Annotated in this window: 53 protein-coding genes, 1 tRNA gene and 3 pseudogenes (1 of these 57 only partly in view); 41 read left to right on the top strand and 16 right to left on the bottom strand. The window is 44.9% G+C overall.

Translation table 11 applies throughout. From position 1 onward, the window contains the following. The first annotated feature begins 86 nt into the window (after window positions 1-86). The 4 genes from STRDD12_RS02495 to STRDD12_RS02480 are packed head-to-tail and all read left to right on the top strand — an operon-like array spanning window position 87 to window position 3,722. Complete coding sequence (locus STRDD12_RS02495; protein WP_066914852.1) at window positions 87-641, top strand: GNAT family N-acetyltransferase; 555 nt, start codon at window positions 87-89, stop codon at window positions 639-641. Beyond that, window positions 634-1,920, top strand: coding sequence for a CBS-HotDog domain-containing transcription factor SpxR (spxR, locus tag STRDD12_RS02490; protein WP_066914850.1), 1,287 nt, complete (start codon window positions 634-636; stop codon window positions 1,918-1,920). Before STRDD12_RS02495 ends, spxR begins: the two co-directional genes overlap by 8 nt. Window positions 1,921-1,938: 18 nt before the next feature. Continuing rightward, window positions 1,939-2,799: a methionyl aminopeptidase gene (locus tag STRDD12_RS02485; protein ID WP_066914848.1), complete on the top strand. Its 861-nt coding sequence runs from the start codon at window positions 1,939-1,941 to the stop codon at window positions 2,797-2,799. Further along, window positions 2,799-3,722: a YihY/virulence factor BrkB family protein gene (locus tag STRDD12_RS02480; protein WP_066914846.1), complete on the top strand. Its 924-nt coding sequence runs from the start codon at window positions 2,799-2,801 to the stop codon at window positions 3,720-3,722. Before STRDD12_RS02485 ends, STRDD12_RS02480 begins: the two co-directional genes overlap by 1 nt. A 23-nt stretch (window positions 3,723-3,745) precedes the next feature. Here the strand turns inward: STRDD12_RS02480 and plsY are convergent, their stop codons facing one another. Next, window positions 3,746-4,390, bottom strand: a complete 645-nt coding sequence (gene plsY / locus STRDD12_RS02475) for a glycerol-3-phosphate 1-O-acyltransferase PlsY (protein WP_066914844.1) — start codon at window positions 4,388-4,390, stop codon at window positions 3,746-3,748. 149 nt (window positions 4,391-4,539) lie between these two features. On the opposite strand from plsY, the gene parE reads away from it, so the two are divergent. The 6 genes from parE to STRDD12_RS02445 all read left to right on the top strand — a co-directional run bounded on the left by parE (window position 4,540) and on the right by STRDD12_RS02445 (window position 11,475). Continuing rightward, window positions 4,540-6,483: a DNA topoisomerase IV subunit B gene (gene parE, locus STRDD12_RS02470; protein ID WP_066914842.1), complete on the top strand. Its 1,944-nt coding sequence runs from the start codon at window positions 4,540-4,542 to the stop codon at window positions 6,481-6,483. A 119-nt stretch (window positions 6,484-6,602) separates the two neighbouring features. Beyond that, complete coding sequence (locus STRDD12_RS02465) at window positions 6,603-7,592, top strand: lipoate--protein ligase (RefSeq protein WP_066914840.1); 990 nt, start codon at window positions 6,603-6,605, stop codon at window positions 7,590-7,592. A gap of 171 nt (window positions 7,593-7,763) precedes the next feature. After that, window positions 7,764-9,008 (top strand): cell division peptidoglycan polymerase FtsW, encoded by a 1,245-nt coding sequence (gene ftsW, locus STRDD12_RS02460; protein ID WP_066914838.1) that lies wholly within the window; start codon window positions 7,764-7,766, stop codon window positions 9,006-9,008. 46 nt (window positions 9,009-9,054) lie between these two features. After that, the gene (locus STRDD12_RS02455; RefSeq protein WP_066914837.1) at window positions 9,055-10,224 is read left to right on the top strand and encodes an MFS transporter; all 1,170 of its coding nucleotides are present in this window, start codon (window positions 9,055-9,057) and stop codon (window positions 10,222-10,224) included. Beyond that, complete coding sequence (locus tag STRDD12_RS02450; protein WP_066914835.1) at window positions 10,214-10,942, top strand: pseudouridine synthase; 729 nt, start codon at window positions 10,214-10,216, stop codon at window positions 10,940-10,942. Before STRDD12_RS02455 ends, STRDD12_RS02450 begins: the two co-directional genes overlap by 11 nt. An 80-nt stretch (window positions 10,943-11,022) precedes the next feature. Beyond that, on the top strand, window positions 11,023-11,475 hold the full coding sequence (locus tag STRDD12_RS02445) for an Rrf2 family transcriptional regulator (RefSeq protein WP_066914833.1): 453 nt from the start codon (window positions 11,023-11,025) through the stop codon (window positions 11,473-11,475). 598 nt (window positions 11,476-12,073) lie between these two features. On the opposite strand, the gene STRDD12_RS02440 is transcribed toward STRDD12_RS02445, so the two are convergent. Both STRDD12_RS02440 and STRDD12_RS02435 read right to left on the bottom strand, forming a co-directional pair. Next, window positions 12,074-12,580 (bottom strand): DUF308 domain-containing protein, encoded by a 507-nt coding sequence (locus tag STRDD12_RS02440; RefSeq protein ID WP_066914831.1) that lies wholly within the window; start codon window positions 12,578-12,580, stop codon window positions 12,074-12,076. 49 nt (window positions 12,581-12,629) lie between these two features. After that, a complete protein-coding gene (locus STRDD12_RS02435; protein ID WP_066914829.1) occupies window positions 12,630-13,829 on the bottom strand; it encodes a cation diffusion facilitator family transporter in 1,200 nt (399 codons plus the stop codon). Between the two features lie 250 nt (window positions 13,830-14,079). On the opposite strand from STRDD12_RS02435, the gene STRDD12_RS02430 reads away from it, so the two are divergent. From STRDD12_RS02430 to STRDD12_RS08550, 8 genes and pseudogenes are all read left to right on the top strand, one after another. Then, a complete protein-coding gene (locus tag STRDD12_RS02430; RefSeq protein WP_066914827.1) occupies window positions 14,080-15,546 on the top strand; it encodes a glycoside hydrolase family 1 protein in 1,467 nt (488 codons plus the stop codon). Window positions 15,547-15,560: 14 nt separating this feature from the next. Beyond that, on the top strand, window positions 15,561-16,181 hold the full coding sequence (locus tag STRDD12_RS02425) for a histidine phosphatase family protein (RefSeq protein ID WP_066914825.1): 621 nt from the start codon (window positions 15,561-15,563) through the stop codon (window positions 16,179-16,181). Then, entirely contained in the window at window positions 16,174-16,785 is a 612-nt protein-coding gene (locus STRDD12_RS02420; RefSeq protein ID WP_066914823.1) for a histidine phosphatase family protein, read from the top strand. The genes STRDD12_RS02425 and STRDD12_RS02420 overlap by 8 nt, the downstream gene beginning before the upstream one ends. A 59-nt stretch (window positions 16,786-16,844) precedes the next feature. Continuing rightward, window positions 16,845-17,099, top strand: coding sequence for a DUF1912 family protein (locus tag STRDD12_RS02415; RefSeq protein WP_066914821.1), 255 nt, complete (start codon window positions 16,845-16,847; stop codon window positions 17,097-17,099). 104 nt (window positions 17,100-17,203) lie between these two features. Next, window positions 17,204-17,605, top strand: coding sequence for a helix-hairpin-helix domain-containing protein (locus STRDD12_RS02410; RefSeq protein WP_082753075.1), 402 nt, complete (start codon window positions 17,204-17,206; stop codon window positions 17,603-17,605). Between the two features lie 144 nt (window positions 17,606-17,749). After that, window positions 17,750-17,986 carry a DUF1858 domain-containing protein gene (locus STRDD12_RS02405; protein WP_066914817.1) on the top strand — a complete coding sequence of 79 codons (237 nt, stop codon included), beginning with the start codon at window positions 17,750-17,752 and terminating at the stop codon, window positions 17,984-17,986. Next, window positions 17,983-18,760 (top strand): annotated as a pseudogene (locus STRDD12_RS08555) (DUF438 domain-containing protein); the annotation flags it as partial. The gene STRDD12_RS02405 and the pseudogene STRDD12_RS08555, both read left to right, overlap by 4 nt. Window positions 18,761-18,855: 95 nt before the next feature. Further along, a pseudogene (locus STRDD12_RS08550) lies at window positions 18,856-19,365 on the top strand (PAS domain-containing protein); the annotation flags it as partial. Window positions 19,366-19,425: 60 nt separating this feature from the next. Here the strand turns inward: STRDD12_RS08550 and STRDD12_RS02395 are convergent. Continuing rightward, a complete protein-coding gene (locus tag STRDD12_RS02395) occupies window positions 19,426-19,731 on the bottom strand; it encodes a DUF898 family protein (RefSeq protein ID WP_066914813.1) in 306 nt (101 codons plus the stop codon). Between the two features lie 506 nt (window positions 19,732-20,237). Between STRDD12_RS02395 and STRDD12_RS02390 the strand changes: the two genes are divergently transcribed. The 5 genes from STRDD12_RS02390 to STRDD12_RS02370 all read left to right on the top strand — a co-directional run bounded on the left by STRDD12_RS02390 (window position 20,238) and on the right by STRDD12_RS02370 (window position 28,398). After that, window positions 20,238-20,846, top strand: coding sequence for a GNAT family N-acetyltransferase (locus STRDD12_RS02390; protein ID WP_066914811.1), 609 nt, complete (start codon window positions 20,238-20,240; stop codon window positions 20,844-20,846). Next, window positions 20,843-21,412: a flavin reductase family protein gene (locus STRDD12_RS02385; RefSeq protein WP_066914809.1), complete on the top strand. Its 570-nt coding sequence runs from the start codon at window positions 20,843-20,845 to the stop codon at window positions 21,410-21,412. The genes STRDD12_RS02390 and STRDD12_RS02385 overlap by 4 nt, the downstream gene beginning before the upstream one ends. Window positions 21,413-21,603: 191 nt before the next feature. Beyond that, on the top strand, window positions 21,604-22,626 hold the full coding sequence (locus tag STRDD12_RS02380; RefSeq protein ID WP_066914807.1) for a hypothetical protein: 1,023 nt from the start codon (window positions 21,604-21,606) through the stop codon (window positions 22,624-22,626). Continuing rightward, on the top strand, window positions 22,619-25,267 hold the full coding sequence (locus tag STRDD12_RS02375) for a valine--tRNA ligase (protein ID WP_066914805.1): 2,649 nt from the start codon (window positions 22,619-22,621) through the stop codon (window positions 25,265-25,267). Before STRDD12_RS02380 ends, STRDD12_RS02375 begins: the two co-directional genes overlap by 8 nt. Before the next feature lie 245 nt (window positions 25,268-25,512). Beyond that, window positions 25,513-28,398 (top strand): DEAD/DEAH box helicase, encoded by a 2,886-nt coding sequence (locus tag STRDD12_RS02370; RefSeq protein WP_066914803.1) that lies wholly within the window; start codon window positions 25,513-25,515, stop codon window positions 28,396-28,398. A 21-nt stretch (window positions 28,399-28,419) separates the two neighbouring features. Here STRDD12_RS02370 and STRDD12_RS02365 read toward each other — a convergent pair whose 3' ends face one another. Further along, a complete protein-coding gene (locus tag STRDD12_RS02365) occupies window positions 28,420-28,812 on the bottom strand; it encodes a (deoxy)nucleoside triphosphate pyrophosphohydrolase (RefSeq protein WP_066914801.1) in 393 nt (130 codons plus the stop codon). A gap of 129 nt (window positions 28,813-28,941) precedes the next feature. On the opposite strand from STRDD12_RS02365, the gene STRDD12_RS08310 reads away from it, so the two are divergent. Continuing rightward, the gene (locus tag STRDD12_RS08310) at window positions 28,942-29,082 is read left to right on the top strand and encodes a hypothetical protein (protein WP_197456644.1); all 141 of its coding nucleotides are present in this window, start codon (window positions 28,942-28,944) and stop codon (window positions 29,080-29,082) included. Window positions 29,083-29,208: 126 nt separating this feature from the next. On the opposite strand, the gene STRDD12_RS02360 is transcribed toward STRDD12_RS08310, so the two are convergent. Genes STRDD12_RS02360 through STRDD12_RS02350 form a run of 3 tightly spaced genes read right to left on the bottom strand, consistent with a single transcriptional unit; the run spans window position 29,209 to window position 31,754 of the window. Next, the gene (locus STRDD12_RS02360; protein ID WP_066914799.1) at window positions 29,209-30,435 is read right to left on the bottom strand and encodes a sensor histidine kinase; all 1,227 of its coding nucleotides are present in this window, start codon (window positions 30,433-30,435) and stop codon (window positions 29,209-29,211) included. Between the two features lie 12 nt (window positions 30,436-30,447). Next, window positions 30,448-31,122, bottom strand: a complete 675-nt coding sequence (locus STRDD12_RS02355; RefSeq protein WP_066914797.1) for a response regulator transcription factor — start codon at window positions 31,120-31,122, stop codon at window positions 30,448-30,450. 14 nt (window positions 31,123-31,136) lie between these two features. After that, complete coding sequence (locus STRDD12_RS02350; RefSeq protein WP_066914795.1) at window positions 31,137-31,754, bottom strand: GTP pyrophosphokinase; 618 nt, start codon at window positions 31,752-31,754, stop codon at window positions 31,137-31,139. Window positions 31,755-31,913: 159 nt separating this feature from the next. On the opposite strand from STRDD12_RS02350, the gene STRDD12_RS02345 reads away from it, so the two are divergent. Next, window positions 31,914-33,173 carry a UDP-N-acetylglucosamine 1-carboxyvinyltransferase gene (locus STRDD12_RS02345; protein WP_066914793.1) on the top strand — a complete coding sequence of 420 codons (1,260 nt, stop codon included), beginning with the start codon at window positions 31,914-31,916 and terminating at the stop codon, window positions 33,171-33,173. A gap of 282 nt (window positions 33,174-33,455) precedes the next feature. Then, entirely contained in the window at window positions 33,456-35,264 is a 1,809-nt protein-coding gene (gene glmS / locus STRDD12_RS02340; protein ID WP_066914791.1) for a glutamine--fructose-6-phosphate transaminase (isomerizing), read from the top strand. A 65-nt stretch (window positions 35,265-35,329) separates the two neighbouring features. On the opposite strand, the gene STRDD12_RS02335 is transcribed toward glmS, so the two are convergent. Beyond that, on the bottom strand, window positions 35,330-35,866 hold the full coding sequence (locus STRDD12_RS02335) for a TetR/AcrR family transcriptional regulator (protein ID WP_066914788.1): 537 nt from the start codon (window positions 35,864-35,866) through the stop codon (window positions 35,330-35,332). 167 nt (window positions 35,867-36,033) lie between these two features. Here STRDD12_RS02335 and STRDD12_RS02330 point away from each other — a divergent pair, with 167 nt between their 5' ends. Then, a complete protein-coding gene (locus STRDD12_RS02330) occupies window positions 36,034-36,735 on the top strand; it encodes an ABC transporter ATP-binding protein (protein ID WP_066914786.1) in 702 nt (233 codons plus the stop codon). Between the two features lie 10 nt (window positions 36,736-36,745). Then, window positions 36,746-40,234, top strand: a complete 3,489-nt coding sequence (locus STRDD12_RS02325; RefSeq protein WP_066914784.1) for an ABC transporter permease — start codon at window positions 36,746-36,748, stop codon at window positions 40,232-40,234. Between the two features lie 100 nt (window positions 40,235-40,334). Here STRDD12_RS02325 and yghU read toward each other — a convergent pair whose 3' ends face one another. After that, on the bottom strand, window positions 40,335-41,126 hold the full coding sequence (gene yghU / locus STRDD12_RS02320) for a glutathione-dependent disulfide-bond oxidoreductase (RefSeq protein WP_066914782.1): 792 nt from the start codon (window positions 41,124-41,126) through the stop codon (window positions 40,335-40,337). Between the two features lie 152 nt (window positions 41,127-41,278). Between yghU and add the strand changes: the two genes are divergently transcribed. The 9 genes from add to radC all read left to right on the top strand — a co-directional run bounded on the left by add (window position 41,279) and on the right by radC (window position 47,288). Beyond that, complete coding sequence (gene add, locus STRDD12_RS02315) at window positions 41,279-42,313, top strand: adenosine deaminase (protein ID WP_066914780.1); 1,035 nt, start codon at window positions 41,279-41,281, stop codon at window positions 42,311-42,313. Between the two features lie 53 nt (window positions 42,314-42,366). Then, window positions 42,367-42,810, top strand: coding sequence for a flavodoxin (locus tag STRDD12_RS02310; protein ID WP_066914778.1), 444 nt, complete (start codon window positions 42,367-42,369; stop codon window positions 42,808-42,810). Window positions 42,811-42,824: 14 nt separating this feature from the next. Further along, entirely contained in the window at window positions 42,825-43,541 is a 717-nt protein-coding gene (locus tag STRDD12_RS02305) for a TVP38/TMEM64 family protein (RefSeq protein WP_156471430.1), read from the top strand. Then, window positions 43,531-43,812, top strand: coding sequence for a chorismate mutase (locus tag STRDD12_RS02300; protein WP_066914774.1), 282 nt, complete (start codon window positions 43,531-43,533; stop codon window positions 43,810-43,812). Before STRDD12_RS02305 ends, STRDD12_RS02300 begins: the two co-directional genes overlap by 11 nt. A 61-nt stretch (window positions 43,813-43,873) precedes the next feature. After that, window positions 43,874-45,013, top strand: coding sequence for a chloride channel protein (locus STRDD12_RS02295; RefSeq protein WP_066916186.1), 1,140 nt, complete (start codon window positions 43,874-43,876; stop codon window positions 45,011-45,013). A 119-nt stretch (window positions 45,014-45,132) separates the two neighbouring features. After that, the gene (gene rplS / locus STRDD12_RS02290) at window positions 45,133-45,480 is read left to right on the top strand and encodes a 50S ribosomal protein L19 (RefSeq protein WP_066914772.1); all 348 of its coding nucleotides are present in this window, start codon (window positions 45,133-45,135) and stop codon (window positions 45,478-45,480) included. Window positions 45,481-45,529: 49 nt separating this feature from the next. Further along, window positions 45,530-45,601, top strand: a tRNA-Arg gene (locus tag STRDD12_RS02285). Between the two features lie 597 nt (window positions 45,602-46,198). Next, window positions 46,199-46,387, top strand: a complete 189-nt coding sequence (locus tag STRDD12_RS02275) for a hypothetical protein (protein ID WP_066914768.1) — start codon at window positions 46,199-46,201, stop codon at window positions 46,385-46,387. A gap of 217 nt (window positions 46,388-46,604) precedes the next feature. Then, a complete protein-coding gene (gene radC, locus STRDD12_RS02270; RefSeq protein ID WP_066914766.1) occupies window positions 46,605-47,288 on the top strand; it encodes a RadC family protein in 684 nt (227 codons plus the stop codon). Here radC and STRDD12_RS02265 read toward each other — a convergent pair. The 5 genes and pseudogenes from STRDD12_RS02265 to STRDD12_RS02245 form a co-directional block, all read right to left on the bottom strand. Next, window positions 47,285-47,965 (bottom strand): gamma-glutamyl-gamma-aminobutyrate hydrolase family protein, encoded by a 681-nt coding sequence (locus STRDD12_RS02265; RefSeq protein WP_066914764.1) that lies wholly within the window; start codon window positions 47,963-47,965, stop codon window positions 47,285-47,287. The two genes, radC and STRDD12_RS02265, sit on opposite strands and share 4 nt — an antisense overlap. After that, the gene (locus STRDD12_RS02260; protein ID WP_066914762.1) at window positions 47,965-48,612 is read right to left on the bottom strand and encodes a redox-sensing transcriptional repressor Rex; all 648 of its coding nucleotides are present in this window, start codon (window positions 48,610-48,612) and stop codon (window positions 47,965-47,967) included. Before STRDD12_RS02260 ends, STRDD12_RS02265 begins: the two co-directional genes overlap by 1 nt. Before the next feature lie 109 nt (window positions 48,613-48,721). After that, a complete protein-coding gene (locus STRDD12_RS02255) occupies window positions 48,722-49,072 on the bottom strand; it encodes a DUF1831 domain-containing protein (RefSeq protein ID WP_066914760.1) in 351 nt (116 codons plus the stop codon). 1 nt (window position 49,073) lies between these two features. Next, window positions 49,074-50,185: pseudogene (locus STRDD12_RS02250) on the bottom strand (cysteine desulfurase family protein). Continuing rightward, complete coding sequence (locus tag STRDD12_RS02245) at window positions 50,185-51,159, bottom strand: ribose-phosphate diphosphokinase (protein ID WP_066914757.1); 975 nt, start codon at window positions 51,157-51,159, stop codon at window positions 50,185-50,187. Before STRDD12_RS02245 ends, STRDD12_RS02250 begins: the two are co-directional and overlap by 1 nt. A gap of 119 nt (window positions 51,160-51,278) precedes the next feature. Between STRDD12_RS02245 and STRDD12_RS02240 the strand changes: the two genes are divergently transcribed. Continuing rightward, a complete protein-coding gene (locus tag STRDD12_RS02240; protein ID WP_066914755.1) occupies window positions 51,279-52,031 on the top strand; it encodes a class I SAM-dependent methyltransferase in 753 nt (250 codons plus the stop codon). Here the strand turns inward: STRDD12_RS02240 and STRDD12_RS02235 are convergent. Then, entirely contained in the window at window positions 52,023-52,586 is a 564-nt protein-coding gene (locus STRDD12_RS02235) for a CYTH domain-containing protein (protein ID WP_066914753.1), read from the bottom strand. The genes STRDD12_RS02240 and STRDD12_RS02235 overlap by 9 nt on opposite strands. Window positions 52,587-52,690: 104 nt before the next feature. On the opposite strand from STRDD12_RS02235, the gene STRDD12_RS02230 reads away from it, so the two are divergent. The 3 genes in view from STRDD12_RS02230 to STRDD12_RS02220 are tightly spaced (each overlapping or abutting the next) and all read left to right on the top strand, a layout consistent with a single transcriptional unit that may run on beyond the window. Further along, on the top strand, window positions 52,691-53,356 hold the full coding sequence (locus tag STRDD12_RS02230) for a GTP diphosphokinase (protein WP_066914751.1): 666 nt from the start codon (window positions 52,691-52,693) through the stop codon (window positions 53,354-53,356). Beyond that, window positions 53,331-54,164, top strand: a complete 834-nt coding sequence (locus tag STRDD12_RS02225) for an NAD kinase (RefSeq protein ID WP_066914749.1) — start codon at window positions 53,331-53,333, stop codon at window positions 54,162-54,164. Before STRDD12_RS02230 ends, STRDD12_RS02225 begins: the two co-directional genes overlap by 26 nt. Continuing rightward, window positions 54,164-54,705: the 5' portion of an RluA family pseudouridine synthase gene (locus STRDD12_RS02220; protein ID WP_066914747.1), read on the top strand. It continues 331 nt past the right edge of the window; the window shows 542 of its 873 coding nt (coding positions 1-542); the start codon lies at window positions 54,164-54,166; its stop codon lies beyond the right edge, outside the window. Before STRDD12_RS02225 ends, STRDD12_RS02220 begins: the two co-directional genes overlap by 1 nt.

The following is a 54,705-nucleotide window of genomic DNA, read 5'->3' as shown; positions in this document are numbered from 1 at the left end:
AATCGGGGGGGGGTCAAGGAAAATGACGGTCTAAGTTAGGTTAATGCCATGGCCATTCTTAAATGAATCTGTGTTATAATAGACACATGGATTTATGGACACAGCTGGCATTGTACCAGTTCATCGAAACACCGCTTTGCCATTTGCGCCCCTTGCGGATGAGTGATTTTGACAGATTTTATGCTATTATCAGCTGTCCTCAAAATACAGCTTTTATTTTTCCGAGTAGACAGGACCCTGATGAGGTCTCCTATCTGATGGCCCATAATTTTATCAAAAATCCTTTGGGGATTTGGGCTATTGCCAGTAAAACCAATGATGACTTTTGGGGAATTATTCGGCTGGAAAACATTCAGGTGAGTAAGCGGACGGCTGAAGTTGGTTATTTTCTCCATCGCGACCTGTGGGGCCAAGGCCTGATGACAGATTGTCTGAAGACCCTGTGCGACTTTTCTTTTGGCAGTTTCGGCCTTGAAGAACTTCTTATCAAGACCCATGCAGAAAATGTAGCCAGTCAACGGGTTGCCCAAAAGGTTGGTTTTTTAGCCGGTCAAGGGTATCGAGCCAGTGACCGCTACAGTCATAAGGTCCGTCACTATCAAGATTATTACCTCACTAGAAAGGCGTGGGCACATGAGTAAACACCAAGAGGTTCTGGATTATTTGCAAAAATTGCCTGTCGGCAAGCGCGTCAGTGTTCGCAGTATTTCCAACCATCTAGGGATAAGTGATGGGACGGCTTACCGTGCCATCAAGGAAGCAGAAAACCAAGGATTAGTGGAAACTCGCCCTCGTAGTGGGACCGTCCGCATTGAGACGCCTAAACCCAGCATGCGTTTAGAGGCCTTGACCTTTGAGGAAATTGCCAAACTGACGGATTGTGAGGTTGTGGCTGGTCATCAAGGGCTAAAAAAATCCTTTAAGAAATTTACCATCGGTGCCATGACCAAGGCTAATATTGGAAAATATCTGTCCAAGTCGGGGCTTTTAATCGTCGGTGACCGGACGGCTATTCAACGGCTAGCCCTCGAATCAGGTAATGCGATTTTGGTGACAGGTGGTTTTGAAGTCACAGAGGCCATTAAGGAACTGAGCAACCGCATCCAAGTACCGATTTTGTCCTCCCATTTTGATACCTTCACTATCGCGACCATGATTAACCAGGCCTTGTCCACCATGCGGTTAAAAACCGATATTCCAAATGTGGAAAATATCTATCTGGACAAAGATACCTATGGCTACCTGCAGGAGACGGATACGGTGAGGGATTTCACGACCTTGATGAAAAAACACAACCACGTCCGTTTTCCCGTGGTCAATGCCCATGGGATGGTGGTCGGTGTGGTTTCCATCCGGGATGTCACTGAAAAGGCAAAATCCGTTGTGATTTCACAAATCATGACCCGCAACCCTTTGACAACTCTGGCAAGGGTTAATCTTTCTCACATTAGTCAAAAAATGGTCTATGAGGACTTTGAGATGATTCCCGTCGTGCAACCCAATCACTTGCTACTAGGTGTGGTGACACGACGGCAGGTCATGGAAGCCTTGCAGGACAGTCAAGATAAGGCTATTCCTTCATATAGCGATAATATTACCTCTCACCTCAAAGAGGGGCGTTATGCCTACAATCTTGAGGTCAGCACCAGCATGATAGACAGTCAGGGAAATCTAGCCCAGGGCGCCATGGTTGAGTTGCTCAAAGAAGTGGGCATTCGCCTGTTGACGAAAAAACAGCATAAAAATATTATCATTGAACAAATCGTGCTATACTGCTTACAGGCTGTACAACTAGACGACCACCTCGAAGTGAGAAGTAAAATCATTAGCCACACGAGGCGGTCTGCCACGATAGATTTTGAAGTCTATCAGGGCATGCACATGGCTTACAAAGCCACTTTATCCGTTAAACTCAAATAAAGACATCAAGGAGATATCATGATTACACTAAAATCAACCCGAGAAATTGAAGCTATGGACCGTGCAGGTGACTTTCTGGCCAGTATTCATATTGGCCTAAGAGACCTCATCAAACCAGGGCTGGATATGTGGGAAGTTGAAAACTATGTCCGTCGTCGCTGTAAAGAAGCCAATGTGCTTCCTTTGCAGATTGGTGTTGATGGGACAGTGATGGATTATCCCTATGCCACTTGTTGTGGGCTCAATGACGAAGTGGCTCATGCCTTTCCGCGCCATCTCACGCTCAAAGAAGGCGATTTGCTCAAAGTGGATATGGTTCTTAGCGAACCCTTGGACAAGTCTGTGGTCGATGTCTCAAAATTGGATTTTGATAATGTCGCTCAGATGAAGACCTACACCGAAAACTACACCGGTGGCTTGGCGGATTCTTGTTGGGCCTATGCGGTTGGTGAGGTCTCACAAGAAGTCAAAGACCTCATGGATGTTACCAGAGAATGTCTCTATATCGGTATCGAGCAAGCCAAGGTGGGAAATCGTATTGGTGACATTGGTGCTGCCATCCAGGAATATGCTGAAAGCCGAGGCTATGGGGTAGTTCGTGATTTGGTCGGACACGGTGTTGGTCCAACTATGCACGAAGAGCCTATGGTGCCTCATTATGGCACAAAGGGGCGTGGCCTGCGTTTACGTGAAGGCATGGTCTTAACCATTGAACCGATGATTAATACAGGGACTTGGGAAATTGATACGGATATGAAAACCGGTTGGGCGCACAAAACCTTGGACGGTGGCCTCTCTTGTCAATACGAACACCAGTTTGTCATCACCAAAGATGGCCCTGTTATCTTGACAAGCCAAGGAGAAGAAAGGAGCTACTGATGGCAGCCAAAAAGCTGTCACATCGTCTCTTAGAACGCTTGTCATGGGCACCCTTGCAAGTTTGGCTCAAGCACTACGCTAGCGCAGAAGTAGACCTGTCTTCAGTTGCTGTAGCTTATTACCTCTTGCTGACGGTTTTTCCGCTCATGGTACTGGCTGCCAATATTTTTCCCTATCTGGGAATCAAGGTCAGCACCTTATTGGGCCTCATGAAGGAGGGGTTACCCCCGGCTTTTTATGCGCCAGCGGAAGCCATCACTCGAAATATTTTTGCCAGGCCATCGACGGGTATCTTGTCGGTTGCCGTCCTTGCAGCCTTTTGGACCCTCTCAAAAAGTCTAGGTTCCTTGCAAAAAGCGATAAATAAGGCCTATGGGGCCTCTCAACACCGAGATTTCATCGTCTCTAGTCTGGTTGGCGCTTTTATTGGTATCTTGATTTTATTTTTATTGGGATTCACCATGTTTTTACCGACCGCTATCAAGCTGGCAGTTCGGCTTTTACGCACACGAGGGCTTGCTCCTTATCTTCTTGAGTTTTTAGGAGATATCACTTACCCCATAACCCTAGGTCTGCTCTTTCTAGGCCTTAGTGTCTTGTACCTAGTCCTGCCAAATGTTAAAATTACCAAACTGCGTTTTGTTTTACCTGGGACAGCTCTAACATCTGCTTTTCTGGTCCTCTTTAGCAGTCTGGTATCGACCTACATCATTCACATGACCAGCCGATACATTGATATCAAGGTATTTGGTTCGGTCATGATTTTCATCGTGATGATTTGGTTTATCTTTTTAGGTCGTGTCCTTATTTTAGGAGCGGTGCTCAATGCCACAGTCCAAGAGTTGGTTCAAGGTGAACTCAAAGGGCGACGCGGAGACGTTGCCACCATTCTACAAGACCGCAAAGAAAAACGAGAAGACTAGACTAGTCTTCTCGTTTTCTGGTCTTATTTTTTAGCCTGATGGGTCAGGTTAAGCCCCCAAGAAATGGTACTTTCCTCATGTTTTAGGATACGACTAATATTTGACCGATGGAGCCAGATAATGCCTAGACCGACGAGGATAAAGACAATGGAAAAGAGTGGCTCATAGCGTGGAATAATAACATGAAAGAGTGGGAAAAGGCAGATACCCAAAATACCCATGACTGCCGTCGTGATTGAGGCAAAGGAAATCATGCTGGTCAGATAAAGGGCGATGGTAAACACACAAGCGCAATAGATGAGGTAAAGAGGGGCAATCCCAATCAGGGCACCAAAGGTTGTGGCAACGGCCTTTCCCCCTTTAAAGCCTGCAAAGATTGGGAAAATGTGTCCCAAAATAGCCGCAAGACCAAAAACAATTCCCCACACACTGGCTGGGCTTATGCCGAACCAGTAAGGGAAAAGGGTTGGTAATAAGCCCTTGAGAACATCTAAAAGGAAGACTAAGATGCCGGCCTTTTTACCCAGAACCCGAAAAGTATTGGTGGTTCCGGTGTTACCAGAACCATAGTCGCGTAAATTTTTCCCAAAGAAAATCTGTCCAATCCACAGACCACTGGGCACAGAACCTAGTAAATAGGCAACAATCAATAATAAAGTAAGTGTCATAAGTTCATTATAGCATAGACTGGAAGTTAAGGAAATCTTTGTTCAAAAACTTGTCGGTTAAATAGGATTTCTTACCTAAAAAGAAGAAATTTTGCAAAATTTGCCAAAAACTTGTAAGATAGATAAGATGTTACTCAAGGAGGTCCTTTGTGGCTAAAGATATTACGATTAATAATTACGGCGATGATGCCATTCAAGTTTTAGAAGGTCTGGAGGCTGTTCGAAAAAGGCCTGGGATGTATATTGGGTCGACTGACGGAACTGGTCTACACCATCTGGTCTGGGAAATCGTTGACAATGCTGTCGATGAAGCCCTTTCTGGTTTTGGGGACCAGATTGATGTTGTTATCCATGCGGATGGCTCCCTCTCTGTGACAGACCATGGACGGGGGATGCCGACAGGGCAACACGCCATGGGGATTCCGACAGTTGAGGTAATCTTCACGGTTTTGCATGCTGGGGGAAAATTTGGACAAGGAGGCTACAAGACCTCAGGGGGACTCCACGGGGTTGGCTCTTCCGTTGTTAATGCCTTATCCACTTGGCTCGAAGTCGAAATCACACGTGACGGCAAGATTTATCGGCAACGCTTTGAGGATGGTGGCAAACCTGTCACAACCTTGGAGGTTGTCGGTAAGGCAGCCAAGTCTAAAACAGGCACTAAGGTAACCTTCAAACCCGACGACAATATTTTTTCAACGGTTACTTTTAAGTACAACACCATTGCGGAGCGCTTGAATGAGTCAGCCTTCTTGCTCAAAGATGTGACCTTGACCTTGACCGATGAGCGTGATGGCCAAACCGATGTTTTCCATTATGAAAATGGGGTGCAAGATTTTGTCAGTTACCTCAATGAAGATAAGGAAACGCTAACGCCTGTCTTGTATTTTGAAGGCCAGGAAAATGATTTCCAAGTGGAAGTGGCCCTTCAGTACAATGATGGCTTTGCGGATAACATCCTGTCTTTTGTCAATAATGTCCGGACCAAGGATGGCGGCAGCCATGAAACGGGCTTTAAGTCTGCCTTGACCAAAGCCATGAATGACTACGCCAGAAAAACAGGATTGCTTAAGGAGAAGGACAAAAATCTGGAAGGGTCAGATTACCGTGAGGGGTTATCGGCTGTCCTATCCATTTTGGTTCCTGAGGAGCATTTGCAATTTGAAGGGCAGACCAAGGACAAGTTAGGAACTCCTATGGCGCGTCCTTTGGTGGATGCCATCGTCTCAGAAAAATTGACCTTCTTTCTCCTTGAAAATGGCGAACTGGCCAATACTCTGGTGCGTAAAGCTATCAAGGCCCGTGATGCCAGAGAGGCAGCCCGTAAGGCCCGTGACCTGTCCCGTTCGGGCAAAAAGAAAAAGGACAAGGGCTTGCTGTCAGGCAAACTGACTCCCGCCCAGTCGAGAAACCCTAAAAAGAACGAACTTTATCTGGTCGAAGGAGATTCGGCGGGTGGTTCTGCCAAACAAGGGCGTGATCGAAAATTTCAGGCTATCTTACCTTTACGAGGGAAAGTGCTTAACACTGAAAAAGCCAAGATGGCGGACATTTTGAAAAACGAAGAAATCAACACCATGGTCTATACTATCGGAGCTGGTGTCGGGGCAGACTTTACGCTGGATGATATCAACTATGATAAGATTATCATCATGACCGATGCGGATACCGATGGGGCGCATATCCAGACCTTGCTATTGACTTTCTTTTACCGCTACATGCGTCCGCTAGTAGAAGCAGGGCATGTCTATATTGCCTTGCCTCCCCTCTACAAGATGTCTAAAGGTAAGGGGAAAAAAGAACAAGTAGCCTATGCTTGGACAGATGGCGAACTCGAAGACCTGCGCCAGCAGTTTGGTAAGGGAGCTAACTTACAGCGTTACAAGGGGTTAGGGGAAATGAATGCTGACCAACTGTGGGAGACGACGATGAATCCCGAAAGTCGGACCCTGATTCGTGTGACCATTGAGGATCTAGCGCGTGCAGAGCGCCGGGTGTCGGTCCTTATGGGAGATAAACCAGCCCCACGTCGGCAATGGATTGAGGACAATGTCCGCTTTACCCTAGAAGAAAATAGTGACATGGTCTTTTAAACTCTTAAAGAATGGCTGTCTCGGTTGAGATAGTCCTTCTTTTTTTTAAGCGTCAGCAAGGCAAGTAAGCGCTCTATTTGTTATAATACAAGTATCTATTCGTTTTAAAGGAGAGCGACATGAAATATATTGTCAATACGAGTAATGACCCTGCTTATAATATTGCTTTAGAAGCCTATGCCTTTCGGGAGTTGGTGGATGAGGATGAACTCTTTATTTTGTGGATTAACCGTCCTGCCATTATCGTAGGTAAACACCAAAATACCATCGAAGAAATCAATAAAGCCTATACGGACGAACAAGGGATTCAGGTCGTTCGTCGCCTATCTGGTGGAGGAGCGGTTTACCACGACCTTAATAACCTCAACTACACCATTATCTCTAACAAGGCGGATGAAGGGGCCTTTGATTTTAAGACCTTCTCCAAACCGGTTATTGACACCCTAGCAGACCTGGGGGTCAAAGCTGAGTTTACTGGGCGTAATGACCTGGAAATCGACGGCAAAAAATTCTGCGGTAATGCTCAGGCCTACTATAAAGGGCGCATGATGCACCACGGCTGTCTCTTGTTTGATGTGGACATGACGGTATTAGGGCAGGCCTTAAAAGTCAGCAAGGACAAGATTGCTTCTAAGGGGGTCAAGTCTGTTCGGGCACGCGTTACCAATATCTTGGAGGAATTGCCAGAAAAAATTACGGTTCAAGAATTTTCAGATGATTTGTTGGCTAAAATGAAAGAGTTCTATCCAGACATGACTGAGTATGTCTTGACGGATGAGGACAAGGCAAAAATCCAAAAATCATACGAGGAACAGTTCAATACCTGGGACTGGACCTATGGTGCCTCACCTGAATACACCATCTCAAGAAGTGTTCGTTATCCAGCAGGGAAAATCACCAGCTATGCGGATGTGGAAAATTCACGGATTAAAAGCATCAAAATCTATGGAGATTTCTTTGGGATTAAGGATGTCACAGATATCGAGCAAGCCTTGATAGGTGTGCGCTATGAATTTCCAGATGTCCTCAAAGTGATTGAGACCTTTGCTATTGGCGATTATTTCTCACGTATGACGGCAGAAGAAGTGGCTAAGGCCATTGTCGCCTAATCATAAACGAAAAGAAGCCTGATGGCTTTTTTATTTTTAACCTTGATGACTAAAGAGGGAGCAGAAAAAAGGTCCCTTCTTACAGGTCACCTGAGCTGCTTTTGAGGCTTTCAAAAATGGCTTAAAGGTGGTATAATCTTAAGGCAAGTTTTGAAAAGAGAGAGTACCCGTATGAAAGTATCTAAGCGCCATTTGCTCAACTATTCCATCCTCATTCCTTACCTGATTTTGTCAGTGATTGGCCTATTGGTGGTTTACTCAACGACCAGTACTAGCCTGATTCAGGTCGGTGGGAACCCCTTTGCTTCGGTCATTAACCAGGGGCTCTTCTGGGGACTTAGTCTGCTGGCGATTACCTTTATTTACCGGCTCAAGTTGACCTTTTTACGCAGCGCCAATACCATGGTTTTCGTCATGGGGATTGAAATCCTTCTGCTGATTATCGCTCGTTTTTTCTCCAAAGAAATTAATGGGGCCCACGGGTGGATTTCGGCTGGACCGATTACCTTTCAGCCGGCAGAATACTTGAAGCTGATTGTGATTTGGATGATGGCCCTGACCTTTGCCCGACGGCAAAGAGAAGTCGCCATGTATGATTACCAAGCCTTGTCTCGTGGACATCTATTTCCTCGCCAACTCCAAGATTGGCGGGTTTACCTAGCGGTTATGGTCGGTTTGGTAGTAATTCAACCTGACTTGGGAAATGCGACCATTATTATTTTAACCCTCTTTATCATGTGTTGCGTCACGGGGGTAGCCTACCGATGGTTTAGTACCGGTCTTGCCTTTATCGCTGGTGGGGCGACCTTGTTCCTTGGGTTTATCGGCATGGTCGGTGCCGACCGCATGGCCAAGGTGCCGGTCTTTGGTTATGTCGCTAAACGCTTTAAAGCCTTTTATAACCCTTTTAAGGACGCTTCGGACTCTGGTCACCAGCTGATTAATTCTTATTATGCCATGAGCAATGGGGGCTGGTTTGGCCGTGGGTTAGGCAATTCTATCGAAAAGAAAGGTTACTTGCCTGAGGCCACGACGGACTTTGTCTTTTCCATTGTTATCGAAGAGTTGGGGCTCATCGGTGCCGGTCTCATTTTGGCGCTGATGTTCTTTCTCATTTTGCGGATTTTCTTGGTTGGTATTAAGGCTAAGGATGCCTTTAATGCCATGATTGCCCTTGGTGTTGGCAGTCTTTTGCTGGTGCAGGTCTTTGTCAATATTGGTGGGATTTCAGGCCTGATTCCTTCAACAGGGGTTACCTTCCCCTTCCTTTCTCAGGGGGGGAATAGCCTGTTGACGATTTCAGTCGCCATAGGCCTCGTGCTCAATATTGATGCCAATGAGAAGCGTCAAGTAATTGAAGAAGAAGTCGAAGAAGAACTCAATGAGTTGCGTTTCTCTTTTGACGATGAACTGTAAAAGACGTGCGGAAATTTTCCGACGCCTTTTTTATCTAAGGAGTATTATGAAAAAAATCGCTGAAAAAATCAGTCTTTTGGGGCTTTCGCTCATGCTGATTTCCTCTTTTTCTATCTCATCAGCCCTGCCTCAGATGCTGGTTTACTATAAAGGCTACCCAGCAGACCAAGTAGAGTTTTTGGTATCCATCCCCTCTTTTTTCGTTGTTGTCATGCTCTTGGCTAATGGCTATTTGGTGCGCAGGCTGAGCGAACGCCAGTTGATTGTGACAGGACTCCTATGTGTGAGTCTGGCAGGGAGCTTTCCCCTTTTTGTGCAAGCCTATTGGCTTGTTTTGCTCTCACGCGCTGTCCTAGGGATGGGCTTAGGCATGATCAACGCCAAAGCGATTTCTATCATCAGTGAACGCTATTCTGGCAAAGAACGTGTCCAAATGCTGGGCCTAAGAGGGTCTGCCGAAGTCGTCGGTGGAGCTGTGTTTACCTTGGCTGTCGGGCAATTACTGCGCCTGTCTTGGTCTTGGTCATTTGCCATTTACGCATTTGGCCTTGTCATCTTGCTCGCCTATCTGGTCTGTGTCCCACAGGGGCCTGGCCAAACCGACAAGCACTTGGCCCAATCGTCCCAAAAAACGCCTTTGTCTCTGATGCAATGGGGGAAGGTAATCTGGCTGGCTATCATTTCTAGTTGGACGGTAGCCATCAGCTCTGTCCTGAATCTGCGCATTCCTTTTTTGGTGAGTCAAAGTGGCATGGGGACGGCCACGCAAGCCAGCTATGTTTTGACAGCCCAACAATTAACCGGGATTGTCTCAGGCATGTGTTTTGCCTTTTTACTGAGTCGCCTGAAAAGACACCTGCTCCTTGTTAGTTGTTTTGGGCTGGCTATCGCTTTGTTTATGATGACTCAGGTGACTAGCCTTGGCCTATTGGCTTTAAGCGACGTCGCAGTAGGTTTTTTCTACAGCATTGTCCTGACAGCCATCTTCAACCAGTTGTCGGAAACCATTCCTTTTGCTCAGCTTAACACTGCCACAGCAGTGGTCTTAGTTGGTTGTAATCTAGGCTCAGCGCTGTCACCATATCTGCTAAAAGCTATTGCGATGGTCTGGGATAGTCCAAAAGCCTTCCTTGTCGTATTGGCAAGTGTCTGCGTCTTCATTGGCCTAGTACTAGTCTTTCAAAATACCAAAAAAGAGGTGACCCATGCGTCTTGATAAATATTTAGCCGATTGTGGTTTGGCGAGTCGCCGTGATGTAAAAGAAATTCTCAAGAAGAAAAGGGTAATGGTCAATGGCCAGATAGAGACTTCTCCTAAAACCCAGGTTGACGCGCAAAAGGATCAGATCGTTTTAGACGGTCAAAGGCTAGTCCACGAGACCTTCGTTTACTATCTCCTTAATAAGCCAGTCGGTGTCCTATCAGCTACCGAAGATGCCAAAGGCGCAACAGTCTTGGACCTCCTGGATGAAACTGCTCATCTAAAGGCTGTCTTTCCAGTCGGGCGCTTGGACAAGGATACCGAGGGCTTGCTCCTCTTGACCAATAATGGCCCTCTGGCCCATGCGCTCTTATCCCCCAAAAAACATGTGACAAAGACCTATCTGGCTCAAGTGGCCGGTGTCATGGATGAGGCTGACGTGGAACGTTTTTCCCAAGGCATTCGCTTTAAAGATTTCACCTCGCAGCCGGCACAGCTGGACATTATCCAACAGGATGAGGCCAGTAACCAATCAGTTGTCTTGGTTAGGTTGGCAGAAGGGAAGTTTCATCAGGTCAAGCGCATGGTGCATGCCTGTGGCAAGGAAGTCACATCGCTTAAACGCTTGTCTATGGGGCCCTTACAGCTCGATGAGAATCTAGCCCCCGGTGAATTTCGCCGTCTGACTGAGGCTGAAATGCATGCCTTAGAAAGTTTTGGGGTGGCTTTGTAACAAAAGGAAAATGGGATTTGTAACCATTGACATGACATCAAAAAATGATACAATAGAGACATATAGAAAGGGGGAGACTCATGCAAATTTCTAGTCGTCTCACTATTGGGGTTCATTTATTGACTCTAGTGGCACTTGATAGAGCTGATGTCCCAATGACCAGCGATAAAATAGCAGGCAGCGTGGGGGTCAACCCTGTCATCATCCGTAAGACCTTGTCTCAACTCAAGAAGGCTGGGCTTATCGAGGTTACCAGAGGTCGCGGTGGTATTACCATATTGAAGTCACTTTGTGACATTAGTCTTTATGATGTTTACCTGGCGGTCGAAAGTCTGGGAGAGTCTCAAAAACTCTTTAGTTTTCATGACAATCCTAATCCCAACTGTCCTATCGGGCGCAATATTCATGGGGCTTTGGATGATAAGTTGAAGCAGGCCCAAGAAGCTTTGGAAAATAGTTTGCGTTCGGTAACCTTAGCGGATATTGTAGCAGATGCCAAGTCCGGGATAAATCAGGAAAAGAATCTTGCTTGAAAAAAGAAACTGACTCAGTCAGTTTCTTTTTTTATGTAGTTGCTCTCATTTCATCGATAGGTTGCACTGAACTCTGCCAATAAAAAGAATACTTGCAGTTAAGGCGAGCAAAGCGAGCCAAAACCAAGACTTCCCGCCGTGAGAAAAACGCTTGAAACAGAGGTGTTTCAAGCGTTTGGGAACTTTGAGACGCTAGGCTCAAAGTTCAGGTATGGAATCCGTCAGGAGTCGCTACCGTCCAATCCTCACTTAAGGGAAGTCTTAAAAAGACCTTGTCTTCAAACTCAAAAAAACTGACTGGGTCAGTTTCTTTTTAACATAGATGCTCTCATTTCATCGATAGGTTGCACTGAAGTCTGCCAATAAAAAGGATACTTGCAGTTAAGGCGAGCAAAGCGAGCCAAAACCAAGACTTCCCGCCGTGAGAAAAACGCTTGAAACAGAAGTGTTTCAAGCGTTTGGGAACTTTGAGACCTTAGGCTCAAAGTTCAGGTATGGAATCCGTCAGGAGTCGCTACCGTCCCATCCTCACCTAAGGGAAGTCTTAAAAAGACCTTACTTTCAAACTCAAAGAAACTGACTGAGTCAGTTTCTTTTTTTAGGGCAGTTGAAGTCCGGTTATTAGGAGTGAAACCCCTGCGATAATCAAAAAGAATGCTGCCAGATAGCCGATAAAGGCTGAAAAGAGAAGGGGTAAGACCAGTAAGAGAATACCGATGACCAGCGTCCAAACACCGCTGGAAAGGATGTGGCGGTCGCGGTCAAAGGCGGTGTCACGTAAACTAAAGCCTAATAAGATACGGGTAATACCAATAGCAATAGCCCAAAAGCCCACTAAGGTAATTAAGAAATTCGCCCGTTCAGCTCCTGACATACCAAAAATAATCAGCGCAAAAATCAGTGAAAGAATACTTTGTAAAAGACTCCAGATGTTACGGTATTGTGGTTCTAAACTAAAGTAAAAACTCATCTGACTGACAGCTGCCGCAAATAAGGCAAAGGCCAGTACCCAAGCTAAAAAGGATACTGTGGAAAGCGGATTGACTAGCCAGATGATACCGACTAAAGTCGTTAAACCACCTAAGGTAAGTGTTAAACCTTTCATAAAAAAATACCTCCAATGAGGTATATTGTAGGCTAATGCTGGCCTGCTGTCAATCGTTGGCTTGAGCAGAAATTTGATGGAAGACCAAGTACCATTTTTCGTGGCGGCGCCAAAGACTGGTATGAAACTCCTCCCCGAGCTGATAGGTCACTAGTTTGGTTTTTTGTGAAATAGAGGTCATGTCAAAGTTAGTGAGTTCTATTTGTTCTGCTTTAGGTAGGATTTTTAGAAAGTCGTCGACTGTCAAACTTTCTCCTTTTGCTGTGACACAGCGAAAATCGGTCATCAGCCATGGGCGATAGGTCTTAGGTTTGAGATGGAGCCCCAATTCAAACTGGTGGAGCTTGTGATAGACATTTTCTAAAATCTCATCCTCGGGAATCGCAGCAGGTTCGACGTGGATATCAATATCGTAGACCCCAAAGCGGTGCTTGAGGAGGTCTTCAACTTGTTCGGTGATGGCGTGACTCTCATAAACCGACAAGTCAGGGTTCATTTCCAAAACAATATCCAAGTAGACATTGCTGCCATAGTTGCGCGCCCGCTGTGACTTGATGCGTGTAATTTTAGGGATTTTGAGAATCTCTGTCTCGTACTTGGCTAATTCGGTTTCATCAAACCCATCAGAGAGGGAAAAAGCGCTGGAGATAAAAATATCATAGGCTGTTTTGAGGATGAAAATGGTGATGACAACAGCAGCTAATTTATCCAACCAGGCCATGTTAAAGGCGCTGGCTAAGACCGCGATGGCCGTCCCGATAGAGGTGACAGCATCTGATAGGTTGTCTGCGGCAACAGACACCAGGGCGCTAGAGTTGGTTTTTTTAGCCAGCTGACGGTTGTAGGCATAGACAGCTAGCATAATGACAGCGGATACCAGACCAACTGCTGCAGCTACAGGATCAACTGCCGTATTCTCGCCCGTAAAGATTTTTTTAATGGTTTCCCATAAAACCTGTAAACCGATGACAAACATGATAAAGGAGGTCACCAGACTGGCCAAATCCTCGATTTTCCAGTGACCAAAGCGGTGATCACTGTCAGCAGGCCGACTGGCCAGGCGAATACCAATCAAGATGGTAATATTGGAAATGATATCCGAAGCATTGTTAAAGCCATCCGCAATTAAAGCTTGGGAATGCATAAACTGACCAAAAATGAGTTTCAATAGTGTCAGTAGTAGGTAAGCGACTATAGAAACAATGGGCCCGCGTTGGGCTAGTTGATGGTTGGTTGGTGCGTGTGTCATATTACTCCCCTATTCAAAGAAAGTAATATTATACCATAAAAACAGGTCTTCTAAAAGCCTTTCTGGTTACACGACTCAGGGAGTTAGCTTTTTAGGTGGTGGTCTGGATCTTCTTTCGAGGCTTAGCTGTCTGCAGGCATTGTCAATCATAGGATAGTATCAGAACTGGCAATAAAAGTAGAAGAAAAGGGTTGTGAAAGCGCTTATAATAAAAGCTATATTAGAAAAGCAAGAAGTGAAGGAGTTTATTATGGTAAAGCAATTTCCGAAAGATTTTCTTTGGGGTGGCGCCACTGCTGCCAACCAATTTGAAGGCGCTTGGGATGTCGATGGGCGGGGACCAGCCACCTCAGATACCTCACGTGCAGTAGCCCCTGAGGCACGTAAGTCCTTAGGAGAAGAATTCTCAAAACCTATGACGCAAGCTAAGTTGGACTTTGCGCTATCTGATAAAGAGGGGCTTTACCCCAAACGCTGGGGGTCCGATTTCTACCATCGCTACAAAGAAGACATTGCCCTTTATGCGGAGATGGGATTTAAAACATTTCGTCTATCCATTGCTTGGTCACGGATTTTCCCAAATGGGGATGAGCTCGAACCCAATGAAGCGGGGCTGGCCTTTTATGACAAGGTCTTTGATGAACTCAATCGTCACGGCATCGAACCTCTGGTGACGCTATCACATTATGAGTTTCCTATTCATTTGGTTAAAGCTTATGGGGGCTGGAAAAATCGTAAGGTCATTGATTTCTTTGTCCACTATGCCAAGACAGTTTTCAAACGTTATCAAGGCAAGGTTCGCTATTGGCTGACCTTTAACGAAATTAATATCCTAGGAATGACGGGCTATCTCTCTGGTGGCTTGCTCTTTGAAGATGAAACCTTACACTTAGATGAGATGTATCAGGCGGTCCACCATCAGTTTGTGGCCTCGGCCTTGGCAACCAAAGCAGCGCACGAGATTGACCCAGATAACCAAGTGGGCTGTATGTTGGCTCGCATGCAAGCTTATCCTGCGACGTGCAACCCAGAGGATGTCATGGAAGAAATCCGTAAAGACCATGAAAATCTTTTCTTTTCAGATGTGCAAGTGCGTGGAAAATACCCAAGCTATGCCAAACGTTTCTTTAAAGAAAATAAGATTAGGATAGAGATGGCGGTTGGTGATGAGGAAATTCTGGCAGCCTATCCTGTCGACTTTATGTCCTTTTCTTACTACATGTCGTCCATTGCTCGCAAGGAACAAAAGACAGACGCCACTGCTGGAAACCTGGTCTTAAGTGAACCAAACCCTTACTTAGAGGCCTCTGATTGGGGGTGGCAGATTGACCCAGTTGGTTTGCGTATTACCTTAAACAAACTCTATGACCGTTACCAAGTGCCACTGTTTATCGTTGAAAATGGGCTGGGTGCCCTAGATAAGGTTGAAGCGGATGGCAGCATTCATGACAGCTACCGGATTGACTACCTAGAAGCGCACATTCAGCAGATGTACGAGGCTATTGAGGATGGTGTTGAGCTGATGGGGTATACCATGTGGGGCTGTACTGACCTGGTTTCTGCTTCAACATCAGAGATGTCTAAGCGCTATGGATTTGTTTATGTAGATGCTGATGACCAAGGTAAGGGGTCCTTTGACCGTTTGCGCAAGGATTCCTTCTACTGGTATAGAGATGTCATTGCTAGTCAGGGCGCTAGTGTCTTAAACCAAGACTAGAAAGGAGGGCTGTCATGAAAAACCTCTACCTCATGCGCCACGGGCGCACCCAGTTTAATGAGGAAGGCCGGGTCCAAGGCTGGTGTGATTCGCCTTTGACTGAAGAAGGTGTTGCACAGGCCTTGGCCGTGGGGGCTTATTTTCGTCAAAAGGGCATTGTTTTTGATGCGGTCTATAGTTCAACACAGGAGAGAGCTACGGATACAGCTAAGTTGGTTACTGGTTGGGAAACAGTCACCCAACTCAAAGGCTTAAAAGAAATGAATTTCGGCCGCTTTGAGGCCCAACCTGAGTACCTTTTGCCCAAGTTCAGGCCAGGAGCCAATTCCTTTGAAGATGCGCTGGTTTTCTATGGTGGTGATGACATTAGGGATGTGGGTCGCCGAGTGAAGACCTGTGTGGATTCTATTCTAGCTAAGGACCCAGTTGATACCATTCTAGCCGTCAGCCACGGGGCAGCCATGTGGGGTCTCCTCTTAGAATTGGAGTTGACATGGCATTTAGGACGAGGCCTCAGCAATGGGGACATTTGCCATTTTGTGGCCACAGAAAATGGCTACGAATTAACAGAAATCATAGCACCAACAGAGGATTTTCGCATCTATCCAGTTAAAGGAGGTAGTGTTGGTGGGTAAGACGATTTATCTCATGCGCCATGGCCAGACCTTGTTCAACCTGCAAAAACGGATTCAGGGTTGGTGTGACGCCCCTCTAACGGACTTAGGCATCGCTCAGGCACAAGCGGCTGGGCGTTACTTTCATAGCAGACAGATTACTTTTGACGCCGTTTATAGTTCAACACAGGAGAGAGCCTGTGATACGGCAGAAATTGTCTCAGGGCGTATGGATTATGTCCGTCTCAAAGGTCTAAAAGAAATGAATTTCGGGTCCTTTGAGGGCCATTCAGAAAGGCTTAATCCGCCACTCAACCTCCAGGATGGATCCGGCTATGGCGACTACTTTGTGGCTTATGGTGGCGAGTCAAATGTTCAGGTGTCTAAACGTATGGCAGAAACCTTGACGACGATTGCAGAGCAAATGGCAGAAGATAGTCAGGTTTTAGTAGTGACGCACGGCGCTGCCTTGTCGCAATTTTACCGTTTTTGGACGGTAGAGCCACCAGTTATCAAGGGAATGCCCAATTGTGCGATTCTGACGATTCATGTTTTAGCTGATGGGCAATTTCGTGTCGACAGTGTCTATGATCCTGTTGCAGAGACCTTCCTTTTTGAACGCTAGCCGTCCAACCGCCTTGCTCACAGGGCGGCTTTTTTGTATAATGGAGAAAAGGAGGGCTTATGAGCTACGAACAGGATTTTTTAGCTGACTTTGAACAATGGGTCAACCAACAGGTGACCATTAACCAAATCGCTATGGACCAGGCCCACAAGGTTTGGAAAGAGGATAAGGACGCGCGTGCTGAGGATGCCTTTATCCGTTATGAAAGCAAATTGGATGCCTACCGTTTTTTGCAGGGGAAATTTGCCAATTACCATAATAAAAAAGGTTTCCATGATATGCCGGAAGACCTTTTCGGAAAAAGAACATACTAAACAGAGAGGGTATTGCAAAGATGCCCTTTTTTTGCTACACTAAAACAAACCTCGGTGTGACCATAACACAGGGGAAAAATGAAGGAAAAGAAAGTTTAAGATCAATGGCTAAAAAGCTTAATCGCAAAAAACAACTGCGTAACCAGATTCGTCGTCATGAAAATTTGGCTTCTACGGTTGTGTCAACCCCTCGTTCAACAGGAGTAGGTCAAGCACCTGCTGCTCAAACTAGACCGCAAACCTTTTCAAAAGGTGAAAACACCAAACCACGGACAGCGGTGAATGAGGATTTGGCCCAAAAAGCCCATACTTTGGAAGCCTTTAAGGCCCTCCCACAAGTGGCAGATATTCGTTCAAATCTTGTTGAAACCCTCTATCAAGCAGGCTTAACGTCAGCCCATGCCTTTGAAAATTGGACGGAAAAAGAAATTCTTGCCCTCAAAGGAATTGGTAAGGCGACTGTAGATAAGCTCAAGGCCAATGGTGTTACTTTTAAGGCTGACTAGGCCAAATGCTATGCATTCTTAATGCTAGCTTAGATTTATCCGCACCACGTTAAAAACAACCAAGCCTTCGGGCTTTTTTTCTTGCCCCAAGCTGACCGACTGTTGGCAAAATTTGTTATAATAGCTTAAAAAGGAGAAGTGATTATGAATAATACAATAGATTTGTCTCAACCAGTAGCTAACCTACTGGATAAAAATCCTGAATTGCTGGAGCTCTTGGTAGAACTAGGCTTTGCCCCTTTAGCCAACCCTCAAATGCGTGAAACAGTAGGCCGTCAGGTCTCCTTGATTCAGGGCGCTGCCATGCACGGTCTGCCTATCGAGAAGATTCGGGATATTCTCGTAGCCAATGGCTATGAGGTGACAGGGTTAGGCGAATGACCGACCAACGCATAGCAGTTTTACGGGACATTCTTTTAGACCTCCATCATGGGGCAAGTCCAGAGTCCGTGCAGGAACGTTTTGATGCGACCTTTTCAGGGGTTTCAGCGATTGAGATTTCTTTGATGGAGCATGAGTTGATGAATTCGGACTCGGGGGTGACTTTCGAAGATGTCATGGAGCTTTGTGATGTCCATGCCAACCTTTTCAAAAATGCTGTTCAAGGCGTAGAAGTCGCTGATACTGACCATCCTGGTCACCCGGTTCAAGTCTTCAAGCAGGAAAATTTGGCCCTGCGGGCGGCCATGATACGTATTCGTCGACTTTTAGAAAGCTTTGCGAGTCAGAAAGACGCTGATTTGCAGGAGGAGATGAAAAAAGGCCTGGTCCGTCAGTTGACCTTGTTGGGGCAGTTTGACCGCCATTACCAACGTAAGGAAGAACTCTTTTTCCCCATCATGGAACGCTATGGGCATGATTCCCCACCAAAGGTCATGTGGGGCGTGGACGACCAGATTCGTGGTCTTTTTGCCAAAGTCTTGCAAGAAGCAGAGCAACTAGAGGGCGCTGATACTAGTCAACTGCAGACCGCCTTTGAGGCCTTTGCGGCGGAATTTGAAGGCATGATTTTCAAAGAAGAATCAATTCTTTTGATGATTCTCCTAGAAGCCTTCACTCAGGATGATTGGCTGGCAATCGCCAAAGAAAGCGACACCTATGGTTATGCCATTATCATGCCTCAGGAAAAATGGCTACCGCAACGCCATGATTTTTCCGAAGATAGGGCGCCATCAGAAGCTCCTCAGTCTCAGGTGGAAGGAGCAAACGCTGAGGAAACCACTAGAAGACAGCACTCGCTGTCCCAAGAGGTTCAGCAAGTCATTGACACGCCAGATGGTCAACTGACCATTTCATTTACACCAAAAGAGAAGGCTGAGCCAGCCCTTGACCGCAGCAGCCAGCAACCCTTTGGGCATGGCTACCTCTCTGTGGAGCAGGCCAACCTCATTCTCAACCATCTGCCCATGGAAATAACCTTCGTCAATAAGGACGATATTTTCCAATACTATAATGACCAGGCTACTTTTGAGGAGATGATTTTCAAACGAACACCCTCTCAGGTCGGCCGGCAGGTCGAACTCTGTCACCCACCGAAAGTTTTGCCCAAGGTTCAGGCAATCATGAAGGGTCTGCGTGACGGGGTTAAGGATGACTATGTCATGTGGTTTAAATCCCAGTCACGTAACAAATTCGTGCATGTCACCTATAAAGCTGTCCGAGATGACCAAGGCGTCTTTCAAGGTGTCTTGGAATACGTCCAAGATATCCAACCTTACCGAGAAATCGACACAGATAGTTATCGTGAGATTGACGAATAGGGAAAAAGGCGCAATAGGGATGTCAGCAAAAAGAGGAGGGTGTAAACCTCCTCTTTCATTTTATCGCTGATGGGTATGTTTGGTTATCCATTGTTCCTTCTTGATGTTTAACCAAAAGGCATAAATCCCAATGGTGATGAGGGTTAAAAGGGTCCATTTGATCCAGTTACCAAATAGTTGCCCACCCGTTCCATCAAAATACAGACGGTGACCATCGATAACCGTGTGTTGCGCCTTCCATTTTTGCATCCAGCAAATGGCCCACGGCGTTGCAAGGCCAAGGCTAAAGGTAATCATAATCCCGGCAATGATTGAGTGACCAATATAACTCAAAAGTCCGCCATCAAAATAACTTTGTTGATACAAAATAATCTCCTTTTTTCAAAAAATGTGTGAATAGCATCACTTTATGTTAGTATAGCAGTTGAACGCCTGAGCTGTCAATCCGTCAATTAAAGTCAAGAAAGTAGGGAGCTTGCTGGTCTACTAGCTTTAGCAAGTGATTTTGACAGAAAGCCTAAAAAGTGTGCAGACATGAAATATGGCCAGGCCTGCCATTTTTTCACCCCTAACAGCAGGCCAAGTCAAAAAAACTGCTGGACTTTTCTCTCGTCTATTGAAAGCTGAGGTGGAATTTGGTAAGATATCACTACAGAGGTAGATTAGAGCCATTTATTACAGAAAGTGGTGTTGCTGAGAAGTCCACATAGATGCCTAATCTTAGTTGCTGTCATTAGATTAATCATAAAGCATGAAAGTTGCGGGCTCTGCCCGAATCTGGGTGGTACCGCGGAGCAATTCGTCCCTGTCAGTTGAGATAGGACGGATTGCTTTTTTACTATCTCGGAAAATCAGCTAGCGAAAGGAGTCTTATGGCACACCCTTCTGAAAAATGGGCAGGAAGGCCATTACCTGACCTTGAAACAAAGCGTCTACACCTGCGCCAAAGGCGCTTGTGTGATGCGCCAGATATCCTAGAATTTACACGTTTGCCAGAAGTCGCCTATCCTGCTGGTTTTATCCCCACGCAAACCCTGGCCGATCAACGCACCTATCTAGAGGTCTTTTATCCCAAAAATCTGCACGACAACAAATTGCCATCAGGCTATGGGCTCACCTTAAAAGGTGAGGATCGGGTGATTGGCTCCATTGATTTCAATCACCGTCTGGCAGATGATGTCCTTGAAATGGGCTATCTGCTGTCTCCAGATTATTGGTGTATGGGCCTGATGACAGAGGCTGCGGAGGCTTTTTTACAGCAGGCTTTTGAAGGTTTAGCCTTGACTAAAGTGGAGTTAGAGTGTTATGACTATAACCATGCCAGTCGGCGACTGGCCAACAAGCTCGGTTTTCAGGAGGAGGCGCGCTTACGCGCACGCAAAGATGTCCGTGGGGAGCGTTGTGATATTTTGCGCTTTGGCTTGCTTAAAAGTGAGTGGCAGGGCCATCAAAAGCGCCTGCAGGAAGGAGATGACAGATGAAAGTATCCTTTCAAACCAGTAAACTTTATTATGGTTTTCCGATTTTTATCTTGGCATACCAAGACCAAAGATTTGGTTACAATGTGACGACCTGTAGTTCGTCTTATAGCCTAGGAGATGTGGTCGTTATTGGCGTCGGTGCTGAGGAAAATGCTGCAGAGCAAATCAAGCACCACCAAGCCTTTACCATCAATATCCCAGATGAAAAGACCATGCTTGAGATGGAAGAAGCCGGCTTTAGCAGTCACCGAGAGAAAATCAAACAGATTGGCTTGGATTTTTCCCTGTCTAAAATCACGCAAGCCCCTATCTTGGAAACCTGTCCTCTTACCCTGGATTGTCAAGTCGAACGCATCATTGAATCAGACGGGATTTGTCATATCTTTACCAAGATTGTCGACCGCTTGGTGGCACCTGAGCTTCTGGATGACAAAGGGCATTTCCGCAATGACGCTTTTGCGCCAGCTTACTTTATGGGAGATGGCCACCAGCGCGTCTACCGCTACCTAGACGACCGCGTCGATCCTATGGGAAGCTTTATCAAGAAAGCGAGGAAGCCAAGCTAATCTCTGACAATTTTCATTATCGGTTCACAGGTCTCTGGAAAGGTGGTATTGGTCAGGGGTAGGATAAGCCGATAGATATAGAAAAGTAAATCCGTCGCAATCGAACGGAAAATTGACTGACCTATACACTCAATTGCCAACCTTTTTTAGTTATGCTAAATCAATGTAGCTTGGGAGTAGCGTGGAGGATAGTGGGGATTACGGGAACTAAAAATAAAAAAGTATACAATATGAAAAATACTGAATGGATTTATAATATAAAAGGTAGAATTATTAGATTTTTAGCCAGAATCGGATATTTTCAAACTGCAGTGAGCATAGTATTGGTTATTGATTTGCTTTTATATAATTTATTTAATTTAAGGATCATTGCTCTTAAAAAAGATAATTTTTTTAATTGGATGATTTTGATAACCCTATTGGTTGCTTCTGTTTACTATATATATAAATACCGCAATAGCACGTTAAATTTTCTAAGTGTTTCTGATGATTATAAGAAATTTGTAGCGTTATTTAGATTATTTAATAACACTTTTGCGTTAGTTATAATATCTTCGGTTTTATTGAGGATTACGCAAATTATACTTTTAACCACGCTTAATTTTAAATTTACACCACAAACTAAAGATGCATTAATAGGTTTTATTTCTTTGTTAATAGTGACGAAAATGCTATTTTCTTTATTTGCTTTATTACTTGATGTGAAATTTTATATTGCTATATTGATTTTCTTTTCACTGATACCAGTTGTATATTTTATTGGTATCTTTGACCTAAAATGGTGGGCGGTAATTACAGGTTTTCTAGTGATTTGGAAATTTATTAATTCTAATGATATTTTGGTGCTTTATTTTAAAGGCAGAGAAATAAAGCATATCCCCAGAAGGTTAAGATATAGATGGAAAGTAAATGAACTTATAGGTTATATCATAACGTCTGCTTTATATGTCATTCTGCTCATTTCAAGTGTATTTGAAAGTAATAATATTTCTATAGAGGCTCGTGCAAATATTAGAATATACACTTTTCTATTTTTTTCAATTACAGTTTCAATTATTTTTGCTATTGTATATTATATTTTGAAATTTTGTAGTGACAAATTTAAACTTTGTTTTTTAATAAAAGTCAGAAAAACATTGGGTAAGATTTTTCCGGTGTATACGTACACGAAATTATATAACGAATCAAAGAAAAAGGAGAACACACATGTCTAAAGAACTTTCACCAAAATACAATCCAGCCGAGGTTGAGGCTGGTCGTTACCAAAGCTGGCTTGATGAGGATGTTTTCAAGCCTTCAGGCGATAAAAAGGCTAAGCCTTATTCTATCGTCATTCCACCACCAAACGTGACTGGGAAACTCCACCTGGGTCACGCTTGGGATACGACTCTTCAGGATATCATTATCCGTCAAAAACGCATGCAAGGCTTTGACACCTTGTGGTTGCCAGGAATGGACCACGCTGGGATTGCGACCCAAGCTAAGGTAGAAGCCCGTCTGGCGGAAGAGGGTATCTCTCGTTACGACCTTGGTCGTGACAAATTCTTGGATAAGGTCTGGGAATGGAAAGACGAATACGCTTCAACGATCAAGCAGCAATGGGGCAAGATGGGCCTTTCTGTCGACTATTCTCGGGAGCGATTCACCCTTGACGAAGGTTTGTCAAAAGCCGTTCGCAAGGTCTTTGTGGACCTCTACAAAAAAGGCTGGATCTACCGTGGGGAATTCATCATCAACTGGGACCCCAAGGCGCGCACTGCCCTATCTGATATCGAAGTCATCCATAAGGATGTCGAAGGTGCCTTCTACCACATGACCTACATGTTGGAAGACGGCTCACGTGGGCTTGAAGTCGCAACAACACGTCCTGAAACCATGTTTGGGGACACAGCTGTAGCCGTAAATCCCAATGATGAGCGCTACAAGGATTTGATTGGTCAAAACGTGATTTTGCCAATCTTGAACAAACCTATCCCAATCGTGGGAGACGAGCATGCAGACCCTGAATTTGGAACAGGTGTGGTTAAAATTACACCAGCCCATGACCCCAATGACTTCTTGGTAGGTCAACGCCATGACCTGCCACAAGTCAACGTCATGAACGCTGATGGCACCATGAATGAGCTAGCAGGTGAGTTCAATGGCATGGACCGTTTTGAAGCCCGTAAAGCTGTTATCAAAAAGTTAGAAGAAATCGGTGCTTTGGTCAAAATCGAAAAAATGACCCACTCTGTCGGTCACTCTGAGCGTACAGGTGTGCCGGTTGAACCACGCTTGTCTACCCAGTGGTTCGTCAAGATGGACCAATTGGCCAAAAACGCCATCGCCAACCAAGACACAGACGACAAGGTCAATTTTTACCCGCCACGTTTCAATGATACCTTCCTCCAATGGATGGAAAATGTACACGACTGGGTAATCTCTCGTCAGCTCTGGTGGGGGCATCAAATTCCTGCTTGGTACAATGCTGACGGGGACATGTATGTCGGCGAAGAAGCCCCAGAAGGGGACGGTTGGAAACAAGATGAAGACGTCTTAGATACCTGGTTCTCATCTGCCCTTTGGCCATTTTCAACCATGGGTTGGCCTGATGTCGACTCCGAAGACTTCAAGCGTTACTTCCCAACCTCAACCCTGGTAACAGGCTATGATATCATCTTCTTCTGGGTGTCACGGATGATCTTCCAATCCTTGGAATTTACAGGTCGCCAACCCTTCAAGAACGTTCTAATCCACGGGCTTATTCGTGACGAGCAAGGCCGTAAGATGTCTAAATCACTTGGTAACGGAATTGACCCAATGGATGTCATCGACCAATACGGTGCTGACGCTTTGCGCTGGTTCCTCTCAAACGGTTCTGCGCCAGGGCAAGACGTGCGTTTCTCTTATGAGAAAATGGACGCTGCTTGGAACTTCATAAACAAAATCTGGAACATTTCCCGCTACATTCTCATGAACAATGAAGGTTTGACCCTAGATGAAGCGCGTGCCAATGTCGCAAAAGTGGCTGTAGGTCAAGCTGGCAATGTGACTGACCGCTGGATTCTTCACAACCTTAATGAAACCATCGAAAAGGTCACTGAAAACTTTGACAAGTTTGAGTTTGGTGTGGCTGGCCACATCCTCTATAACTTCATCTGGGATGAGTTTGCGGACTGGTATGTGGAGTTGACCAAGGAAGTCCTTTATAGTGACAACGAAGATGAAAAAGTCATCACGCGCTCTGTGCTTCTCTACACACTGGACCAAATCCTGCGCTTGCTTCACCCTATCATGCCATTTGTCACTGAAGAAATCTTTGGCCAAATCTCTGACGGCACCATCGTAACGGCAACATACCCAGTGGTTCGTCCAGAGTTTGATAATGAGACAGCGGCAGCTGGCGTAGAAGCTCTTAAAGACGTGATTCGTTCTGTGCGTAATGCGCGAGCTGAGGTTAATGTTGCGCCAAGTAAGCCGATTACGATTCTCATCAAGACTAGCGATAGCCAGCTGGAAGCTTTCTTCAACGCTAACCTTAACTACATCAAACGCTTCACCAACCCAGAGCATCTAGAAATTGCACAGGACATCGATGTGCCAGAACTCGTGATGTCCAGCATTATCACAGGCGCTGAAATCTACTTGCCACTGGCAGACCTGCTCAATGTCGAAGAAGAATTAGCACGTCTCGAAAAAGAATTGGCAAAATGGCAAAAAGAACTGGATATGGTAGGTAAGAAACTCTCTAACGAGAAATTCGTCGCCAACGCCAAACCAGAAGTCGTCCAAAAAGAACGCGACAAACAAGCCGACTACCAAGCTAAATACGACGCAACCGTAGCGCGGATTGATGAGATGAAGAAGTTGGTTTAATAGCCTAAAATCGCTCAGGCGTCGTTAAGACGTCTTGCCCTACCGCAGGTACAGCCAGCGACTTCTTGCCTAGCCTTCAGCTGATTTTAGTCACATAAAACGAAATTATAGATTAAAAGGAACACGGTGGAATGCCGTGTTTTTCTTTTGTTTTACGATAGTATCTCATCGGTGTTATTTGCGTTTGAACTCATTAAAAGAATCTAGTATAATCAAACTAAATTTAATTAGAAAAGAGTTTCTCTATGCCAGAAGGTATTAGTTTATTTCAAGAGACACTCATTAAGTCTTTGAAATTTGGATTTGTGGATAACATTAATTTTCGAGAAGGTGGGTATTCCCCACAAATCTTAATTAATGATCCCGAAACACAGCGTTTTGTTTTGTCAGATTTGCAGGATGAATTATCTCATTGTCAGACTTTTTATATTTCGGTAGCCTTTATTACCCAGTCAGGGATTGCCTTGATTAAGTCTCAGCTGTCTGATTTAATGGATAAGGGCATAAAAGGAAAAATTTTGATTTCCCCCTATTTAGATTTCAATGATCCCTTGGCCATGCGTGAATTGCTGAAGTTAAAAAACGTTGAAGTTCGTTTGACTCCCGAGCGTATGCAAATGCATGCTAAGTTTTACTTGTTTGAACATAAAGGAAAACAGGTTTTAATTTCTGGGAGCTCAAACCTTACTCATACGGCGCTCAAGGTCAATTACGAATGGAATATTAAATTAACGTCGGCTCATAATGGAGAGCTAATTCAGGCAACGAAAAGAGAGTTTGATAGAATTTGGATTCAGTCTGATCTCCTAACAGAAGAAAAAATAAGATCTTATGCAAAAAAACGGCGAAAGACGATTCAGGTTGAAGAGATTCAAGAAGAAGCGACAGAAGCCTATCGCGTCGATAAGATTAGACCGAATAAGATGCAGGAACAAGCCTTAAAAGGACTCCAATCTATCCGAGATTCTGGGAAAAGAAAGGCTTTGGTTATCAGCGCGACAGGAACGGGTAAGACTTTCTTATCTGCTTTTGATGTGCAACAATTTGCTCCAGAGCGAATGTTATTTATTGTACACCGCGAACAAATTCTTCAAAAGTCCTTGAAAGATTTTCAAAAGGTATTGCAGTTTCCAGAATCAGAAGGAATGATTTACCATTCTGGAGCGAATGTGACGGGAAAGAAATATATTTTTGCAACGATTCAGACACTATCCCGTGATAATAATCTTCAACTCTTTGCAAAGGATTTCTTTGATTATATTTTGATTGATGAAGTTCATAAAGCGGGTGCGGACTCTTATAAAAAAGTAATGGCCTATTTTCAACCAAACTTCTTTTTAGGAATGACTGCTACTCCAGAGCGGACGGATGGGCAAAATATCTATGAATTGTTTGACTATAATATTGCCTATGAGATTCGTTTACAAGATGCTCTTGATAACGACATGCTCTGTCCATTTATCTATTATGGCGTGAAAGATATTGAAGTAGAGGGCAATCTAGTTGATGAAAGTACAACGATTAGCGAATTAACGTCTGAGGAGCGTATCAAGCACATCCTTCGTAAAATTGATTTCTATGGTGTTAGCGGAGACAAGGTCAAAGGACTTATGTTCTGTTCTTCTAAGCAAGAAGCATATGAACTTGCTTCTAAATTAAACCAAAAAGGGAAACGCTGTCGCGCCTTAACAGGCGATGATAGTATGGATACTCGTAATGCTGTGGTCGCACAATTGGAAAATGGCGAGCTAGACTATATCCTTACGGTAGATATCTTTAATGAAGGGATTGATATCCCCTCTGTAAATCAAGTTGTCATGCTACGTAATACACAATCAAGCATTGTTTTTGTTCAGCAATTGGGCAGAGGTCTTCGAAAGCATGACAGTAAAGAATATGTGACAATTATTGACTTTATCGGAAATTATAAAAACAATTATCTAATTCCTATCGCTCTTTTTGGCGATCAATCGATGAATAAGGATAATTACCGGAGGGAGCTCCGAGAGCCTAATATTCTCAGCGGTTTAACGACAATTAATTTTGAAGAAGTAGCTAAAGAACAAATTTTTAAGTCGATTACCAATACTTCATTGTCAAATATGAAATTATTAAGAGACGCTTATACAGACTTAGAAAATAAGTTGGGTAGGAGTCCTCTGTTGGTTGACTATTTAAATTATGATAGTATAGATCCCTTAATTTTCTTTGAGAATACTAGCTTCAATAATTACGCCGATGTTCTAAATAAGTTTTCTAAAGAGAATCTAGTCTTATCAAATGATGAAAAAAGGTGGCTTAATTTTCTAACCTTCGAATTCTTACCTGGAAAACGCAAACATGAATTACTATTACTGGAACAGTTACTAAAGCAAGGAAATGTCAAGAAGAAGGATTTTAAGAAGTTACTGAAATCTAAGGAACTGCTAGTTGATAAAGCAACCCTTTCTTCAGTTGAATCTGTTTTACAACTCACATTCTTAAAAAAGCAAGAAATAAAGAAATTTGGGGATGTGCCCCTTTTGATCTGTCAGGAATCTGATTATTGTTTGCAGGATGATTTTCAGAAATTTCTAAAGGGTGCTGATTTTAAGCAAGCTGTTGAAGATATAGTGCAGGCTGGACTTATCAAATCTAGGGACTATCCTGATACATTTACGATTGGTAAAAAATACTCTCGACGTGACGTTGTAAAACTACTTAATTGGGAAAAGGATGAGCCTCCATTAAATATCGGTGGATACAAAATCGATAAGACAACGAATACCTGTCCGATTTTTATTACCTATCATAAAAATGATGACATCAATGATACGATTAAGTATGAAGATGAGCTAATAAACGAAACAACCTTAAAATGGTTTTCAAAAAATAAACGAACCCTCGCTTCTCCGGATGTGCAAACGATTCTAGATTCACCAACTAATGGCCTCGATTTAAAGTTATTCGTTATTAAAGACGATGCAGAAGGAGGGGAATTTTACTTCCTGGGGGATTTAAATCTTATTTCATCAACAGTCGAAGAATTGGTTCGACCATTAGAAACTGGAGAGGAGAGTATCGTTACCATGCAGTTTAAATTGCAAACTCCTGTATCAAATACTCTTTATCGCTATATCACAAAAAAATAAGAACAGGATTCGTTCCTGTTCTTATTTTTGAGATAGAAGATCAACGGCTGGTTGATCAACAGGTGCCCAGTTCAATGTCTTTAGTTCGTTAGGTGCTAACCAAATTGAATTTTGGTGTTCAAGTAAGTCTAGATTTCCAGAAATGAGTTTGGCATGGTAGGTTTTCATGACAACTGTTCCGAAATCATAACCATAGGAGGCTTCATTCACATAAGATAAAATTTTAATTTCAGAGTTTAGTTCTTCCTTAATCTCACGGAGAAGAGCCTCTTCTGGTGATTCACCAGCTTCTAGTTTTCCACCTGGGAATTCCCAATAGCCTCCTAGACTTTTTCCTTCAGGTCTTTGGGCACAAAAAAATTTACCCTTGTGTTCTATGGCAGCCGCAACGACTTTGATTATTTTTTTAGACATAGGTTTCCTCCAGGTCCATTGTATCAAATTTTTGGGGAAGAACGATCCGATTTACTGATAAAAATTCTTTCTAGACTCTACTGTTCCCAAAATTTAGGCTCAAATTTACTAAAAAGAGTTAGTTTTACTTTGTTGCGTATATTTTTGCTGGAAATCAACGCTATTCGCCTGACCAAGTTTACAAACGGCGAGATTGGGATTGAATTCATCTGGATGGACACCGAAAATCCGCCTAGCGATGCTATTGGCTGGGTGTCAAAGAAGAAGTAAGATAGGAAAAGCCACCTGTGAGACAGGTGGCTTTACTGCTAGTCAATTTGCGATACGGTTGAGGTCCTATCTCTGAGAATAGAGGGATTTGTTTTTGAGTGTCCTGATAAACAAGTTTAACCTTGTCTAGAGTAAGACGATAAAACTAATGGTATCTTTTTTGTAACGGACAGTGATTTTTCCTTTAAAAAGTGCGACCATACTTTGGGCGGTTGATAAACCGACGCCAAAGCCTGTGGTGCTAGCGCTGTCGCTTCTATGGTGCGACTCGTCCTCACGGTAGAAGCGTTCGAAGAACTTGCTGTAGTCTAGGCTTTTTCCTTCCTTAAAGGTATTGGAAACAATGAGACGGGCCCGTCTGCGCCCACGTCCTTCAAGCGTGACAGAAACGGTTCCCTTAGGGTCGCAGTACTTGTTGGCATTATCAACTAAAATGGTGACCAGCTCAAAGAGGGATTTTTGTTCGGCTTTAACCTGCACGCCAGGGGCAACGGAAAGATGAAAGGTTTTGCCGTCTTTGATGACAGAGGACTTAAAGTCTTCGGCCGCGTCTTGAACGATAGCTGAGAAATCAAGGTCGTGCAAGACAATCTCTGCCTGTTCTTCCAGGCGTGCCAAGGTCACTAGTTGGGTAATCATTTCGGTGAGGCGTTTGGTCTGGTCGGCTGTGCTCTTGGTCCATTCGGTTTCACCGGAAATCATCTCTTGCAGTTCATTGTTGGCGCTAATAATGGCGACAGGAGTCTTGAGTTCGTGGCTGGCATTGGTAATGAAACGGCGTTGTTTTTCATAACTTTTGATAAAAGGCCGCATGAGTCGTCCGGAAAAGAGGCTAATGACGCAGACAAAGAGAATGAGGTTGATAAAAGAGACGCGCAAGGAGAGCCAGAAAAACTCAAATTCCATCAAAGATGAGATATCCAAAAAGACGACACGCCGATTGTTGCTGTTAGAAACCCTGGTCACTTGAAAAATGTAAGCCCCATCTTTTGTGAAAAAGAGCCCCCCATTTTGGTTGGAAGCTAGCAGGCGCTTCAGGCGGTTTTGGGAAATGGAAATGTCGTCAAAACCATTTTGGTCGATGACCTTACCTGATTGGTCAGTGGTGATGGTCAGGTAGTGAGCCGCTTGGTAAGCCGTATCATAGATTTGGTTACTGAGGGCATTTTGCGGTTGGTTTTGACTTTGGGGGAGTTGCCCTTGGTTTTGGCTGATGAGGCTCACCATGCTTTGTGATTCGTTATAGGCTTGGAGGTAGTAGGCGGTGTTAAGGACCGCAATGACAACGAATAAGACCAAGGTGACACATAGGGTTGCAATAAGGATAAAACGTCTTCGGAGTTGTTTGATCATAGGCTCAGCTCCTTATTCTTGAGTACTTAGGCAAAAATCGCCACCGTTCTCTCCTGTGATGTGACTGTTTGCCTGGACGGCTTGTAGTTTTTGGCGTAAGTAGGAGATGTACATGTAGACATAGGTGGCCGGGTCGTCTTTTGTAGTGTCAGACCAGACATGACGAAAGATTTCGTTGGTAGATAGCACCTTATCGTGGTTTTGCAGGAGAAAAGTCAGGAGTTTACTTTCTTTGCTGGAGAGACGGACGCTATTTTCCGCCTTGAGTTCTTGGTTGACCACATCTAAAGTCAGATTGCCTAAACAATAGTGACTGGGGGTGAGGTTTTCTTGACGCCGATTCATGGACCGTAAGCGGGCTAAGAGTTCTTTGAGGGAAAAGGGCTTGGTCAGATAGTCGTCAGCCCCGGCATCCAAACCTAGGACACGGTCGTCGATTTCAGCCATGGCGGTCAGCATGATGATGTGGCTGGTATTACCAGAAGCTCGGATTTCTTTGAGTGCTTCGAGTCCCGTTTTTTTAGGCATCATAATATCTAAGATAACGACATCATAGGCATGCGCTTGAGACAGGTCGACAGCTTTTTGGCCATCAAAAACAGCATCGACCACATAGCCTTCATGGGATAAAGCTGTCGTCACGACACGAGACATCTGCGCCTCGTCTTCGGCAAATAGGATACGCATAGGGAAGGACCTTTCTAATCTTTGTTTTCTGCGATGAGCTGGCGAATGGTTTGCATGGTCAAATCACAGGAAGCCAGCTCATCCGAGCAACGTTTAAGTTCTTCGGTGATGAGTTCCGCGTTTGAGATGTGGTGTTTGTACTTCATCTGGTGTTCTAGGCTCGCCCAGGAATCCATGGCCAGTGTTCTGAGTTGGACCTCGATAAAATAAGTTCCTTGGGCTTGACCCAGGCAGTCGGGATAAGGGGTCTTCACCTCTAAAATCAAGTGGTAGGAGCGGTAACCATTGGGTTTGGCCTTGGTGATATAATCTTTTTCCTGAACAATGGTCACATCAGGGAGCTGACGTAAAAAGGCAACAGTTTGGTAAATATCGTCAACAAAACCACAAACCACGCGAATGCCAATGGCATCACGGATTGCTTTTAAAGCCGATTGGGGCGTTTGGGGCAGACCTTTGCGTTGGCATTTTTCCATCATGCTTTCTGGACTCTTAATACGATAAAGAAGGTGTTCATAGAGTTTAAAGCCTGTTTGGGTTTTGACTGTGTGACTCTTATCCTGTATTTTCGTGACCATCTCCTGCATGACGAGAGGCAGGTAGTCGGCGTAAGCTCCATAAATCTCTGGCATAGCATTCTCCTTCTTTTTAGCTTTCATTATACCATTTTCTCTTAAAGGAAAATGATAGGGGCTGTCTTTGTCTTAAAATGTCTCTTCTCTAAGCTTGTCACCGTCTGGCTTTTGTGGTAAAGTAATATGGCTGAAACAAATGGAAAGAACGCGTAGAACATGCAAAAAATTGTCATTCATGGTGGAAAACCGCTGAAGGGAGAAGTCCCTGTTTCTGGGGCAAAAAATAGTGTCGTTGCTCTGATTCCTGCTACGATTTTATCAGACGACGTGGTAATCCTGGATGGGGTTCCTGATATTTCAGATGTCGCGAGTTTGATTGACATTATGACGCTCATGGGAGCCAGTGTTAGCCGAGAGGGTGATAGCCTGATTATCGACCCACGTGGCGTTAGAGATGAACCCATGCCCTCAGGAAAGATTAATAGTCTTAGGGCTTCTTATTATTTTTACGGTAGTCTTTTGGGCCGTTATCAGTCGGCTACTGTGGGTTTGCCAGGGGGCTGTGATTTGGGCCCACGGCCGATTGACCTGCACCTCAAAGCTTTTGAAGCGATGGGCGCAAAGGTGTCTTATGAAGGCGAAGCCATGCGTCTATCGACTGATGGTCAGGACTTACAGGGAGCCCATATCTTTATGGACACCGTCAGTGTTGGGGCTACCATCAATACCTTGTTGGCGGCAGTCAAGGCCAAGGGGCGGACGATTATTGAAAATGCAGCAAGAGAACCGGAAATTATCGATGTCGCCACCCTACTCAACAATATGGGGGCGCGCATCCGTGGGGCTGGGACAGACATCATTACCATCGATGGGGTCAGTCACCTGTCAGGCACACGTCACCAGGTTATTCCAGACCGGATTGAAGCAGGGACTTACATCGCCCTAGCTGCTGCTGTTGGTGAGGGGATTCGAGTGACAAATGTCTTGTATGAGCACCTCGAAAGCTTTATTGCCAAGCTTGAAGAAATGGGTGTCCGCATGACGATTGACGAAGATTCGGTTTTTGTGGAAAAGCAAACGGATTTAAAGGCTGTTTCTATCAAGACAGCGCCTTATCCTGGTTTTGCGACTGATTTGCAACAACCCTTAACTCCCCTTCTTTTGACCGCCCATGGCACAGGGACCATTACAGATACCATATATGAAAAACGGGTCAACCATGTCCCTGAACTAGCTCGGATGGGGGCTGAAATCCACACGACAGGGAATGGCATCCTTTATCACGGCCCTAGCACCTTATCTGGTGCACCCGTTAAGGCGTCAGATTTGAGGGCAGGAGCAGCGCTCCTCATTGCAGGGCTCATGGCTGAAGGGAAAACCGAAATCACCAACATTTCCTTTATTTTGCGTGGCTACTCCCAAGTTATTGAAAAGTTACAAGCGCTTGGTGCGGATATTCAATTAATCGAAGCGTGATAAGTAAAAGAAGTTCTCCTAGAACTTCTTTTTTTCTGTCTTTATGGCGAGAGAAGGGCTAAGAATTGAATTCTTTAATCGTAAGCAAACCAGGATAGTTTTTTTACACGTGAGGATGGAGATAAGGGGAAAAGACTATACCAATTTTGCGCTTGACAAGCTGAAATGAAAGGATTATACTGATTTTTGTAGTTCAAATGGTTGATTTGAACTATACCAATTTGTTACAAAATACATGAAAATGAAATGAAAGGCTGGCGTCCCTGACGTCAGAGTAGACTTATGTGTGGAATTGTCGGTGTTGTTGGAAACACAAATGCAACGGATATTTTGATTCAAGGTTTGGAAAAGCTGGAGTACCGTGGCTATGACTCAGCCGGTATCTTTGTTTTGGATCAAAATCAGGCTCATTTGGTTAAGGCTGTTGGTCGCATCGCTGAGCTCAAAGCCAAAACCGACGGCGTGACTGGAAAAACAGGTATTGGTCACACCCGCTGGGCAACCCATGGACAACCCACTGAGGACAATGCTCACCCCCACACGTCCCAAACTGGTCGTTTTGTGTTGGTACACAATGGTGTCATTGAAAACTATTTGGAACTAAAGAACGACTTCTTGGCAGGCCATGATTTCAAGGGGCAAACGGACACAGAAATTGCCGTTCACTTGATTGGTAAATTTGTTGAAGAAGACGGGCTGTCTGTCTTGGAAGCCTTCAAAAAAGCTCTCCACCTGATTCGGGGTTCTTACGCCTTTGCCTTGGTTGACGCGCAAAATCCTGATGTGGTTTATGTGGCAAAAAACAAGTCACCGTTATTGATTGGTCTTGGCGATGGCTACAACATGGTATGTTCGGATGCCATGGCCATGATTCGTGAAACCAATCAATACATGGAAATTCATGACAAGGAGTTGGTGATTGTGACCGCTGATGAGGTGACCGTGCAAGACTATGATGGTCAGACCAAAGAGCGGGAAAGCTATACGGCTGAATTGGACTTATCTGATATTGGTAAAGGCACTTACCCTTACTACATGCTTAAAGAAATCGACGAGCAACCTTCTGTCATGCGTAAGCTTATCAATGCTTATACAGATGACAAGGGTCAGGTGACGGTAGATGATGCGATTATTCAAGCTGTCCAAGAAGCTGACCGTATCTATATTATTGCTGCGGGAACTTCCTACCATGCTGGTTTTGCGGCAAAAAAAGTTCTCGAAGACTTAACACAAACGCCTGTGGAACTGGGTATCTCATCTGAATGGGGCTACAATATGCCACTTTTGAGCCAAAAACCACTCTTCCTCTTTATTAGTCAATCCGGTGAAACTGCTGATAGTCGTCAGGTTTTGGTCAAGGCCAATGAACTTGGTATCAAGAGTTTGACGGTGACTAATGTGCCTGGTTCTACCTTGTCACGTGAGGCAGACCACACCTTGCTTTTGCATGCAGGCCCTGAAATTGCGGTGGCTTCTACCAAAGCTTACACGGCACAAATTGCGACTTTGGCTATCTTAGCTAAGGCTGTCGGTGATGCCAATGGCAATGAAAAAGCTAAAGCTTTTGATTTGGTGCACGAGTTATCGATGGTCGCGCAAGCCATTGAAGCAACCTTGTCTGAAAAAGAGTCGATTGAAGAAGCAGTGGCTAAGACCTTGCCAGATACCCGGAATGCTTTTTATATCGGGCGTGGGCAAAATTACTATGTCGCTATGGAAGCAAGCCTCAAACTCAAAGAAATTTCTTATATTCAGTGTGAAGGTTTTGCAGCTGGTGAGCTCAAACACGGGACGATTGCCCTTATCGAAGAAGGGACACCAGTGATTGCCCTCTTGTCAGATGAAGTTTTGGCGAGCCATACCCGTGGAAATATCCAAGAAGTTGCTGCTCGTGGGGCACATGTCTTAACGATTGCAGAGGAGCAAGTCGCGCGTGAAGAAGACGCTATCGTTCTTCCGACTGTTCACCCTTATCTGTCAGCTATTTCGATGGTAGTTCCGACTCAGCTGATTGCCTACTATGCGACCTTGCATCGTGGTTTGGATGTGGACAAACCACGTAATCTGGCAAAATCTGTTACTGTCGAATAATACAAAAAAGAGTAGAACAGGTCATCCTATCTCAAAAGCGATAGGGCGTGAGCTGTTCTACTTTTTTAGCGATTGGAGAAGTCTTCCAAGACCTTGGCCATGACTTGGGGACTTTCTGCTTGTTCAGCTAAAATCCAGTCTGTGATGATGGCTTCTATAGCGCCGATATGGGCTGTTTTGGCATAGGTTTCAGAGATACCGTAAAGGTTTCTGAGGTAGTGGGGAAAGTTAGGCATGTTATCAAAAAGGTTTTCTAGGAGTTCACGAATGGCTAGAGGTAGGTTGACGTATTGGGATTGGGAAAGCGCGTAGAAAAACTTTCTGTTCTTTTCGACATATTCTAAAGCTGGTAAAATATCCAAATGCTTGCAGTCTGTCGTGGTTTGGGCCAGAAGGGCCATAAACGTATCCAAGGTCTCAGCTTTCATCTGATCCATCATGTCGAACTTATCCAGATAATGCAGATAAAAAGTCCCCCGGTTGATGCCTGCTGTCTGGCAAATGGCTGTTACGGTAATACTTTCAAAACTCCGATGACTGAGCAGTTGGGTGATGGCCAGACGGATGGCCGTGGGCGTTTTGCTGTGTCGTTCTTTGGTCATAAAATCTCTTTCTAAAATAGACAGTTTGTTCATTTTTGTGCATTGTCATATGGCTTAAGCGTGCTATAATAAGCACATCGCTAATCAACAAGGTGTTGATTATATCCTAATGTTTAGGAAATAACTTGTCAAGGAAAAGTGACAAGCAATCGAAGAAAGGAGCGGAAATGGCTTATATAGAAGTTAAACAGGAATACAAGCGTTATCAGGTTGGTGAAACAGAAATTCTAGCCAATAAAGATGTTAATTTTGAAGTCAATAAAGGCGAGTTGGTTATTATTTTAGGGTCATCCGGCGCTGGTAAGTCCACCCTTTTGAATATTTTGGGTGGTATGGATACCAATGATGAAGGACAGGTCATTATTGATGGCGTGGATATTGCCACATTTGATTCCCATCAGCGGACCAATTACCGTCGGGATGATGTGGGTTTTGTTTTCCAGTTTTATAACTTGGTGGCCAATTTGACGGCCAAAGAAAATGTGGAGCTGGCCTCTGAAATTGTCAAAGACGCCATGGACCCTGTGGAGATTTTGACACAGGTGGGGCTGGCAGACCGCATCAATAACTTTCCTGCCCAATTATCCGGAGGTGAACAGCAACGGGTCTCCATCGCTCGTGCGGTAGCTAAGAAGCCAAAAATCTTGCTCTGTGATGAACCGACAGGGGCTTTGGACTACCAAACCGGAAAACAGGTTCTCCAAATCCTGCAGGATATGTCACGTAAGCAAGGCGCTACGGTTATCATTGTCACTCACAACGCTGCCTTAGCCCCTATTGGTGACCGTGTGATTCACATGCGAGATGCGACGGTGAAGTCTGTTGAGGTCAATGAACACCCACAAGACATTGCTACCTTGGAATATTAGGAGGTCTGACATGTCTAAAAGGATTTATTGGAAAGACATTAGACAGTCTTTTACAGGCTCTTGGGGACGGTTTTTATCTATCTTCTTTCTGATGTTTTTGGGGTCTCTGACTCTGGTTGGTCTTAAGGCAACGACACCCAATATGCAACGCACAGGGCAAGCCTACATTGATCAAACGCATACCATGGACCTTGCGGTGATGTCTACTTATGGCCTCAGTGAAGATGACGTGAAAGAGCTTAAAAGTATCAAGGGGGCTCAGGTAGAATTTGGGTATGTAACGGATGAGACCATTGCCAAGTCTGGTAAGGCCATTCGCCTCTTTTCACAGCCGGATAAGATTTCAAAAATGCCACTGACAGCGGGACGTTTGCCTAAAAAAGCAGACGAGATTGCCCTTGGTGAGCAGTTCAAAGGGCGCTATCAAATCGGGGATAAGATTTCCCTAAATGCCAAGGATAAGTCCAGCACACTTAAGGCACAAACCTTTACGGTGACAGGTTTTGTCAAATCGTCTGAGATTTGGGGAAAGACCAATATGGGAGCCACAACCGCTGGTGATGGTGAGTTATCTGGCTACGCCATGGTGGCCAAAAGAGCCTTTAAGTCTTCAGTCTATAGCATAGCCCGGCTATCCTATGACGACTTGAGAGGTGTTGGTTATTATTCGACTACTTACAGCCAGCGCTTGGCCAAGCATCAAAAAGCCCTCAACCGATTGATAGCCGATAATGCTAGCCAACGCTTGGCACAAATCAAGGCGCAAGGGCAAGATAAAATCAATCAAGGCTACACAGCCATTGCCCAATCGGAACAAGAGTTAGCAACTGCAGAAGAGGCTATTGCCAATGGTCAGGCGACCATTACGAGCAAGCAAACGACGCTCGATCAAGCTTCAGCAGAGCTTGCTCAAAAAGCGACTGGTCTGCAAGCAGCTGACGGGCAATTGGCGCAATCACAGGCTCAGTTAGCTCAGGCAAATGCTCAGTTGACTACAGCAGGGGGTGCTTTAAGCCAAGCCCAAGCTCAGTTAGATGCTAAAAAGACAGAGCTAGACCAGGCTGGGGCTCAATTAGAGCAAGCACAGGCTCAGTTGACGGCGACCAAGACGCAACTTGATGAGGCAAAAGGAAAGATTGATGCGGGCAAGACCGCTCTGGCTGATAGCAAATCGCAATTGGATGCCTTGGCGCAAACCATTGCCCAAAAAGAGAGTGAGCTTGCCTCTGCACAAACAGCCCTGCAGACGGATAAGGACAACTTAACTGCTCAAGGGCAAGACCCAGCAAGCGATAGTGGGATTCAAGCGCGTGAAGCTGAGCTGGCAAGTCAGACACAGACTTTGGAAGGCTTAAAAGCGACCTACACCAGTCAAGAAACGACCTATAACCAGGCCGTGGCAACTTTGACACAAGAAGAAGCGACCTACCAGTCGGGCTTAACCCAGTACCAAACGGCACTGGCAGAGTTTGAAGCCAATCAGACAGCTTATCAAAATGGACTTGCTCAGTATCAAGCTGGTCTAGCGACTTACACGAGTCAACTAGCCAGCTACGAAAACGGGCAAGCCCAGTACCAATCAGGCTTGGAAACCTATGCCTCTGCCAATAATCAGTACACCCAGGGCTTGGCACAATTCCAGGCGGCCCAGTCGGCCATAGCGACCAATCAGGCCAAGATTGACGCAGCCATTCAGAACCTAGCAACTGCCAAGTCTGCCTATGCCCAAAAGAAGGCACAGGCAGACCAAGAAATTGCACAGGCCAAAGCTAATTTGCTTGAGGCTCAAAAGCAGCTGAATCAGTTGCCTCTGCCTATCTATACGAGTTACACGCGCTCTACCCTACCTGGTGGAGACGGTTATGAGATGTACAAGAGCTCGACCAATTCGATCTCTGGTGTGGGCAATCTCTTTCCTGTCGTCCTCTATATCGTAGCGGCAATGGTTACTTTTACAACGATGACACGTTTTGTGGATGAAGAGCGAAACAAGGCTGGAATCTTTAAAGCCCTAGGTTATACCAACCGCCAAATCATTGCGAAATTTGTTCTTTATGGTTTGGTGGCAAGTCTCCTAGGAACAATCGCCGGAAGTCTAACTGGAACCTATCCTTTAGCCTATCAGTTGAGTCGCATTGTCGGAACGTCGACTTTGATTGGGACCAGTCAGCTTTATTTCTATCCTGGTCTGTTTACGGTGACCATGGTTCTCGCTCTCCTAGCTGCGGTTTTACCAGCTTATTGGGTAGCCCGTCAAGAACTCATTGAAAAACCAGCCCAGCTTCTTTTGCCTAAACCGCCTGTTTCAGGCGCTAAGATTCTACTCGAACGCCTGACCTTTATCTGGCGCCGGATGAGTTTTACACACAAGGTGACCGCTCGGAACATTTTCCGTTACAAACAGCGGATGGCAATGACTGTCTTTGGGGTTGCGGGTTCGGTTGCCTTGCTATTTGCAGGGCTTGGCATTCGGTCATCTATCTCAGGTATTGCGGAGAGTCAATTTCAGGATATTTTGACCTATCAAATGGTTCTAACGACCAATCAAGAGGCCAGTCAGTCAGAAAAGGATGATTTGCTTAAGGCCTTAAACGATAAGAAAAAAGTGACCTCCTACCAGGAAATCACTTACCAATCCACTCAGCAAACGGTCAAAAACGCCACAGAAGAGCAACCTGTCTCTGTCATCGTTGCAAATGCGCGTCACTTGTCCAGCTATGTCAAGATGACTAGTCGCGCAACAGGCAAGCCTATCCAACTGACCAACCAAGGGGTTGTCTTGTCTGAAAAACTGGCTCAACTCTACGGAGTCAAGGCTGGTGATCAGATTACCGTTAGCTTGCAGGAGAAAAAATATCGGGTCAAGGTAGCTGCCGTAACTGAGATGTATGCTGGCCATTTTATCTTTATGACGCCCTCTTATTATCAAAAGGTAACTGGGCAAAAGGCCTCTGAAAATGCCTATTTTGTTCGCTCATCAGATTCGTCTACGTCTCAGGTGAAAACACTCGCCAGCCAACTGTTAAAAATGAATGCTGTTTCAACGGCTGTCCTCAATACCAGCCTCATCAACCAGATTTCCTCTATTTCACATTCTATGGAGAATGTTATGGTTATTTTGATTGTATTGGCCACGCTTTTAGGAGTTGTTATTCTCTACAATCTGACCAATATCAATGTTGCTGAACGCATCAGAGAGTTGTCAACCATTAAAGTCCTTGGCTTCCACAATAGAGAAGTCACCCTCTATATCTACCGCGAGACAATTGTTTTGTCTTTGGCAGGTATTGTGACAGGACTGGGCATGGGGGTTCTCCTTCATCGTGCGATTTTAGCTATGATAGGTTCAAGTACCATGATGTTTAATCCTGATGTGGCCCTTAGCGTATGGGTGATTCCAATTCTTGTCATTATCTTAATCTTGGCTGTTTTAGGGTGGTACGTCAACCATCAGCTACGCCAAGTTGACATGCTGGAGGCCCTTAAATCTGTGGACTAACCAAACGGTTTCTATCTTAAAGACGCATAAAGCACCTAGAACAGACGTCTAGGTGCTTTTATGTCCTTGTGTCTTGCTTGATGTCAACCAGGCCTGCCAGCTATTTAATGTCTTGGTAATTGGCTTCTAGTGCCCGTTTAGTGGCTGGTCGGTCAGCGATACGCTGGGTCCAAGCTTGTAGGTTCTTGTAAGATTGGACATCTAAGAATTTTCCAGCATCTGTCCAGATCTTGTCCTGAGCGAGGCGGCCATACCAAGACCAGATGGCCATGTCAGCGATGGTGTAGTCTGAGCCTGCGATATAAGGTTTATCCGCTAACTCTTTATCGAGCAGGTCGAGCTGACGTTTGGCCTCCATGGCAAAGCGGTCAATGGCATAGCCTATCTTTTCAGGGGCGTAGTGGAAGAAGTGACCAAAGCCACCTCCGAGAAATGGAGCCGCTCCTGTAGACCAAAAGAGCCAATTCAGAACTTCTGTACGTTGTGCCCAATCTTGAGGAATAAAAACATTAAATTTATCAGCCAAGTAGAGCAAGATGGATGCTGATTCAAAGACACGAACAGGCTTTTTTTCAGATTGGTCAATCATAGCGGGAATCTTTGAGTTGGGATTGATGGCGACAAAGTCAGAACCAAATTGGTCGCCATCGCCAATCGCGATGCGATAAAGGTCGTAGTCAGCATTGGCTAGGCCAAGTTCTTTGAGTTCTTCAAGCATCAAGGTAACCTTGATGCCATTTGGTGTCCCCAATGAGTAGACTTGAAAAGGAGCAGTTCCCTTTGGTAAGGTTTGGTCAAACCGTGCGCCAGCTGTTGGTTGATTGAGCCCTCCCCAGGCCCCGCCCATTGCTGTTGGGGCTTGCCAAACGTCAGGTAAATGGTATTCAGACATGTGTTGCCTCCTTGTCTTGTGATAAGACTAGCATAACAAAAATGTCAAAAGACTGCAGAAGATAGGATTAAAGTTTTATCGCCTAGCATCTAGTCAAATGTCTCAAAAACAGGTATACTAGACAGAAATATCTTGATTAGTGAGGAAAATACATGAATCTGCAGGACTTAGCCAAAGTTGAACTCCACTGTCATTTAGACGGTTCTTTGTCCTTATCTGCCATTCGCCAACTGGCTGATTTAGCTGGTATTGCTGTTCCAAAAGATGATGAGGCCTTGAGAGCGCTGGTTAGCGCACCTGCAGGAGCTAAAACTTTGATGGAGTACTTGCAGCCTTTTGATTGGGTTCGCCCGCTCTTGCAGACAAAGGAAGCTCTAGCCTTGGCGGCTTATGATGTGGCCAAACAGGCTCACGAAGATGGGGCCATTTACCAAGAATTGCGCTTTGCCCCTGAACTGTCCATGGATCAGGGCTTGACGGCCTATGAGACCGTCGATGCGGTCTTGTCGGGACTAGAAAAAGCAGAAGCGGAGCTTGGCATAACAGCGCGTTTGTTGGTCTGTGGCATGCGACAAGCAGCCCCAGAGATTTCCCGATCGATTTTTCAATCCGTTGCTCCCTTAGCCCAGCGCGGTCTCGTGGGCTTTGATTTTGCGGGTAATGAAGTGGATTTTCCACCAGAAGTCCTAAAAGAGACCATGGCGTCTGTCGAAGCATTAGGTTTGCCCTTTACCTTGCATGCGGGCGAATGCCATTGTGCCCAAAACGTGCAAACGGCCATCCAACAAGGGGCCCGTCGTATTGGACATGGGACGGCTCTGTATAACCGTCCAGATATTGTTGAAGAAGTGGTCGCTCAGCAAGTGACCGTTGAAATTTGCTTAACCAGCAATCTTCAAACCAAAGCTTGCCAGACCTTAGCAGAATTTCCCTACCCCTTACTCAAAGAAAAAGGGGCTCGTATCAGTATCAACACAGATAACCGCACGGTTTCTCAGACCAATCTCACCAAAGAATACAAGCATTATCAAGAGGCCTTTGGGCTGACCCTAGCTGACTTCTATGCGCACAATCAAGAGGCCTTGTCTGGTGCCTTTGTGTCTGATAAGACAAAAAAACGCTTACGCAAAGCCTTAGACCAAGCCTATTTGCCACTTTTAGGGGAAAGCTCTTCAAACTTATCCTAAAATGTGGTATAATTTCAATTATCTGACAATTTAACCAAGGAGAAAACGCACCCATGGCATTAGCTAAAATCGTTTACGCCAGCATGACTGGAAATAATGAAGAAATCGCTGATATCGTCGCCCAAAAACTTGAAGAACTTGGCCACACGGTTGATGTCGACGAATGTACAACTGTAGAACCAGAAGAATTTGAAGATGCGGATATCTGCGTCGTCGCCACCTACACCTATGGAGACGGGGATTTACCAGACGAAATCGTGGATTTTTACGAAGATCTCCAAGATTTGGACCTGTCTGACCATATTTACGGGGTCTGTGGATCTGGCGACACTTTCTATGATTATTTCTGCAAGTCAGTAGATGAATTTGACGAAGCCTTTGCACGGACAGGTGCGACAAGAGGGGCTGAAAAAGTGAAAGTCGATCTCTCTTGCGATGACGATGATATTGCCAATCTGGAAGCTTTTGCCCAAGCCCTTTCTGATCAGGTTGGATAAAGAGGAAGACGCGCTTGCGCTCTTTTTTTATAATGATGCAAAAACTGAAACACTTTAGTAAGGATCACCGCGTTTGGTTACGGATAGGACTGCTTAGTTTTCTTATTTTTCTTGGCCTATTTCTCTATAAATATGTTCCCTTAGTAAGGGAAATCTGGCGTTTTGGCACCAACCCGCTCTTGTTAGAACAAACCTTTCGTCACCCCACTCTAGGGGATATCCTATTGCTAGTGGTATTGACAGCTTTAATGACCGCTATTCCTTTTATGTCAAGTTCTGTCATCGCCTTGGTTAATGGGGTTATCCTAGGGGCTACCTTTGGTTTTGCCATAAACTGGTTGGGTGCCCTCTTGGGGAATATATTGGTGGCGACCATTATAGCCCACACAGACTTAGCCCATGTAAGAGGACGGACGGACAAGCATACGCAGTGGTTGAGCCATTTTAAAAATCACTTCCTTTCTTTGACCTTGGGGTATATGATTCCTTTTGTGCCTTCCTTTTTGGTCAATGATCGCGCTGTGGTTTGGAAAACACCTAAAAAACAAGTCATCTGCGCTATTTTGCTGGGGACAGCCCCCTCAAACTTGATTTATGCCTTTGGAGGCAATGCGCTTTTTAAATGGAATTTTAATGATTTGCTCTGGCTGGCGCTGATCTTAGGGGTGCTTTTAGGAGTTTATCTAATCGTTAGACATGTCACTGGAAAGAAGGATAAAAATGTCACTTGATCTCTCAAAAATTCGTACAGAAATTGATGCCGTTGACCATGAAATTGTGGCTCTGTTAGAAAAGCGGATGCACTTGGTTGACCAGGTCGTTGCCTACAAAGAAGCAACGGGTATGCCTATCTATGATGGCAACCGTGAGGCGGCTATTTTAGAAAAGGTGGCTAATCTGGTCGAAGACAAATCCTACCAGACGACTATCGTTGATACCTTTGAAGCAATGATGCGCCACTCTCGCAAATTTCAGAAAGGACAACTTGGTGACAGCAAGTAAAGGGCTGACCCTTTTAAAAAACACCTTGGTCTGGTGCTGTTTAGCCCTAGTTATTGGCGCTATGGTAGGCGCTCTGGATGCCTTGTTTGGACGGGTTTTAATTGGCCTGAGTAACTTTAGGACAGCCCATAGCTTTTATCTTTTGCCTTTCTTGGCCCTCGCAGGTTTAACCATAGTTGGCTGCTACCAAAAGTTTGGTGGAAAAAGTGGCAAGGGGATGACGCTAGTCTTTGATGTGAATGAAGGCAAGGAGGAGACGATTCCTTTACGCTTGATTCCTCTAGCGATGGGAGCGACCTGGTTGACGCATCTTTTTGGAGGTTCAGCTGGCCGTGAGGGGGTGGCTGTTCAGCTAGGAGCAACCTTATCCCATCGTTTTTCCCGCTGGATTAGTCAGGAAGAGGGGTCAAATAAACTCTTAGTCCTCGGTATGGCAGCAGGTTTTGCCGGTCTGTTTCAAACGCCTTTAGCGGCAACACTTTTTGCCATGGAAGTCTTGATTATCGGTCGCTTTTATAGTCAGGCGCTTTTTCCAACCTTTGTTGCCTCTTTTATGGCCAGTTGGACCTCTCATAGCTTGGGACTTGAGAAATTTACATTCCCTGTTTCCGTCTCCTTGACACTGACGCCGGAACTCGTCTTAAAATTACTCCTTTTAGGGATTCTCTTTGGCTTATGTGGCAATTTCTTTGCTTATGCACTCACTTATGCTAAGCGGTGGGCGGCTAAGCTGTTTCCCAATCCCTATTGGCGCATTGCTAGCCTTGGTGTTTTGCTGTCTATCCTCTTTCTCGTTCTTGATGCTGGACGTTACTCTGGCCTTGGAACCAATCTCATTTCAGCTAGCTTTTCTGGTGGTAGCATCTTGCCTTATGATTGGTTGCTGAAATTACTATTGACAGTTCTCACGCTGGCCGCAGGCTACCAAGGAGGAGAAGTGACGCCACTTTTTACCATCGGTGCTTGTTTAGGGGTTGCTGTGTCGAGTTTGGTTGGCCTACCCCTTGTTTTTGTGGCAGCTTTGGGCTATGCAGCTGTTTTTGGCAGTGCAACATCAACCTTTTTAGGGCCGATGCTGATTGGCTGTGAGGTTTTTGGTTATGCTAATCTCCCTTATTTTTTCATTGTTTGTGCCATAGCCTTCGCCTTGCATCCCCAACATTCTATTTATGGCGCACAAAAGATGGTGTCAAATAAATAAAATAGCTTTACGAAACATCAAGACTTTGTTATAATAAATGGGTGTGTTTAATGGACGCACGAAATACCGCCAATCCGCTGGGTCCTGCGCTTGATGATTGGTAAGAGAAGGAGTTAAAAATGAATCCATTAATCCAAAGTTTGACTGAAGGTCAATTGCGTACTGATATTCCTGAGTTCCGCCCTGGGGACACTGTTCGTGTTCATGCGAAAGTTGTCGAAGGTACGCGTGAACGTATCCAGATCTTTGAAGGGGTTGTTATCTCTCGTAAAGGTCAAGGAATCTCTGAAATGTACACTGTACGTAAAATTTCAAGCGGTATCGGTGTAGAACGTACTTTCCCAATCCACACACCACGTGTTGAAAAGATTGAAGTTGTACGTTATGGTAAAGTACGTCGTGCGAAATTGTACTACTTGCGTGCTTTGCAAGGTAAAGCTGCACGTATCAAAGAAATCCGTAAATAATTTACAGATTTCAGTAAAAAGTCTGTCCTCGTGGCAGATTTTTTCATAAGTCCTCTTAGTTAAATGGATATAACAACTCCCTCCTAAGGAGTCGTTGCTGGTTCGATTCCGGCAGGGGACATATAGCAGTTTATAATTAGGCTGTTTTAAAGGATGATAGCCAATGTTTCCCATAAATGTAAGACAAAAGCCCTAACAGCAAGTCACCTGTTAAGGCTTTTTTACTTGCCCTCAAGGTCTTCTTCAGTCATTCCTTGAGGGCACTGATGTCTCTACGGCTAGCGCCAAGCGCCTAGCAGTGACGGAACACGCTAGAGTGTAGACCATGGGTCAGCAACAAATCATGAAGGACAACGGCTTTTACCCAATTTAGACTTGTGCTTGAGTCAAGAGCTTGTAACAACTGCAAGCGTATAGGCTGTGAGACGGCCAACAAGCCAGCTCCTATCGATGCCATGGAGAGTGGCAAGAATGCTTCTCCGATCCATTCTAACTGCCGATGCGCAGTGGCTGAGGTATGGGGGGAGGAGGGTGCAGAAAAGCATGACTTTATAAAGGAAAAAAGTTATAATCTAAGTGAGGAATAGAAGTAGAGAAATATCGGGAACTACGCACCTAGATATAGGTATCTGAAAAGTGGGGATTTCCCGTCCCACCTATTCTAAAAAAGCGCTTAGATTTTATCTAGGCGTTTTTTGCTACAAAAAAAGGAAGAGCAATGACTGAAATTGACGTAACACAGTGTGTTGAAGAAAGTGAAAGAGAACTTAATCAAGGTAACGGACCTTTCCGCGGTAGTAGGCTAGCTAATGGTGTTCTTGCGGATTGTAGGAGGGAAGCAGTGAGACAACCTATGGTCAAATCAGACCCAATGAGCCATGTCTTTAATATCGCACCAAAGCCGTAAACCCACGGCTTTTTCTTATGCACCTAAGGGAATTTTAAGAACGGTAAGACAGTGCCAGAGCTAGACAGTCTGATCAACAAGTTCAAATAAAAGGCTTTTGAGAATGGTAAGCAAGGCGAGGCTGATTATCTATAGCCAAAAACTGGCACACCATTCATTTGTTTGCCTCCTCGTGTCTTTAGCAAATTTTTGCGAATAATTTAATGGAGGATGAAATATGTATGCCATTAAATGGGAATCGAATGCCTTTTTACCAAGGGAGCGCTTGGCTAGCGCAGGAGTGGAAGCTCTGAGCAATCAGGAACTCTTAGCGATACTCTTACGAACAGGTACGCGTCAGAAAAATGTCTTTGAACTAGCTGGAGAGTTTTTAGAAACAATTGGTGATTTATCGCACTTACGACAGATGTCCTTGCAAGAATTTCAAGCCATTGATGGCATTGGACCCGTCCGTGCCACGGAATTGATGGCTCTGGTGGAATTGGCTAGACGTATCCATGGTGCAGAACTCAGCAAATCAGAGCGTATTTTGAGTTCTGACCGCTTGGCGCAACGCATGCAAGTAGAACTAAGAGACCAAAAACAAGAACACGTCATCGCTCTGTATTTAGACACGCAAAATAGGCTAATAGAAAAACGCACCATTTTTATTGGTAGCGTTCGTCGTTCAGTAGCAGAGCCGCGTGAAATTTTGTACTTTGCTTGTAAAAATATGGCGACTTCTCTGATTATCGTTCACAATCATCCGTCTGGCGATCCGACTCCGAGTGAGATGGACCAGCAATTCACCAAACGGATGCAGGCATCTTGCCAACAATTGGGTATCGTCTTTTTAGATCACCTTGTCATTGGTTACCCTGATTATTATAGTTTTCGAGAGCAAACAGATTTGTGTGATTAGAGGTGATTAACGACATAGTCAAAGACATCGATGGATTCTTTGCGTTCTTGAATCAAGTGGTCAGGGTGCCACTGCACACCTAGAAAATGCGGATAATTTTGATCAACAATGGCCTCAATGGTGCCATCGCGGGGATCTTTAGCAATCGTTTTTAGACCTGTACCAAGTTTTTTAACACTCTGACGGTGGAAGGAGTTAATCCAGTTGCGCTTGCCATAAATATCGTATAAGGGCGTTCCCTCGTCTAAAACGACATCGTGCGTGCTGTCTTCTAACCAATGGTTAGGAATTTCTTGATTGAGGCTACCGCCTCTGATAACATTATAGAGTTGCATACCGCGGCAGACGGCAAAAATAGGTTTCTTTTGACGCAGGGCCTCGTTTACGAGAGCAATTTCAAACACGTCACGGGAACGGTTATAGTCATCACTAGCAACCTGCAAGTCCTCGTGATAAAATTCTGGCGAGATATTTTGACCACCTGCTAAAATGAGTTTGTCAATGCTTGCAATATACTGTTGCGTGTTTTCAGGGTCTCCGATGGGGATAATATAGGGAATGCCATCAGCCAACTGCACGCCTCTAACATAGCCAGAGGGAGTATAAGAGACATGAATATCTAAGGACTCTAACCCTGAGCGTTCATTTCCAGCAATACCAATCACTTGTTTGGCCATTAGAGTCCCTCCTGTTCTTGGTTCATAAAGTATAAGAGTGTCTGCAATTCACTGGTTAAGTCAACATATTGCACCACCACGTGACTGGGAAGTTTGAGCTGTACGGGTGAAAAACTTAGGATACCTTCTATACCAGCCTCAACAAGAATATCAGCCACTTCTTGGGCTTTGACAGATGGAACAGTTAAAATGGCGGTCTTAACCTGAGAATTTATCACATGTGATTTAATCTCGTCAATAGGGTAAATAGGAATACCGTCCTTTGACGTATAACCAACCATGGGGTGGGACTGCTGGTCAAAGGCCATGGTGATACGCATCTTGTTGCGTTCATGAAAGCGGTAGTTCAAGAGGGCTTTTCCCATATTGCCAATACCAACTAAAAGGACATTTGTCGTATTGGTGTCATGCAAGAGCTGGGCAAAAAATGCTGTCAACTTTTGCACGTCATAGCCAAAGCCACGACGACCAAGCTCGCCAAAATGCGAAAAATCCCGCCGAACAGTTGCTGAATCCACACCAATAGCTTCAGCAATTTGTTTTGAATTAACCTTGGTGATCTTTTCAGCGTTAAACCGCTTAAAGACACGATAGTAGAGGGATAAGCGTTTAGCGGTTGCTTTTGGGATGAGCTTGTCTTCTGTCATGGCTGACTCCTTTCTATACTCGTTAATTGTAAAAAAAGATTGTGAAAAAAGCAACAAAAATGCTGCACTTTGTGATAAGAAAAAACTATCTTACGATAGTTTTTTTGAATTATGAAGGAATTTTCTCAAATACGCCGCGTTCAACCAGACTGTCCATCAAAAAGTAGAACTTTTCCTGAAGAATTTTGTGTTCCTCGGTTTTAAAAATATTGACGGGGCGTAGGCCTGATTTATCGGTAATGGTTAACTTGAAGCCGGTTAGGTCCTTGTTGATGGTGATTTTGAGTAAAAAGCCATCGCCACTATTAGGGACTTTCTCGAGCAGGCGTTGTAACTCATAGATACCAATGGGTTGTTTTTGGGTGAAGGTCATATCCCGAAGGGTATAAGCTTTGACTGTCGGGCTGAGCGTATAAGTGTCCCGAGAGTCCGCAAGATGTATGGTTTTTTCAAATGCCATATCAGTCTCCTAAAATTGTGTTAATGGTTTGGGCAAGTGACTTGGCCTCGTCTAGCGTATTTTGGTCGCCAAAGCTAATCCGAATGGAGCTGGTCAGGCGTGGAGAGTCGCTACCATAATAAGCGCTTAGGACATGACTAGGGTCTACGGTTCCTGCCGTACAAGCAGAACCTGTTGAAACACAAAATCCCGCCAAATCCAATCTTGTCAATAGGGTATTGTTGTTTGCCCCTAAAAAGCCTAGGTTGAGAACATGTGGCAAGCCCTGTCCCAAACGATTTTCCTGATAGGGAATCGTCAACTCGTTCAAAAAAGTTTGGCGGAGTTTTTCGATATGTTTGGTCTTGGTTCCAACATCACTCAAACTATCCTCTAAGGCCTCAGCCATAGCCGCTATGCCGATAAGATTTTCCGTACTAGCACGGCGTTTGTCTTCTTGCTCTCCGCCATGAAGCAAGGCATCAAAGTGAAGGGGGGCAGAATAGAGGAAGCCGACCCCCTTTGGTCCGTGAAATTTGTGGGCTGATGCCGATAAAAAGTCAATACCTAGCTCCTGAGGATGAAGTGGAACTTTACCGACAGCTTGGACAGCATCGACATGAAAAACAGCCTGATGGTCAGCCAATAAGGCTCCAATTTCTTGGATTGGCAAAAGGTCACCTGTCTCGTTATTGGCAAACATGGTAGAAACTAGGATAGTGTCCGGACGTAGCGCCTCTTTGACTTGCTGGGCGGTAATGTTTTGGCCGTCTTTTGGTGTTAGGTAAGTCACGGAAAAGCCAAAACGTTCTTCCAGATAGGCCATGGTATGGAGAACACTATGATGCTCAATAGCTGTGGTAATCAAGTGCTTTCCTTTGGCTTGGTTGGCTAAAGCGTAGCCTTGAATGGCGGTCACATTGCTTTCCGTCCCCCCGAAGTAAAAATGATTTGGTGGGGTGGGACGTCTAAGGCGCTAGCAATTTTCTCACGGCTTTCTCGTAAGAGTTTACTGGCCTTGCGACCTTCCTGGTGCAAGCTTGAGGGGTTTCCATAAATGCTCATTGCAGCCAACATCGCCTCTTTAACAGCAGGAGTTAAAGGACTAGTAGCAGCATTGTCAAAATAAGCCATTAGTTTTCATCCTCTTGTGTGTAGGTAAAGAGTGGGCTCAATGGTTCATGGGCTTGGATACGGACCACAGCATCTGCAATCAATTCACTGGCAGAGAGATACTTGACTTGGTCTGGGGCAGCTTCTTTAGTCGCCACTGAATCAGTGACAAGGATTTCCTCAATAGGTGCCTTGCTGAGGATACTTGCCGCACCACCTGCAAAGAGTCCGTGGCTGGCAGCCGCGTAGATAGCAGTAGCGCCTTCACGTTGAACAATTTTAGCGGATTCTGCAAAGGTCAAACCTGTGTTAAGAATATCGTCGATGAGAATGGCCGTCTTACCCTTAACATCCCCGATAATATAGCCTTCTTCACGGTTACTATCGTCTTCTGCGTGGTCAATGATAGCGATCGGCGCATCCAGATATTCAGCCAAACTACGAGCTCTTTTAATGCCTGAATTTTTAGGGCTGACCACGACAACGTCGTCACCGGTAAAACCTTTGTCTTGATAGTATTTTGCAAATAAAGGAATGGTAAAGAGGTTGTCTACTGGGACATCAAAGAAGCCTTGCACCTGAACAGCATGCAAATCTAAAGTTAACAAACGACTGACACCAGCTTTGACCAACATGTTGGCAACGAGTTTAGCAGTGATAGGTTCACGAGGTGCCGCGATACGGTCTTGACGGGAATAGCCAAAGTAAGGGATAACGACATTGATAGATCGGGCGCTTGCACGTTTACACGCATCAATCATAATCAACAATTCCCATAAATGGTTATTGACGGGGTTGCTGGTGGACTGGATAATGTAGATATCATGTCCCCGAACTGATTCTTCGATATTGATTTGGATTTCGCCGTCAGAGAACTGACGAGAAGCTAATTTCCCAAGTGGCACGCCCATGGCTGCAGCGATTTTTTCTGCGATAGCCTTGTTAGAATTGAGGGCGAATAGTTTCAGTTGACTGTCGGTACATTTTTGTCCCATGACCAATGAACTCCTTAAATGTTTAGTGTCTTTATTCTACCAAAAAATAGCTGATGATTAAAGGGGAAAGCTAGCATTGCCTGTCACAGATTGGCTTAAATTTTGCTATACTAGAAGGTATGACACTAGCAATTACCACAAGTTTAGGCATGCCAAAGGACTTGGTAGAAGAAGCAGAAGGCCTAGCCAAGCGCAATGGCTGGGCCTACTTACCGAGACGAAAATACTCTGTCACAAAGTTACTGCAGGGCAGGGATGGGCTTTTTTTGTTGGCCAGAGAAGGCTTAAGTTTTCACCGTTTGGGCCAGGCCGTTTTGCAATTTCATCCGGACACAGCCATCTTGCGGGCAAAAGCACCCCATGACCCCTTGAGAACTCTACTTGGGACGAGTCCGAAAACAATTTTGGATACCACCATGGGCTTAGCAACAGATGCCATCGTTATGGCGCAGGCTGGGCATCAGGTGACAGCTGTAGAGTCTCAAAATCTTATTGCGCAGGTTGTTGCTTACGGACTGGCTCATTATGAAAGTGGTTGGCCGAGTTTTGATGCTGCCATGCGGTCAATTGAGGTTGTCCATGCCGACCATTTGGCTTTTTTAGGCGAACAAGCAAGCAATGCCTTTGATATTGTTTACTGCGATCCCATGTTTTCTCAGACGATTACAGAATCGCATAATTTGGCAGGGATAGCTGATTTGGCAAATGCCAACCAGCTGACAGATACTTTTATGAGGGAAGCCTGTCGTGTTGCCAAAGAAGCGGTGATTTTTAAGGGGCATTTTCGCGATAAAACCTTTGAACGTTTGGGCTTTGACCGTCAGGTGCGTCCTAATCAAAAATTTCACTATGGGATTTACCGATTAGTCTAAGGTATCGACAAAACGAGCTACCTTACTTTTGGCAAAACGATAGGGAATCTTGTGCGTATTCAAAAAAGCGTCAAAATCACTTTTGCCTTTTTGCGCATCAGTGACCTCTAATTCCAGTTCGAAATCTTTTTGATCGGCATAGGTATTTTCATCCAAAGCCATAAGGCCAATTGGAAACTGTTTTTCAAGGCGTTTAGTGGTTAAAGCCCCAAGACAGGTCAGTTGGTTGAGCGGGATATTGTGTTCCTCTAAGAGTGACACAATGTCGCCCTTGGGCAATTGAAGATTTTCTAAAATGTCCTCTGCTTCCTCGCGTGATAAGGGCTGATTGTACTCCTGATTTCCAACAGTCTGAGGGATTTTTAAGGTTAATTCGGCGCGATCATCTAAGGTACGGATACGCAAGGCCATTTTCGCCTTTTTAATAGCCCAAGAAGGTGTTTCCAGATAATAGTTGGTCTGGATAATGGCTGTGGTGTCCTCGAACAGGGCCTCTAATTGCTGATAGTCAGCTTGAGAAAGTAGGCTTTTGAACTCAATTTCAAGATGTTGCATACGTTTTCCTTTCGGTTTGTGGTATAATAGCTATATTCATTGTGGCTTAAATGACCAAATAATTCAAGCCGAAAACCATCCCCATTAGCGGGCTAAGGAGTAGTATGGACTGGGAATTATTTTTAGACCCTTATATACAAGCAGTTGGTGAACTCAAAATCAAGTTGCGTGGGATTCGTAAGCAATTTCGAAAGCAAGGGAAGCACTCAGCTATTGAGTTTGTGACAGGTCGCGTCAAATCCGTGGAGAGCATTCAAGAAAAAATGGCACTTCGAGGGATCGGCACTGACTTGTTGGAGCAAGAAATGCAGGATATCGCTGGTCTACGGGTGATGGTGCAATTTGTGGAGGACATCCAAGAAGTTGTCAGTCTCTTAAGACGGCGCTCAGATATGACGGTGGTGCAAGAGCGCGACTACATTAGTAATCGTAAACCAAGCGGCTACCGTTCCTATCATGTGATTATATCTTATCGGGTGGATACCATCAACGGCCCCAAAGACGTGTTAGCAGAGATACAGATTCGTACCTTGGCCATGAACTTCTGGGCGACGATTGAGCATTCTCTTAACTACAAATATCAGGGAGATTTTCCCCAAGCCATTAAGGAACGTCTTGAAAACGCGGCCCGAATGGCCTACAAACTGGATGAGGAAATGAGTGCTATTAAAGAAGATATCCAAGAGGCGCAACTGTTATATGATCCCATCAATCGGCATATCAAGGACGGAGTAGGAAATAGTGATGACACAGACGACATCTATCGCTAAGAAAAAAATCGCCATCATCGCTAATGGCAAATACCAAAGTAAGCGTGTGGCTTCACGGCTTTTCGCACTGCTTAGGGATGACCCTGACTTTTATTTGACCAAGAAAAATCCCGATGTTGTTATTTCTATTGGTGGTGACGGCATGCTCCTGTCGGCCTTTCATATGTATGAAAAACAATTAGACCGTGTGCGGTTTGTCGGAATTCATACCGGTCATTTAGGGTTTTATACCGATTACCGTGATTTTGAAGTGGATCAATTGGTGGAAAATTTGCGCCAAGACCGTGGGGGGAAAGTTTCTTATCCGGTTTTAAAAATCGAAGCCACTTTACAAGATGGAAGACTTTTTTCGACCCGGGCGCTCAATGAAGCCGCTATCAAGCGCTATGAAAAAACAATGGTGGCAGATGTCGAACTAAATGGCAATTTTTTGGAGCGTTTTCGTGGTGACGGCTTGGCTATTTCGACACCTACAGGGTCAACGGCTTACAATAAATCTTTGGGTGGAGCGGTTTTGCATCCGACAATTGAAGCACTTCAATTGACAGAATTAGCTAGCCTCAACAATCGCGTCTACCGTACCTTAGGTAGCCCAATCATTGTCCCGAGAAATGAAAAAATTCAAATCACTCCAAAACGAGCGGGCAGTTATACCTTGTCAGTAGACAATAAAACCTATAATTTTAAAAATGTGGCCCAGTTGACCTTTAAACTAGACAGAAGAAAAATTTCATTTGTGGCTACACCAAACCACACCAGCTTTTGGGAACGGGTGCGTGATGCCTTTATCGGTGAGGTCGAAGAATAATGAGATTTGATTTTACAGTTGACCGACCCTGTCAGGTCAAAACCTTTCTCAAAGGCCACGAGGTTTCCAAGGGATTGTTGGCGAAAGTGAAATTTAGAGGGGGCAAGATTTTAGTCAATGGAATCGAACAAAATGCTATTTACGTCTTGGAAACTGGCGATCAAGTAACCATTGAGATTCCTGCTGAAATCGGTAATGCACAGTTAGAGAGTACTGACTTCCCTCTAGATATCGTATTTGAAAATGAGCATTTTCTAGTGGTTAACAAGCCTTATGGCATTGCCTCGATTCCCAGTGTTTTACATAGTCACACTATGGCCAATGCGGTCAAAGGGTATTATGAACGTCAGCGCTATGAAAACCATCAAATACATATCGTGACTCGTCTGGACAAAGATACCAGTGGGCTCATGCTTTTTGCCAAGCATGGGTATGCGCATGCCCGAGCAGATAAACAGCTACAGGCTAAGCGCATCAATAAGCGTTACTTTGCCCTGGTTTCTGGTGACGGTGACTTGCCTGATTATGGGGAGATTATCGA

It is taken from the genome of Streptococcus sp. DD12, from assembly GCF_001578885.1.
Lineage (GTDB): Bacteria > Bacillota > Bacilli > Lactobacillales > Streptococcaceae > Streptococcus.
The sequence above is the reverse complement of the archived record's forward strand: the minus strand, read 5'-3'. Positions and strand labels throughout refer to the sequence as shown.

Coding starts and splice junctions, on each gene's coding strand:
- STRDD12_RS02465 (WP_066914840.1), top strand. CDS start 6,603: ATGAAATATATTGTCAATACGAGTAATGACCCTGCTTATAATATTGCT.
- STRDD12_RS02390 (WP_066914811.1), top strand. CDS start 20,238: ATGGCACACCCTTCTGAAAAATGGGCAGGAAGGCCATTACCTGACCTT.
- radC (WP_066914766.1), top strand. CDS start 46,605: ATGTATGCCATTAAATGGGAATCGAATGCCTTTTTACCAAGGGAGCGC.
- STRDD12_RS02425 (WP_066914825.1), top strand. CDS start 15,561: ATGAAAAACCTCTACCTCATGCGCCACGGGCGCACCCAGTTTAATGAG.
- STRDD12_RS02225 (WP_066914749.1), top strand. CDS start 53,331: ATGACACAGACGACATCTATCGCTAAGAAAAAAATCGCCATCATCGCT.
- STRDD12_RS02240 (WP_066914755.1), top strand. CDS start 51,279: ATGACACTAGCAATTACCACAAGTTTAGGCATGCCAAAGGACTTGGTA.
- STRDD12_RS02255 (WP_066914760.1), bottom strand. CDS start 49,072: ATGGCATTTGAAAAAACCATACATCTTGCGGACTCTCGGGACACTTAT.
- rplS (WP_066914772.1), top strand. CDS start 45,133: ATGAATCCATTAATCCAAAGTTTGACTGAAGGTCAATTGCGTACTGAT.
- STRDD12_RS02415 (WP_066914821.1), top strand. CDS start 16,845: ATGAGCTACGAACAGGATTTTTTAGCTGACTTTGAACAATGGGTCAAC.
- STRDD12_RS02300 (WP_066914774.1), top strand. CDS start 43,531: ATGTCACTTGATCTCTCAAAAATTCGTACAGAAATTGATGCCGTTGAC.
- STRDD12_RS02245 (WP_066914757.1), bottom strand. CDS start 51,159: ATGGGACAAAAATGTACCGACAGTCAACTGAAACTATTCGCCCTCAAT.
- STRDD12_RS02360 (WP_066914799.1), bottom strand. CDS start 30,435: ATGATCAAACAACTCCGAAGACGTTTTATCCTTATTGCAACCCTATGT.
- STRDD12_RS02235 (WP_066914753.1), bottom strand. CDS start 52,586: ATGCAACATCTTGAAATTGAGTTCAAAAGCCTACTTTCTCAAGCTGAC.
- STRDD12_RS02495 (WP_066914852.1), top strand. CDS start 87: ATGGATTTATGGACACAGCTGGCATTGTACCAGTTCATCGAAACACCG.
- STRDD12_RS02335 (WP_066914788.1), bottom strand. CDS start 35,866: ATGACCAAAGAACGACACAGCAAAACGCCCACGGCCATCCGTCTGGCC.
- STRDD12_RS02350 (WP_066914795.1), bottom strand. CDS start 31,754: ATGCCAGAGATTTATGGAGCTTACGCCGACTACCTGCCTCTCGTCATG.
- STRDD12_RS02230 (WP_066914751.1), top strand. CDS start 52,691: ATGGACTGGGAATTATTTTTAGACCCTTATATACAAGCAGTTGGTGAA.
- STRDD12_RS02445 (WP_066914833.1), top strand. CDS start 11,023: ATGCAAATTTCTAGTCGTCTCACTATTGGGGTTCATTTATTGACTCTA.
- STRDD12_RS02410 (WP_082753075.1), top strand. CDS start 17,204: ATGGCTAAAAAGCTTAATCGCAAAAAACAACTGCGTAACCAGATTCGT.
- STRDD12_RS02310 (WP_066914778.1), top strand. CDS start 42,367: ATGGCATTAGCTAAAATCGTTTACGCCAGCATGACTGGAAATAATGAA.
- STRDD12_RS02450 (WP_066914835.1), top strand. CDS start 10,214: ATGCGTCTTGATAAATATTTAGCCGATTGTGGTTTGGCGAGTCGCCGT.
- STRDD12_RS02485 (WP_066914848.1), top strand. CDS start 1,939: ATGATTACACTAAAATCAACCCGAGAAATTGAAGCTATGGACCGTGCA.
- ftsW (WP_066914838.1), top strand. CDS start 7,764: ATGAAAGTATCTAAGCGCCATTTGCTCAACTATTCCATCCTCATTCCT.
- yghU (WP_066914782.1), bottom strand. CDS start 41,126: ATGTCTGAATACCATTTACCTGACGTTTGGCAAGCCCCAACAGCAATG.
- STRDD12_RS02440 (WP_066914831.1), bottom strand. CDS start 12,580: ATGAAAGGTTTAACACTTACCTTAGGTGGTTTAACGACTTTAGTCGGT.
- glmS (WP_066914791.1), top strand. CDS start 33,456: ATGTGTGGAATTGTCGGTGTTGTTGGAAACACAAATGCAACGGATATT.
- STRDD12_RS02365 (WP_066914801.1), bottom strand. CDS start 28,812: ATGTCTAAAAAAATAATCAAAGTCGTTGCGGCTGCCATAGAACACAAG.
- STRDD12_RS02275 (WP_066914768.1), top strand. CDS start 46,199: ATGACTGAAATTGACGTAACACAGTGTGTTGAAGAAAGTGAAAGAGAA.
- STRDD12_RS02455 (WP_066914837.1), top strand. CDS start 9,055: ATGAAAAAAATCGCTGAAAAAATCAGTCTTTTGGGGCTTTCGCTCATG.
- STRDD12_RS02375 (WP_066914805.1), top strand. CDS start 22,619: ATGTCTAAAGAACTTTCACCAAAATACAATCCAGCCGAGGTTGAGGCT.
- plsY (WP_066914844.1), bottom strand. CDS start 4,390: ATGACACTTACTTTATTATTGATTGTTGCCTATTTACTAGGTTCTGTG.
- STRDD12_RS02265 (WP_066914764.1), bottom strand. CDS start 47,965: ATGGCCAAACAAGTGATTGGTATTGCTGGAAATGAACGCTCAGGGTTA.
- STRDD12_RS02405 (WP_066914817.1), top strand. CDS start 17,750: ATGAATAATACAATAGATTTGTCTCAACCAGTAGCTAACCTACTGGAT.
- STRDD12_RS02345 (WP_066914793.1), top strand. CDS start 31,914: ATGCAAAAAATTGTCATTCATGGTGGAAAACCGCTGAAGGGAGAAGTC.
- STRDD12_RS02385 (WP_066914809.1), top strand. CDS start 20,843: ATGAAAGTATCCTTTCAAACCAGTAAACTTTATTATGGTTTTCCGATT.
- STRDD12_RS02430 (WP_066914827.1), top strand. CDS start 14,080: ATGGTAAAGCAATTTCCGAAAGATTTTCTTTGGGGTGGCGCCACTGCT.
- STRDD12_RS02325 (WP_066914784.1), top strand. CDS start 36,746: ATGTCTAAAAGGATTTATTGGAAAGACATTAGACAGTCTTTTACAGGC.
- spxR (WP_066914850.1), top strand. CDS start 634: ATGAGTAAACACCAAGAGGTTCTGGATTATTTGCAAAAATTGCCTGTC.
- STRDD12_RS02355 (WP_066914797.1), bottom strand. CDS start 31,122: ATGCGTATCCTATTTGCCGAAGACGAGGCGCAGATGTCTCGTGTCGTG.
- STRDD12_RS02260 (WP_066914762.1), bottom strand. CDS start 48,612: ATGACAGAAGACAAGCTCATCCCAAAAGCAACCGCTAAACGCTTATCC.
- STRDD12_RS02480 (WP_066914846.1), top strand. CDS start 2,799: ATGGCAGCCAAAAAGCTGTCACATCGTCTCTTAGAACGCTTGTCATGG.
- STRDD12_RS02295 (WP_066916186.1), top strand. CDS start 43,874: ATGGTAGGCGCTCTGGATGCCTTGTTTGGACGGGTTTTAATTGGCCTG.
- STRDD12_RS02435 (WP_066914829.1), bottom strand. CDS start 13,829: ATGACACACGCACCAACCAACCATCAACTAGCCCAACGCGGGCCCATT.
- STRDD12_RS02330 (WP_066914786.1), top strand. CDS start 36,034: ATGGCTTATATAGAAGTTAAACAGGAATACAAGCGTTATCAGGTTGGT.
- add (WP_066914780.1), top strand. CDS start 41,279: ATGAATCTGCAGGACTTAGCCAAAGTTGAACTCCACTGTCATTTAGAC.
- STRDD12_RS02370 (WP_066914803.1), top strand. CDS start 25,513: ATGCCAGAAGGTATTAGTTTATTTCAAGAGACACTCATTAAGTCTTTG.